This is a genomic window from Cereibacter sphaeroides 2.4.1, assembly GCF_000012905.2.
GTDB lineage: Bacteria > Pseudomonadota > Alphaproteobacteria > Rhodobacterales > Rhodobacteraceae > Cereibacter_A > Cereibacter_A sphaeroides.
Genome location: NC_007494.2, coordinates 882,440 through 936,399, shown reverse-complemented (window position 1 = coordinate 936,399; position 53,960 = coordinate 882,440). Strand labels below are relative to the sequence as shown.

Below are 53,960 nucleotides of genomic sequence, written 5' to 3'. Positions count from 1 at the left end.
AGCTGGCCAAGGACAGGGAGGCAACGGAAGGGATCCTGCGGGAGATCGGTCTCGTCAAATGAGGCACCGCTTCCCGGACAGTCCGCGCCGCCCCGACCGCGCCGCGGTGGTGATCGGTCTGCTCTTGGCGGGCCTCGGCGGGCTTCTGCTGTGGGAGGCGCATCGCCTGCCGCAGCAGGGCGGCTACGGCGGGGTGGGCCCCGCCGACGTGCCGCGGATGATCGGCTGGGGCCTGATGGCTCTGGCCGTCTGGACCGTGGTCGAGGCGCTGCGCGGGGGCTTCGAGCCCCGCCCGCGCCAGCAGGTGCCGGCCGTGCTCTGGATCGTGGGCGGGCTCGCGGCCCAGCTTCTGCTGCTGTCCGTGGCGGGCTTCTCCATCGCGAGCGGCGTGCTCTTTGCCTGCACCGCCCGCGGCTTCGGCGAGCGGAGGCTCTGGATCGCGCTGCCTGCGGGCCTCATCTTCGCGCTGCTGGTCTATGGCCTCTTCGACGGGATCCTGTCGCTGAACCTGCCCTCGGGCCCGCCCGAGCGGCTGATCTACGGAGGCTGAATGGGCACGTTCGACTTCCTCCTGCAGGGTCTCGCGGTCGCGCTCGATCCGATGATCCTGCTCTATGCGCTGGTGGGGGTCACGCTCGGCACGGCGGTGGGGGTGCTTCCGGGCATCGGCCCTGCGCTGACGGTGGCGCTCCTGCTGCCGGTCACCTACGGGCTCGATCCGGCGGGCTCGCTCATCATGTTCGCCGGGATCTATTACGGCGGCATGTATGGCGGCTCGACGACCTCGATCCTGCTCAACACGCCGGGCGAGAGCGCCTCGATCGTGACGGCGCTCGAGGGCAACAAGATGGCCCGCGCGGGCAGGGGAGGGCCTGCGCTCGCCACCGCCGCCATCGGCTCCTTCGTGGCGGGGCTTCTCGCGACCATCGCTTTGGCGCTGATCGCGCCCACGGTGGTCAAGCTCGCGCTGGTCTTCGGGCCGCGGGAATATTTCGCGCTGATGGTGCTGGCCTTCGTCACCGTCTCGGCCGCCTTCGGCGACAGCACGCTCCGGGGGCTCACCTCGCTCTTCATCGGGCTCGCGCTGGCGGTGGTGGGCATCGACCAGCTGACCGGACAGGCGCGGCTCTCCTTCGGCGTGCCGCAGCTGCTCGACGGGATCGAGGTGACGACGCTCGCGGTGGCGCTCTTCGCGGTCGGCGAGGCGCTGTTCGTGGCGGGCCGCGGGATGCATCGGGACGGCGAGGCCGTCGCGGTGAAGGGCTCGCTCTGGATGACCGCGCAGGACTGGGCCCGATCCTGGAAGAGCTGGCTCCGCGGGACGGTGATCGGCTTTCCCATCGGCGCCATGCCGGCGGGCGGGGCCGATATCGCGAGTTTCCTCTCCTACGCCACCGAGAAGCGCTTCTCGCGCCACCCCGAGGAGTTCGGCCACGGCGCCATCGAAGGCGTGGCGGGGCCCGAGGCCGCCAACAACGCTTCGGCCGCGGGCACGCTCGTGCCGCTCCTGACGCTGGGCCTGCCCACGACGGCCACGGCCGCCATCATGCTCGCGGGCTTCCAGCAGTTCGGGCTTCAGCCCGGCCCGCTGCTGTTCGCCACCAATCCCCAGCTCGTCTGGGGGCTGATCGCGAGCCTTCTCATCGCCAACGTGATGCTTCTGGTGCTGAACCTGCCGCTGATCGGGCTCTGGGTGCGGCTGCTGACCATCCCGAGGCCGTGGCTCTATGCGGGCATCCTGCTCTTCGCCACGCTCGGCACGATCGGGGTCAATCCCTCGCCGGTCGAGCTGGGGATGCTTCTGGGCTTCGGCGTGCTGGGCTATCTCATGCGGCTTTTCAGCTATCCCATCGCGCCGGTTGTGGTCGGGCTGATCCTCGGGCCCATGGCCGAGCAGCAGCTGCGCCGGGCGCTCGCCATCGCGCAGGGGGATGTCACGACGCTCATCGCCTCGCCCATCGCGGCCACTCTGTTGGTGCTCGCGGCGGCGGCGCTGATCGTGCCGATCCTCATGCGCCGCTACGGACGCGGCGACATCCTCGTGAAGATTGCGGCCGACGAGGACTGAGCGCGCCACCCTGCCGGACGGGTCGCCCCTGCCGGATCCGGCCGGGGGCGACGCCGTGGCGGTCGGCGGTGGTCGCGGGAGTTCCCTCGGCGGGAGATCCAATAACCTCATGTTCCAAAATAGGAAAAAGGCCATATCTGGGTCTCCGCTCCGGACGATGCCGGGCGTACCTGCGCACATGCCATTCGCGCTTCGTGAACGGCGGCCTCACCCGCCGTAGAGCTCCCAGGATCGGGCGAGGCGCTCCTCGTCGATGTTGCGCCCGATCAGCACGAGCGTTCCCTCCTCGGGGGCGGGGCGGGGCCGGGCAGGTCGGCCCCCTCGGGCAGGGTCTCGGGCGGCTGCACCATCCGGCGCACGGACTGGAGGAGGAGCCGCCCCGCCGGCGTGCGCACGACCCCCTTCACCCGCACCACATCCTCGCCGCGGGCCTGCAACAGCGCCGAGAGCCAGGTCGAAAGCGCGACCCAGCCTCCTTCCGCCCCGATGCGCAGCCGATGCGGCCGGATCGGAGCCGCCGCCGCAAGCGGGGGCAGAGGATAGGGCTCGGCCGCACCCGCGGGCAGCGGCACCGGCACGCCCCTCTCGGCCGCGGACAGCTCCGCCTCCGGCGCAAGGGCGCGCAACGTGGCCGCGAGCCGCGCCAGATCCGGCGCAGCGGCGGGCTTCGTCAGCACGAGCCGCCCCGCCGCCTCGATCTGCGCGCGGGCGAGCGGTTCGGCGGCAAGCTGCGCCGTCCCATGCGCCGCATCGACCAGCACCAGCGTCTCCGCCAAGGCCAGTCTGCGCACCAGCACCGGATCGGCCGCGACCATGGCCGCGATGGCGCCCGGATCGGCCAGCCCCGAGGTCTCGAGCAGAATCCCTTCGATCCCGCCCGCCTCCGGGCCGCTCTCGGTCTCGCAGATCGCGCGCAGGGCGGCGCGCAGCTGCGCCTGCCCCTCGCAGCAGGCGCAGCCCCCCGCGAGCAGCGTCAGCCGCGCGGCCCCGCCCAGCAGGAGATTGTCGACCGGCGTCTCCGCCGCCTCGTTCACGAGGAGATGATGGCGGGCGAAGCGCCCGGCATGAAGCTGATGGCGCAGCCAGGTGCTCTTGCCCGCGCCGAGAAAGCCTCCGACGAGCGTAAGCGGCAGCCGCCCGTCCCGCCGCGCCTCAGCCATCGCCGAGCGCGCGCGGCGACAGTGGGTCAATGGGCGCCCCGGCCATGCGTCCCGCCGCGGCCCAGAGCGCCTCGAGATCGGCCACCAGCTCGCGCCGGCCGTCCGGCGCGAAAAGCTGGAGGCCCGGCGTCGCCCCGTCGTCGTGGGCCTTGAGCCCGTAGGGCGCCAGCAGCCGGTTGACAGCCGCAACTCGAGTGAAGCGGAGGCGCAGCCGCTCGCCGGGGGTCGCGGCCCCGGCGTCGGTCCAGTGTCCGGGGGCCGCGGGAAAGCCGCAGGCGCTGCACATGGTCGGGCCTCCGCTCCGGTTTCAGATGACCTCGGGCCGCTCCTTGCCCTCGAACGGGTAGCGGGCGCGGAAGTCGTCGGCGATCTCCTCGAAGGTCGCCCATTCGACGCCTTCGTGGCCGTTGATATATTCGATCAGGCGCTCGAGCATCAGCAGCACCTGCGGCCGGCCCGACACGTCGGGGTGGATGGTGAAGGCGAAGACGGCATAATCCATCTCGCGATAGACCCAGTCGAACTGGTCGCGCCACATCTCCTCGATATCGCGCGGATTGACGAAGCCGTGGCTGTTCGGCGCCTTCTTCATGAACATCATCGGCGGCAGATCGTCGACATACCAGTTGGCCGCGATGTCCACGAGGTCGATCTCGTGGCCGTGCTTCAGCGGATGCATCCAGTCGCGCGCCTGCTTGGTATAGTCGATCACGTTCCATTCGTCGCCGACGCGGGCATAGAAGGGCTGGAAGTCGCGGTAGCCCTGACTGTGGTCGTAGCTGAAATCGTATTTCTTCAGCAGGCCCGCGGTCGCGGCCGACATCTCCCACCAGGGGGCGACATAGCCCCGCGGCGCGCGGCCGGAGAGCTTGTCGATCAGCTCGATCGACTTGACCAGCACATCCTCTTCCTGCTGCGCAGTCATGGCGACGGGGTTCTCGTGCAGATAGCCGTGCGCGCCGATCTCGTGGCCGTGGTCGACGATCATCTTCATCTGGTCCGGGAAGGTCTCGAGCGAATGACCGGGGATGAAGAAGCTGGTGCGCAGGTCGTATTTCCTGAACAGCCGCAGCAGGCGCGGGATGCCCACCTCGGTGGCGAAGATGCCGCGCTGGATGTCCGAAGGGCTGTCGCCGCCGCCGTAGGACCCGATCCAGCCCGCCACCGAATCGATGTCGGTGCCGAAGGCGCAGTAGATCTTCTTGGCCATGGGATCTCCTTGTCTGGGCGGCAGGGCCGCGTTGGGGGAAGGCGGCAGACCGCCCGGGGCGAGGCACCGAGCGGTGCCGCAGGGTCTGGCGCAGGCCCGCTTTCGGCCGTGTGGCCCTCTCCGATCAGGCTAGCGTAAGGTCCTTGCAAGGCAACGCACAAATTCCGGAGAGCGGCGCCGCGGAGGCATCGGTTGCACGGTGCGCCGGCCGATGGGGCAGCCTCCGAGACGGACCGTTCAGCGGATGCGCGGGACGAAGGGACAGGCAGTCTCATCGAGCGCGGTCATGCACCAGCCTCGGTCGGAGCCGCGTCACGGAGCGCTCTCAGCGGTGCCGGACATAGCCGCCGAACCGCTCCATCCGCGCCTCGAAGCCCAGAAGGCGCGCCGCGGCATCGGGCGAGCGCGCGGCCATGGCCGACAGGAGCAGCTCGAGCGCGATATAGGCCGCCGTCAGCGACGGCAGGATCTGCGGCCCGGCCATGGGCAGGCGCACCACCTTCCAGGCGCCTTCGGCCACCGGCGCGGAATGGCTGTCGGTCAGCGCGAGGATCCGCGCCCCGCAGCTGCGCGCGACATGGCAGGCGCGGACCACCTCGGCGGAATAATGCTCGTAGGTGATGGCGACCACGATATCCTCGGGCGTGGCCGAGGCGACCTGATCGAGGATGGCGCCCGGCGTCACCGGCACCTCGATGAAGTTCGCGAAGGCCCGCCCCCCGACATAGGAGAAGTAATGGGCAAGCCCGAAGCAGCTTCGGACCCCGATCGTATGGACGCGGCGCGCGGCGAGCAGCGGCTCGACGCAGCTTTCGAGCAGGTCCATGCCCTCGGCCGAGAAGAGCGTCTCGATATTGCCGAGGTTGGCGGTCAGCGCCTCGCCCCAGATGTCGGCCTCCGACCGGTGGCGCAGCGCCTCGGCCCGCTCGCCGTAGCGGATGTTGCGGCGCTGCACGACCTCCTGCACAGCCGAGCGGAAACTGTCGTAGCCGTCGAAGCCAATCTCGCGCGCGAGCCGCGTCACCGTGTTGGGGTTGGTGCCGGCGAGGGCCGCGAGGCTGCGGGTCGAGTTGAAGGCTACGGCCGAGAGATTGTCGAGCAGCCAGACCGCGAAGCCCCGGAGGATCGGCGCATCGCCCGCCGCGACACGGGCCAGCGCCTCTCGGATCTCGGTCTCCTGCTGCATGGCGGGCGGTTCGGCATTCCGTTGGATCCGGCGGACGCTACCACAGGAAGGTCCTCCGGCAAGACAATTCAATTGCATTGTCGTTGGTCGGGAAATATCACAAATGCATTACCCATCCGAGGCCAAGACCAACAGGAGGAACGAAACATGAGAACAGGGAAACCTGCTCTGGCGGGCGCGCTTGCGGGAGCGCTGGCCATACTGGCGGCGCCGGCCCTCGCTCAGGACAATTTCATTTCCATCGGCACGGGTGCCGTGACCGGCGTCTACTATCCCACGGGCGGCGCGATCTGCCGGATGATGTCGCGCAACCGCGCCGAGCACGGGATCCGCTGCGCCGTCGAAAGCACCGGGGGCTCGGTCTACAACGTCAACGCCGTGCGCTCGGGCGAGCTCGACTTCGGCGTGGCCCAGTCGGACGTGCAGTACAAGGCCTACGAGGGCGAGGGCACCTTCGCCGATCAGGGCGCCTATCCTGAGCTGCGCTCGGTCTTCTCGCTGCATCCCGAGCCCTTCACCGTGGTGGCCCGCGCCGATGCCGGGATCGCCAACTTCGAGGATCTGAAGGGCAAGCGCGTGAACGTGGGCAACCCGGGCTCGGGCCAGCGCGACACGATGGAAGTGCTGATGAAGGAACTCGGCTGGACGATGGGCGACTTCACCCTGACCTCCGAGCTGCAGGCCGGCGAACAGAGCCAGGCGCTCTGCGACAACAACATCGACGCGATGGTCTATACCGTGGGTCACCCGTCGGGCTCGATCCAGGAAGCCACCACCGCCTGCGACGCGGTGCTGGTCAATGTCGCGGGCGAGGCCGTCGACAAGCTGGTGGAGGCGAACCCCTACTACCGCAAGGCCACCATTCCGGGCGGCATGTATCGCGGCAATGCCGAACCCACCCAGACCTTCGGCGTGGGCGCGACGCTCGTGACCTCGGCCAACACGCCGGACGACGTGGTCTATGCGCTGGTCAAGGCGGTCTTCTCCGACATCGACCAGTTCCGCAGCCTGCACCCGGCCTTCGCCGAGCTCGAACCGTCGGAGATGGTGAGCGACGGCCTTTCGGCGCCTCTGCATCCGGGCGCGGAGAAGTATTTCCGCGAGGCCGGCCTCATCAAGTGATCCTGCGCCCCTGACGGGGCGGGATCTCCGGGCCGCCGTAAGCTGTCGCTGCGGCGGCCCTTCGCGCAGGAGGGACGCATGACAGACGAGACCCAGCCGAAGAGCCGCAGCTTCACCGACGAGGAGCTTCAGGATCTCGTCGCGAGCACCGACAGCGGCGGACGAAATCCCTCCAACCGCACCGTCGCGATCCTGATCGCGGCGACGGCGTTCCTGTGGTCGCTGTTCCAGCTCTGGATCGCGCAGCCGCAGCTCTGGTTCGGCCAGTATCTGCCCGTGCTGAACTCGTCGCAGACCCGGCCCATCCACCTGACCTTCGCGATCCTGCTGGCCTTCCTCGCCTATCCGGCGCTGAAGAGTTCGCCGCGCGACCGGGTGCCGATCCTCGACTGGGTGCTGGCCCTCGCGGGGGCGGGCTGCGCCTTCTATGTCTTCCTCTATTCGCGCGAGCTGGCCGCGACCGCGCGCGCAGGCCTGCCGACCCAGACCCAGATCGTGGTGGGCGCGGTGGGGATCGTGCTCCTCCTCGAGGCCTCGCGCCGCGCGCTCGGGCCCGCGCTGACCGTGGTGGGGGCGATCTTCCTGCTCTACGCCTGGGTCGGGCAGGGCTGGCTCATTCCCGACATCATCGCCCATTCGGGCCTCTCCTTCACCTCGATCGTGAATGCCCAGTGGCTCGACACCAACGGCGTGTTCGGCATTCCGCTCGGCGTCTCGACGGCCTTCGTCTTCCTCTTCGTCCTGTTCGGGGCGCTGCTCGACAAGGCGGGAGCCGGCAACTACTTCATCCAGCTGGCCTTCGCGGGTCTGGGCGCGCTGCGCGGCGGACCTGCCAAGGCCGCCGTCGTGGGCTCGGCCATGACGGGCCTCATCTCCGGCTCCTCCATCGCCAACGTGGTGACGACGGGCACCTTCACCATCCCCCTGATGAAGCGGGTGGGCTTCTCGTCGGAAAAGGCGGGCGCGGTCGAGGTGGCCTCGTCGGTCAACGGGCAGATCATGCCGCCGGTGATGGGCGCCGCCGCCTTCCTGATGGTCGAGTTCGTGGGCATCTCCTACGTCGAGGTCATCAAGCACGCCTTCATCCCGGCGGTGATCTCCTACATCGCACTGGTCTATATCGTGCATCTCGAGGCGCTGAAGCAGGACATGCCCGCGCTCGGACCGGCGGCCAACCTCGGGCGCATGTTCGCGAAGATCGCTGTGGGCTTCGTGGTGACGGGCGCAGCCTTCACCGGCCTCGTCTGGGCGATCCAGGCGCTGCGCGGGGCTGCACCCGGGATCTCGGACTGGATCGTGATGGCCGTGCTGGGCCTGGCCTATGTGCTGATGGTGCGCGTCTCGGCGCGCCGGCCCGATCTCGCGCTCGACGATCCGAACGCGCGCCAGATCCGGCTCCCCGCGGTGGCCGAGGTCTTCCCCACCGGCCTGCATTACCTGCTGCCGATCCTCGTCCTCGTCTGGTTCCTGATGATCGAGATGCAGTCGCCCGGAAAGTCGGCCTTCTATGCCGTGGCGGTGATGATCTTCATCATCGTGACTCAGCGGCCGCTGAAGGCTTTGTTCCGCGGCGAGGATGTGGGGCAGGCCTTCGGCGCGGGCTTCGGCGACCTGATCGAGGGCATGATCGCGGGCGCGCGCAACATGATCGGCATCGGCGTCGCCACGGCGGCGGCGGGCATCATCGTGGCGACCGTGACCAAGACCCCGATCGGCACCGAACTGGCCGGCCTCGTCGAGATGCTCTCGGGCGGCAACCTCTTCATCATGCTGCTGCTCGTGGGGCTCTTCTCGCTGATCCTCGGGATGGGGCTGCCCACGACGGCCAACTACATCGTGGTCTCCTCGCTGATGGCCTCGGTCGTGGTCTCGCTCGGCGCGCAGGAGGGGCTGATCGTGCCGCTGATCGCGGCGCATCTCTTCGTCTTCTACTTCGGCATCATGGCCGACGTGACCCCGCCCGTGGGCCTCGCGAGCTTCGCCGCCGCAGCCGTCTCGGGGGGGCGATCCGATCCGCACCGGGATCACCGCCTTCTTCTATTCGCTGCGGACGGCGGCGCTGCCCTTCCTCTTCATCTACAACCCGACGCTGATCCTCTATGGCGTCGATCTGGGGACATGGGCGGGCATCCTTCAGGCCGTGGGCGTCTTCGCGGTGGCGACGGTGGCGATGCTCCTCTTTGCCGCCGCGACCCAGGGCTACTTCCTCGCGCCCTCGCGGCTGTGGGAGAGCGCGGCGCTCCTTCTCGTGGCCTTCACGCTCTTCGTGCCGGGCTTCTGGCTCGACCGGATCCTGCCGCGCTTCGAGGAACGCCCGCCGACCGAGCTTGCCCAGGCCTTCGATGCGGCCGAACCCGGCGAGACGGTGCGCTTCGTGGTGCAGGGCCCGGACTTCGCCACCGGTCGGCCCACGCGGCTGACGATGGTCCACACGGTCGAAGCCGAGGCGCCGGCCACGGGACGGGCGGAGGCGGCCGGGCTTCTCCTGCTGCCCGAAGAGGGGCGGCTCTACATGGACGAGCCGATGTTCGGCACCGACTACCAGCAGAAGCTGCAGGGCTTCGACTTCTACGGCACCGAACGGGTCGAGGTCTCGTCGCTGCAAAGCCCCGCGCACCGGCCGCCGAAGCAGCTCTTCTACATTCCGGCGCTGCTGCTTCTGGGGCTCGTCATCGCGCTTCAGCGGCGACGGCAGACCAAGCCCGCCTTCTGAGCGCGCACCAAGGAGGAGACCATGGCCAGAACCATCCTGCTGCCCATCGATCTGGGCAATCCCACGGCCCCCGCCGCGGCGCTGAACGAGGCGCTGAAACTGCTCGATCCCGAAGGGACGCTGCATGTCGTGGCGGTTCTGCCGGACTATGGCTATGCACAGGTCTCGGGCTTCTTCCGGCAGGGCTACGAGCAGGAGGCGCTCAAGGCTCTGGGCAAGGCGCTGTCGGCCTGGGTGGCCGATAACGTGCCCGAGGGGGTGGCGGTCCATCCCCATGTGCTGCACGGCACGATCTATGACGAGATCCTGCGCGCGGCGGGCAAGCTCGAGGTCGATCTGATCGTGATCGGCGCGCACCGGCCCGAGTTCAGCGACTATCTCCTCGGCCCGAATGCCGCGCGCGTGGTGCGTCACGCCCGCCAATCCGTCTATGTCGTAAGGACCTGACCCGATGCCCGGACATATCTTCGGCCGCTCCACCCGGGGCAGCCTTCCCGTCGCCGCTGAGGGCGAGGGCTGCTACATCCTCGATACCGAGGGCCGGCGCTATCTCGACGGGTCGGGCGGGGCGGCGGTCTCCTGCCTCGGCCATTCCAACGCGGCGGTGCGCGCGGCGCTCCACGACCAGCTGGACCGGCTGGCCTTCGCCCATACCGGCTTCTTCACCTCCGAACCGGCCGAGCGTCTGGCCGACCGGCTGGCGGCGGCGGCGCCCGAGGGGATCGAGCGGGTCTATCTCGTCTCGGGCGGATCCGAGGCGGTCGAGGCGGCGCTGAAGCTCGCGCGGCAGTATTTCATGGAAGTGGGCCAGCCCGGCCGGCACCGGGTGATCGCCCGCCGCCAGAGCTACCACGGCAACACGCTCGGCGCGCTGGCCGCAGGCGGCAACGAATGGCGCCGGGCCCAGTTCGCGCCGCTTCTGGTCGAGACCTCCCATGTCTCGCCCTGCTACGAATATCGCGGCCGGGCCGAGGACGAGAGCCTCGAGGCCTACGGGCTGCGCGTGGCCGACGAGCTGGAGGCCGAGATCCAGCGCCTCGGTCCCGAGACGGTGATGGCCTTCGTGGCCGAGCCGGTGGTGGGGGCCACGGCGGGCGCCGTGCCGGCCGTGCCGGGCTATCTCAAGCGCGTCCGCGAGATCTGCGACCGGCACGGGGTGCTGCTCATTCTCGATGAGGTCATGTGCGGGATGGGCCGGACGGGCCATCTCTTCGCCTGCGCCGAAGATGGCGTGGCGCCCGACATGATCACCATCGCCAAGGGTCTCGGCGCGGGCTACCAGCCCATCGGCGCGCTTCTGGTTCAGGGCCGCATCTACGACGCCATCGCCGCGGGCTCGGGCTTCTTCCAGCACGGCCACACCTACATGGGCCATGCGATGGCCGCCGCCGCGGCCAATGCGGTGCTGGACGAGATCGAGGGCCGCGATCTCCTGCAGGCGGTCCGGCGGCAGGGCGCGCGGCTCGAGGCGCTCCTGCAGGAGCGGCTGGGCCAGCATCCCCATGTGGGCGACATCCGCGGCCGCGGTCTCTTCCGCGGCATCGAGCTGGTGGCCGACCGCGAGACGAAGGAGCCGTTCGATCCGGCGCGGAAGCTCCATGCCCGGATCAAGGCCGAGGCCTTCGCAGGCGGCCTCATCTGCTATCCGATGGGCGGCACCCTCGACGGGGTGCGGGGCGACCATATCCTGCTCGCGCCGCCCTTCATCATCTCGGACGCCGAACTCGACGAGCTGGTGGACAAGCTCTCGGGCGCGCTCGACCGCGCCCTCGCGGCATGAGCGGGCGCGACGGGGCGCCGGTCTCAGGGCGGCGCGGCTGATGGCGGTGCTGCCCCGGATCATGCTGGCGCCGACCGGCGCGCGGCTCACCAAGGCCGATCATCCCGCCCTGCCGGTGACGATCCCCGAGATCGTCGCGGCGGCCCGCGCCGGACGGGCGGCGGGGGCGGACGGGCTTCACGCCCATGTCCGCGATGCCGAGGGGCGGCATGTGCTCGATGCGGGCCTCTATGCCGAGCTTCTGGCAGAGCTCGACCGCGCAGCGCCGGGCTTTCCGGTTCAGGTCACGACCGAGGCGGTGGGGCGCTACACGCCGGCCGAGCAGCGGGCGCTGGTCGAGCGGCTGCGCCCGGCCTCGGTCTCGATCGCCTTCCGCGAGATCTCGGCCGAGCCCGATCCGCGCCTGACGCGCCGCTTCTTCGCCTTCTGCGCCGAGGCCGGCTGCCACGTCCAGCACATCCTCTACGACCTTACCGACGTGGCCGGCCTCGCGGCCGCCGTGGCCGATGGCACCGTGCCGGAGGCCCGTCTTGCGGTGCTGATCGTGCTCGGCCGCTACACGGCGGGCCAGCGCTCGGCTCCCGAGGATCTGGAGGCGCCGGTCCAGCGCCTGCGCGACCTGCTGCCCGAGGCGGACTGGGCCATCTGCGCCTTCGGCCCGCACGAGACGGAGTGCCTCGTGGCCGCGAGCCGGAAAGGTGGCAAGATGCGGATCGGCTTCGAGAACAACCTCCTGCAGGCCGACGGGACGCCCGCCGCCGACAATGCCGCGCGCGTGGCCGAACTCGTGGCGGCGCTCGAAGCCGCGGGGCAGGGGGCCGGCACACCGGTGTAGCGCGCAGGCTGGCCGTCGCGATGAGGGCCGGGAGCGGCTGAAGGCGCTCGAGATCTCCCCGGCCTGAGATAAGCCGGGCCTCAGGCCGACGGGCGATGGGATCGGCGGGCACTATCGCAAGCCCGGTCACGGCGTGGAGGGAGCGTTGCTCCATCGTCATGGCGCCTCGATCTGGCTTCCGCAGCGCCACCCCGCGCGGTCACCTCACCTGCGCTGCGTCGTCCGCCGCTGGATCGGGGAATGATCGTGCCACCCCCTGCTCCTCGTCGGGAGTGTCGGTGTCTGGTGCGCGTTCTCCCCACACCGCGAATCGGGACCTTCGGGCTGCGATCGGGCGTTGCCCGCTTGCAGACCGGCCTCCGGCTGGGGTAGAGGGCAGGCGATGGGTGGTTAGCTCAGTTGGTAGAGCGTCTCGTTTACACCGAGGATGTCGGGGGTTCGAGCCCCTCACCACCCACCATGAAAACACACGGTTTTTTCTGGAAGTGCGAGACGCGCTCGGGTTCATTGAACCTACGCGCGGTCATTTCACGACCCGCAGAGCCCCGAATTCCAGCGCATCCGCGGCCTTCCGTAGATGCTGCGGAGAGAATCGCGCATAGACGCTGGAGGTGATCTGCACGTTCGAGTGGCCGAGATATTGGCTGATCTCGTCCATGGGCACGCCGGCCTCGGCCATGTGGACCGCGGCCGTGTGGCGCAAGGTGTGCAGCGTCACGTCCAACAGGCCGGCATTGGAAACCGCCCGCAGGAAGCCCTTGCGGATGCACTTGACCGGCCCGCCCGCCCACTCGATCACATGATCAGACAGCGCGGCCGCGCGGGCGGATGTCAGCGCGGCGCGGAGTGTGTTGTTGATCGGCACCGTCGCCCGGCCTTTCCGCGGCCCCTCGGCTTCCACCCGCAGCCGGATCTGCCCACGCTCGAGGTCAACCCGATCCCATGTCAGCTCCAGCACCGCACCGACGCGAGCCGCCGTCGTCAGCAGGACGGTGATCGCCAGCTTGATGTGGGGCTCGCACTCGGCCTCCATCAGCCTCGAAACCTCGGCGTGCGTCAGATAGCGGTCGCGCGGCGCCGGCTTGGCTGGCCTCTCGATGTGCGGCGCCACCTGGATCAGGCCGCGCTTGGCCGCCCAGAGCAGGCATGTCCTCAGGTGGCCGAGCTCCGTCCAGACGGTGCCGACGGAGACCGTCTTGCGCCGTGCCTTGGTGTAGCTCCGGCAGGCTTCCGGCGTGATCTGATCGGGCCGCAGCGCGCCGAAATGCGGCAGGACCGCGTTGCCGCTGGACCGCATGTTGCGCTCGACCGGGCGGCCCTTGCGATCGGCAAGATAGGCCGCCCACAGGTCTCGGACGGTCGTCGCCCCGGAGGGCAGGGTCTCCCTGCGGATCCGGTCTAGCGCCTCGACCTCGGCTTCCGCTCGCGTGCGTGCGTCAAGACGATAGCGCCTTCGGGCTCCATCCTCCCACCATGAGACGACGAACCGCCCGTTGAGGCGGCCGATCCGATACTCGCGCATTCGTAGTCCTCCACTGATCGTGCTGGGATTCGGATCATGCGTCCCACCCTGAACCCGGACAAGCGGCCGGACTTGACCAGCTGGCGCACGGTCTCGGCCGAGCAGCCCCAGCGGTCCGCCAGCATGTCAGGGGTGAAAGGCCTCGTGTCGCTCATGCCTGCCTCCTTTCCCGGCGCATCCGCGCCATGTCCCTCATCGTGATCTCGACAGCTCCAGCGGCCACGGACCGATCCCACGGTAGGATCACGCCACGGCCTCCTCTGCGGCCCATCCGCTCCACTGATCGGCGCAGGCCTCGGCCACGCCCTCGAAGGTGCGGCTGCGGAATTTCCAGCGGCCGGGCCCCGGCGGCGCGCGGTGGACGGCCGACCAGCGCTTGTGCTCGGGCGTGCCGGGCCGGGGCGGCGTCAGCCGGTCGGTGGCGGCGAGCCGCGGCAGGCCGCGCAGATAAAAGCTCGTCGCCTTGAAGAAGGGCTCGCCGAACCACCAGGGCTGCACCGTCTGCGGCCGCGGCAGATCTGCCGGCAGACGAGCTCGCGCGTGCGGGTTCATTACCGGGTTTTCGACCGCCACGCGCGGCACCGGCGCCTGCCAGCAGGCCGCAAACAGCGCCGCGCCGCGGTCGAGGTCGGCCCACAGGAAGGCCAGCCGCTCCTTGCGACCCATCCGGGCGAAAGCCTCGCGCTCCGCCGCCGCATAGGTCTCGGGCAGGCGCTTCGAGGGCTCGTGCAGCCACCGGACGCCGCTGTTGCAGAGCCGCGTGCAGGGCGGGTGCGCCACGATCAGCAGGTCCCAGCCGTCTGACAGATGGTCCCGAACGTCGCCCACGATATGGCGGTTCGACCGATCCTCGGCCGGCAGGAGGTCGCAGGACCACACGTCATGCCCGCGGGCGACAAAGGCCCGGCGCATCACGCCCGAGGTCTCGCAGCCGATCAGGATGCGCAGGGGCTTAGCCATGCTGCACCTCCGGCAGGTACCGCAAGGCGGCAGGCGACACGTTGCCCGCAGATGTGGGGAGGCTGCTATGCCTGGGGGCCGGACGACCTACAGGTCTTGCATGTCCGGCGCGGATGACCCCTCGCGCCCTTGGGCGCAAGCACAGGCTAGTAGCGCAGGCGGGTGCTGCCGATCCTGCGGGGGCGAGTGGGATGTTCAGTAAGTTGATGAGTTTATTTGCTCGATAGTGCATGTATGCACCAATATTGGTTAAGTAAACGCTACCACTTTCGATTGAATCAAAAGCCGGACAAATTACCCAAGGATCAGCCATTGGCGATCTCCAGCAGCACGTCGGCATGACAGGGCGCACCGGGCTGGCACCAGCAGGCGAGGTCTTTGCCGCGCAGTTCGCGGATCACATCCTCAACGGTGGTCCATTGCGCCGGGATCTTCCCCTTCGGCCACGGCAAGGGAACTGGTGACCAGCAGCCTTCCTTCTCGAGCAGCATCCGAAACGACTGGACGGCAAGCGCCGGGTCCATCGGCTTTTCCAGCGCGCCGCCCGGGTGGTTGACCACAAACGGGTTGCCCCACTTGGTCGAGCGATCAACCTTCACGGCGCCGGGCGGCATCCGCCATCCTTTCGCGCGGGAAAGCTGGATCCGCCGTGGCTTGCCGCCTGCAACCGCGCCTGTATCCTGCGCGAACCCGGTCGCAGGGGGAGCCGTCCCTGCGCTCGCAGCGGGCACGTCCGTCCTCCGTCCCTGCCGGGTGCTGTTCTCAGCCATTGGCGTGCCCCTCGATCACTTGGGGCTCCTGCCGGCCCCGTGCCGGAGCCTCGAGCGTCTTCACCGCCGTCAGATAGAGGCGGACCCCGTTGAAGATCTGCTTCGCCACGGCGGCGCGGGCGAGCCCATCGGCCGGGCTGATCTTGCCCGCACGCATGTCGCGCAGATCCTCGGCAAGGCCGGAGATCATGCCATGCAACCCGAGGCTGTCGGCTACGGGGGTCGAGGCGTAATCACGCGGTTCCATAGTGCCTCCTGTAGTGCTGGTGGGCCGCCTCGGTGTGCAGGGCCTCCGCGAGCGCGGAGAACACAGAGAGAAGCCGCCGGTCCCGGAAAGTCCCGGGCGCGGGAACGACGGACCCGAAGGTCTGCTCGCACCAGCGGCAGACCGGTTCCACCGGCCACGTCTGCACCGGTCCCGGCCAGCGGTAGTCGCGGTGCTGTCCGCAGATCGCGCAGGTGAAGGGGCGCGGCCGGTCAGGACAGATGGGCATGCGCCAGCTCCGGCATCTCGTCCCAAGTGCGGCCGTCGAGGCGGCGGCCGGCGGCCCGCTTGCCAACACGCCGAAGCGACCAGCCCGGGCCGCCATTGTCGTTCGCGTTTCCGGCGCCGATCGAGCCGTCCGGCCAATAGGTCACGTCGCCCGGATGTCCGGGGAGCAGCTTGTCTGCCCGCGCCCACTCCCCCCACTGCTTGAACAGGAACGGCACGCCCGCGGCCTGCGCCTGATCCCGTAGGGAACGTGCCCAAGCCGGATGCATCGGCCGCGCGTGGCGCCCGCTCTCCCCCCCGACGATGATCCAGTCGAGGCCGCGCAGCTTTTCTGCGCCCGGGCTGAAATGACCGCGCTGCAAGAACCCGGCAGCGATGCCGAAGGGGTGTCCCAGCGCCCATGCCACATCCATCGGCCCGAGCAGCGGTTCGAAACTCCCGAACCGCACCGCTGCGGACGTAGCGAGCAGGTCCGGGATCCGCTCATCCGCCCGCTGCTGATCCTCGGCCGAGACGCCAAGCCAGACGTTTGGAAGGGGCTTTCCTGCCTCGAGGCAGGTGCGCGCAGCGGAAAGAGCGTCCTCGAGCGCTGCGGTCTGCGCATGCCATGCCGGGCTGCCGTTCGGATCGTCGTCACACGCCACGCGATGGTCAGCGTCCCGCCACTCGTCGGCCTCCTCCAGAGCGTAGATGTCGAGCTTCGATACATACCCCCGCATCCGCGCCGCCCGCTTGGTCAGCACCTGAAACGTGTGCTGCGGGGCCAGCGCCATGACCGCGAACACCCGGTCGATCCACTCGTCCGGCACCGCTTCGTGGAACAGGTCGGCATGGGCGCAGACGAAGATCCTGCGCGGGCGCTTCCAGCGCAGCGGCTGCTCGAGCCATTGCTCATTGAGGCGGACCTCGCCCGTCCAGGCGGCGACTCCGGCCGCGTTGCGCCGGGCCAGCCCCGCACGGCTCGGGTGCTGGGACAGGCGCGTTGCCGCGAGATCGGCCGCATAGCAGAACTGGCAGCCGGGCGAAGCGAGCGTGCAGCCCGTGATCGGGTTCCATGTCGCGTCGGTCCATTCGATGGTGCTGGTCTCAGCCATGCTCTGCCCCCACCACCTCGAACACGCGCCCGGTCGTACAGCCGAGACGCTGTGCGATCCGCCGGGCGATGCCGATCCGGTCAAGGGGCATGGGCTGGCCGCCCGGCAGATGCGGGGACACGGCGGCGATGGCGTCGGACCACGCGGAGAGGATCTCGTCGCGCGCGAAGGTGTCGATCTGGTCATGATCGAGCATGCTCAGTCCTCGCCCCAATACGACATGTCGGCGTCGGCACAGGCTTCCGGGCCATCCTCGCGCTGGTGGTCATCGGCCCAGTAGCTGGGCGCCACCTCGCGGGCGTAATCGGCGATGGATGAGCCATCGTCGAAGGTCGGGCCGGCGACCGAGACACACCGCGCCACGAAGGCCTCGACGAATTGCTCCTTCGTCATCTCACCCGCGCTCATGGCCGGCCCCCGGTCTGGCGCCATGGCAGGCGCAGTCATCGTCGGCGCCGAGGCAGCGGCAGTGCGGGCGGCGGGCTTGGCGGACGATCTCCTGGTGGAGCTGGTGCAGGAGGAGATCGGTGGCGGGGATGAGGGTCATGGGGGCTCCTGTATCCTCGGAGGAAGAGGCCCCGGCCCGCAGGCCGGGGAGTTGCAACGGGAGGGTGCGCGGATTGCCCGCCGCGCCGGGGTCGCGTCAGGCCCTCTCGGGCTCGCCGCGGAACAGCGGCAGGCCGGTGGCCTCCGTCGCCTCGTGGAGCGCCTCCTCGATGGCGTCTTCGAGGGCGATCTCCGCGTTGTGGAGCGAGAGGATGAACTTCACCTCGGACCCCGCCTTGCGGTAGCGGAAGCGGACTGGGATGCGATAGGCCGCGCCGCGGTCGAAGATCGGGATCGCGATCATGAACAGGTTCGGGATCTTCAGCGGCTGGCCGTCCGGCTCGCGATGCTCGTTGATGAACTGGATCGAGGTCTCGCCCGTGTCGCGGTTCAGGGTGGCGGTCAGGTTGCTGACCTCGTGCACCTGGAAGCTGCGCGAGAGCTGCACCAGCGTCTGATACTGGCCGAAGCGCCCGTTCAGCTGGCGTGCGACCTCGATCATGCGGACCTCCCACGGCTCGACATTTGCCGCGCCGATATGGCCGTTCAGGAGGTTCGGCGTCGGGTCGAGCAGATCCTTCGCGTTGGCCTCGATGAACTCGCCGAACTCGGCCTTGTCGAGCGCCTTGTTGTTGACGCCGGTCCAGAGCTTCCATTCCTTCGACATCGGGAAGGTATAGAGCGCCCGGTGCCGGCAATGGCTGGCCTTCGGATCGCGGGTCTCGTGATCCATGACCGGCGCGCCCGCACCCATGTAATCGGCGATGCAGGTGAGGCTCGGCGCCGCGCCGATGTCGGCGAAGAGGGCCGAGGTCTCGCCCTTGTGCCGGTTCGCCCAGGCGATGAGGCTGGCCAGATCCTGCAGCTTCGCCGTGCCCGCGCGGCGCCACGGCTGGAGCTTCGTCGCCAGCCGGTCGACCGCCTCCGTCAGATCGACGTGGCGCATGTCGTCGGGGATGGCGTAGTGCGAGGCGGCGGGCGCAGCACCCGGCAGGTGGTTCAGGATCTCGACCGGCTGCGCCATCTTCGGCAGCACCTCGTCCAGCGCCGTCTCGAGCACGTTCTTCGCGGTGTTCTCGTCCATTTTCTGTCCTTCTCGGGGTTACTCGTCCGCGCCGGGCGTGCGCAGCTGGCGCCGGCCGGCAACCTCACGGATCTCCATTCGCGACTGGTTGGGGTTCGCGATGGTCAGCCCGCCGCCGTCGGCGGTCCATGCGGTGGCTTTCGCCTTGGGCGTCCTGGGCTTCGTGACCTTGTGCTCGATCGCCAGATCGATCTGGCCGAAGCGGTCGGTCGTGTAGCTGATGGTGATCTGCAGCTTGCCGCCCGCCTTCGTGCCGTAGGCCTGGCTGAAGTTGACGATCTCGGAGATCAGGTCGTCATTCTCCTGCAGCAGCAGCGGCTGATACTGGCCGTTGTCGGCCAGCGAGATGATCTGATCGAGGGTGCGCAGTTCGCTCATGGGTTTCCTTTCGGGCGGCGGCGCGGGTTGCGGGTTCGGTAAGGCGTTCATCTGCTCCTCTCGGCTGCACATGGAGCCGCCCCGGGCGGGACGGCCGAGCTGCAGCCGCGTCATGAGGTGCGCAGGATCTCGGGAACCTCGGAGGCGAGCACGCGCCAGGCGCGGCCCGTCTTCTTCTCGTAGGCCGCCCAGCCGGTGCCGCCCTCGGTGCGGTAGAAACCGAGTTCCATGCTCACATGCCCCGCATGGCCGCGGCCTGCGCGCGCATGGTCGCGGCAACGTCGGTGGCGTGGGCCCAGAGCACGGTGGCGACGAAGAGGAAGCCCAGGAGCGCCAGCGCCCCCAAGAGCAAGCCGGTCAGGTTCGGCCCGAGCGGGCTGGGCCTGCTCGTCCGGAAGGTCGGCCGCGGCACCGCACGGTGCAGCGGGCGGCCCATGGCGATGGCCAGCTCGTGATCCGTCAGAAGGCGGCTGGCGGCCTCGCGGATCTCGGGCGTAGGCGCGTGCTCGGCGTGATGCCGAGCCATGTTGAGGGCGCGGGGCGAGAGGGGAAGATCCTGTTTCATTGTTCGAGCGCCTCCCGCGCCTGGGCGAGGATGGTGTCGACCTCGGCCCCGGGCTCCTCATCGGCAGTGTCGAGTTGCGGGAGCCCTGCCTCGGCCGCGGCGAGCAGCCGGCGCAGCTGCGGCTCGGTCAGGTCGAGGAGAGCGAAGCGGCCAACCGGCGTCGAGGCCGGGTAGCGGATGGCGGTGGCGGTCATGGCCGGCCCTCCGCAATGTGGTAGCGGTTGCCAGAGGGGCACAGGCGCGCCCTGGCGTTGGCGAGCAGGCTGGCCCAAGCCAGCGGCTGGAGGATCATGGGCAGTCTCCCGTCAAATGCACGGTCAAGGATCGGCCGTCTGACGAGAAGCTATTGGGGGAGTTTCCCCATGTCAACGCTCTAATGGGGATTTACCCCCACTTGCATGCAGAATCGTGCCGGCCTCCCCATCGGCTCCCACTGCCGGCGGGTAAAGGACGGCTCTAAAGCCGGGCACCCCGAAACCCGCGGAGGCGGGCGGAAAGTGAATTGTGCTTTATGACGGAGCGAAGCAGACGGCCTGACGACCAAGCGCCATCAGACGTAGACCCGCTCCACATAATCGGGCGAAAGCGTCAGCAGCACAGGCGCTGCCCACTTCAACCGGACGCCGTGCATGTTGTCTGCATCCGGGTTCAGCGACAGGAGGCTGAAAGTGCCCTCCTGGCTACCCACCTTGACAACCTTGAGCCATGCCCTTCCGTCAGCGTCCTCGCAGACACAAGGGGTGTTGAGCGCCTCGACCGGCACGCCCTCTGCGGCGGCGCGCGTGTAGAAGAGCACCGATCCAGGGCGATAGAGCGGCATCATGCTCTCTCCCTTGACCTCTACCGCAACTATGCCGTGTGGCTTCAGCTGCGGGGGGCGGGCGACGTGGTACATTCCATCGCCCTTCTCGTAGGCGTCTAGGAGGTCAACCCGCGCACCCGCACCCACGCAGCCCGCCACCGCAATGGGCGCGTGAGCCGGACGCGCATTCAGATCTCCCGTCATGCCGATCTGAATGATCTCATCGACCGTTCGCCCAAGCTCTCTGGCCAGGGCGTAGGCGTTGGCGACCTTAGGCGATGACTCGTTGCGGATCAGATCTCGCACGCCAGACTCGCCCATGCCTGCAGCTACCGAGAGCGGCTTCATCTTGATGCCCTCAGCCTCCATGACGATCTGCAGGCCACGCACGAAGGCGTCCAGGGTCTTTTTCTGCATGTGGGGAAAGTGCCCCATACCCCAGCTCCGTTCCATGGGGAAGTTCCCCTTGCCAATATGGGGGAGTTCCCCCATATTGCCCGCCATGGAACAGCTCATCTCAGACATCGAGGCCCATTGCGCGGCGTGCGGGATCAGTCCGCAGAAGCTGTTGCGCGAGGCCATCAACGCGAAGTGGGGACAATGGCAGGACTGGAAGGACGGCAAGTCCAGCCCGACCATGAAGGTTGTGGATCGCCTGCGCGCCCACATGGCGGGCGCCGAGATGACCGCTACCGGTCATGGGCTGGTCTCTCAGGAAGAAGCAAAGGGGGCAGCGTGATGACCTACGCCGCCCCCTTCGCCCGTCATGAAATCGCTTCGTCATCAAAGCCTCTCGCCAAGGCACAAGATGGAGCGAACATGCGGAAAAATCCTGCCAATTCGGACGAGCACGCCAGAACGAGCCGAAAATGGTTTTCGAACCTGCTGCGCCGAGCCTTTCCGGCCAACTCTGAGGCTGAACTGGCCGAGCGCGCAGCGCCCGTGCTGGGGGTGAGCACCCGGCAGGTGCGCAACTGGCTGCGCGAGGACCACGATGCGTCCCTCCGCTACGTCACCGCCGTGATGATGATCGCGGGCGCGGAGGTGGTCTTCTCCCGGATGGAAAGCCGCCAGCCATGATCCGGGTCTGCTGGCACATCACTAGGCGCTTCTACGAGGTGCGGGCCAGCCGCGCCTCATCCAAGGGCCTGACGGATAAGCATCGGCATCTGCAAGGAAAAGCCATGAAGTATTCTTCCCTGATCGAGCACTACGAGGCGCATCACAAGAGCCCAGAGCCGCAGGAGCGTCGCCTGCCGTCCGGCTGGTGGCTGATCGTGGCCGCGCTTGCCTATGCGCTCGTCTACGTCCTCGCGACATGGGCCGTCCTCGCATGATTACCGCCGCCGCGGCCGTGCCTGCCTTGGCCGCGGCCACTCAGCCGGGGGCGCTCGCTCCTTCTGCCCCCGGCCTTTTCCCTTCGGCGCGACCCTCCTCTGCGGCGGGGCAGGGACCTGCGGGAGCGGTGCGTCAATGACCGCCTCCCTGCACCTCTCTTTGCCGCCGCCCGGCAATCCAGACTGGACCGCGCTCTATGCTCATCCCGCCCGGGACGCGGGGCTCCTGCATTTCGGCGCCGGCCCGGCGCTGGTGGCGCGCCGCGCGAAGCTCGGCCGGCCGGTCTATCTCGCCACGCCCTACAGCTTGCGCGCCGTGGACCGGGAAGGCCGGTGGTCGGCAGACATGTCGGCTGCGGCCATGGGCGATGCCGGGCGCGAGATCGTGCGGCTGCAGCAGGTGGGCGTGACGGCGATTTCGCCCGTCGCCCTCTCGGGCGTGGCGGTGCATGCCACGCTTTATCCTCGGCCCATGCTCGATCCGCTCGATGCGGTGCTCTGGGCCGAATGGTGCCGCCCGATCCTCGATACATGCTCCGCCGTCGTGGTGCCCGACATCCGCGGCTGGTCGCGCTCTCTCGGGATCTGGCACGAGGTGCGGGCCGCGCTCGCGCGCCAGACCTCGGTCTTCGTCTATGCGGAGGGGCCGGAGCGATGACCCACCGCGGCAGGATCACGAGCGAGGCCGAGCTGCGCCGGTTATGGGCGGACCCGAGCCTCAGCATCTCCGAGATCGGGCGACGGCTCGGTATCAGTTATCAGGCGGTCCAGCAGCGGGCCGCGCTGCGCGGGCTCGGCCCGCGGCCGGTGGCGCCCAACGAATGGGCGCGCTGGGTGCCACCTTCGGACTTCGCCGAGATGTGGCGCGCGGGTGTGAGCCTGCGCGACATGGAGGCGGCCTTCGGCGTGGCGCACAACACCATCACGAAAGCGGCCCGGCAGATGAAGCTCGGGCGCCGACGGATCTGCCGCTGGAGCGCGCTGCCGCTGGCCGAGTTCCGCCTCCGCCAGCGCCTCGCCGCGGCCGCCGCCGAAACGCGGGCGGCGATGGATTTGCGCGAGATGGTGGACCGGCCCTATCACGGCAGGAAGCGCTGCCGCATCGAGACGAGGGCCGCATGACGCCCGAAGACGCCGCCCGCGCCGCCCTGATCCGCACCCGCTGCCATCCCGCGCGGATCACCGAAATCATCGCCGAAGTCGCAGAGGCGACGGGCTGGGAGCCGCAGGAGATCACCAGCGCGCGCGTGTTTCCGGGCCTCGTCCAGGCCCGCGACCTCGCCTGTTTCATCGCGCGTCGCGAGGGCTTCTCGCTGACCCAGATCGGCAACGTCCTGCGGCGCGACCATTCCAGCATCAGATCGGCGCTGCAGCGCGAGCAGCGGCGCCGGGGAGGGACATCATGACAGCGCACCCGCGATCCGTTCCCGCAGGATCCGCGCCCCGGCTGATCGAGGCCGGGCACCTGCCGGACTATCCGCTGGACCCGAACCAGCGCCTCACGACCCATTTCTTCATGGCCTGGCACCATGACCGGTGGCTGAACAGCCGCTTCCGGCTCTCGGCCCCGCCCGATGTGCGCGGCCTCGCCTTCGACCTCTTCTGCCTGAGCCAGAAACAGACCCCGGTCGGCACGCTGCCCGATGACGATGTGCAGCTCGCGGCGCTCCTCATGCTCGACCTGAAGGCCTGGCAGTCCTACCGCTCGCGCGACTGGTCGCCGCTCTACAAATGGGTGCCCTGCCAGTGCGACGGCGAGGTTCGCCTCATGCACAGCGTCGTGGTCGAGATCATTCTGGAAAGCCTGAGCCTGCGCGAGAAGCGGCGCGTCGAGGGCGAGACCGGGCGGCGCCGGAAGCGCCTCGCGCGGCTTCCCGACCAGATCCTCGATGCCGGCGGCACGCGGAAGATGGCGGCCGATCCGGGGCTGCTCGAGCGCATCGACAGCTGGCTCGTCCAGTTCTGTCCCGGCAACCGGACCCGCGACATGGTGCGCCGTGCGCTCGAGGCGGATGCGCTGGCGCAGGCCGACGCCGTGCAAGGCATTGGAGCGTAACGGTTAATTCTGTCCGCCGGACAGAATGGGGACAGAACGGGACAGAATGCGGACAGAACCGGACAGAACCGGACAGAACCGGACGGAAGCGGCCGCCTCGGGCCGAATTCTGTCCGGCGCATAAGACAAGACAGAGACAAGACAGAACAGAGTTCCGAAACGCCCGGAACCGGTTGGCGAAGCGGCAGGCGTGGCAGTGCTGAGAAAGGGAACGGGGCCATGAGTGGAGCGAAGGCGGAAGACCGGGCGCGGGTGAAGGCGCTGGTGGTGGATCGGCTCGAGCAGGCAGGAATGGCGCGCCGGCGCGGCGTGTCCGCGGCGGTGCATGAGGCGACGATGGGGCGGATCTGCGAGCGCCTCGCCTACATGAGCGACGACAACCTCATGACGCTGGCCGAGACCCTGCTCGACAGCGCGCCGGATGGCGTCTGGCCGTCCGAGCTGGTGATCCGGGAGTTCGCGCGGGGGCTCCAGGAGCCACCCGCGGCGGAGCGGCGGATCGTGACCAGCTGGCTCGCGTCGATCGAGGGGCCGAAGGCCGAGGCGGGCGGGCATCTGGTCGAGCTTTACCGCTGGCTCCTGAAGCATCCGCGCCCGCCCATGGCCATGGATATGCGCGGGATCCGGGAGCAGGCGGCGGAGAACGCCCGGCGCTGCGAGCTGACCCGCGACCGGATCGACCGGGAGACGGCAAGCCCGGAGGATCGGGGCTGGCTCGAGCAATATCTGCGGGATCGGGATGCGGCCCGTGCGCTGGTCGATGCCGGCCGCGGGCGGAAGGACGAGGAAGGGACGGCGGCATGAAGGCGGCGGGAATGATGAACGCAATGCAGGGTGATGGCCGATCGGATGTGCAGCGGCGGATCGAGGCCATGACGGTGGCGAGTGGCGGCGGTCGCAAGGCATCGGCTGCGGCCGTCGCGTTCTCGGCCGAGGATGAGCGGCAGCGTCTCGCGGCCATGCTCGCAGCGGCCACGCCTCCGGAGGCGATGCAGGCCGCGCCCGTGGCCCCGGCCCGCGGGGCGCAGCGTCTGGTGCCGAACGTGACCGTCCTGCCGGGCGGCCTGCGCCGGATCGAGCCGGGGCACTGGGAGGCGGCCGACGTGTTCGATGCCATGACCCGCTCGGCCTGGCTGAAGCACGAGGCAGCTGTGGAGAAGGCGCGGCTGGCCCATGAAGAGAGCAAGTCGGAAGAAAACTTCACCGCGCCCGTCTTCGAGCCTCCGTTCTCGCCGGGGCAGATCGCCATGGCGCGGCATTACCGGGGCCTCGTCGAGCGTCATTCGGCTGGCGGCGTCAGGTGCTCGTCGGCCGAGGCGCTGCTCGCCGGCGGCGTCTCGGGTGGGGGAGACCGCGACTGGATGGACGGATATCTGCGCGAGGGCGAGGAGCTAGCCCGGCTGCGCGCCCGCATCGGCACCGGCTCGGCCATGGTGGTGCGCCGCATCCGGCCAAGCGCCCGAGGCAGCAAGGCCAGCATCGCTGATCGGACGCTGGTCGATATGGTCGCGCTGTCCGGCAAGACGCTGAGCGAGGTGCTGGCGGCGCATGGCTGGGCGAAGTGCACCGAGCATCTTGGCGCGCTCCGGCTGGCCTTGGCCACCGCGCTGGACAGGATGCAAGGGTATCGGACATGACGCTGAACGAAGGGGCTTGACGCTTAACTCACTCGCGTCCATGTTCTTCGTCATCATCCACCATAGCGCCCGCCGGTCACCCGAGCGGGCGCTTTGCATTCCGGGGGCGCCGATGGACCTGTCTCTTCGAATGGAGGATGGCGGGATCGGCCGGGCGCTGGCGCAGCTCGGCGGCCCGGATCTGCGTCGGGCGGTGAGCTGGGCGCTGAACGACACGGCGCAGGATGTGCTCGGCCATGTGCAGGAGCGGATGGGGCAGGTCTTCGACCGGCCGACGCCGTTCACGAAGAACGCCTTCATGGTCTGGCGGTCGACGCCGCACACGCTCGAGGCGGCGGTGCAGGAGCGCCCGAGCGTCGGTGCCCGGCATTACCTGAAGGTGCAGGAGCGGGGTGGCCCGCGCGGCCGCACCGGGTTCGAGACACTCCTCGACCGCAGGCTCTCGTTCGCGGGCGACCTCCGCTCGGTGATCCCGGCCGACAATGCCCGGCTCGATGCCTACGGCAACTGGTCGCGCGGCGAACGCAATCAGGTGCTCTCGGCGCTGCAGGCGCAGGGCGATGCGCGGGCCAACACGACGGCAGGGTCGAAGAAGCGCAACCGGCGCCGGGCCAGCTACTTCGTGCCGAAGGCGGGCCTCACGCCGGGGGTCTACAAGCGCACGGCCGGCGGGCAGCTGGGGATCGTGGCCGTGCTCTCGCCGAAGGTGCCGGTCTATCAGCAGCGCCTTGGCTTCTACGAGGGCGCCGAGGATGTGGCGCGGGTGAAGCTGCCCCAGCACCTCGGCCGGACCCTCGGTCGGGCCTTCGGCAAGCGGTTCGGGGGCTGATCCCCCTTCGGGTCCTCCCCCCGAGGGGTCCGCACGCGGGTAATTCGCACCCCGTCACAGATCGAACCGCCCGATCCCGCCGGGGTGCAGGTTGCGGTTCTTGTTGTTGTTTCTACAGGAGAAAGCCCGTGCTGACCACCGTCACCCTCGTCGACGGGAGCGTGCTCGACCTCGCGGCCTGGCCGCTCCCCGAGGGGATGGAGGACGGCACGCTCAACCGCGCGCAGCTCGCCCGCGCCTTCTCGGTCTCCGAGAACACGATCACGAAGTGGATCTCGCAAGGCATGCCGGTCATGTCCGACGGGCAGAACGGCGTGGCCTACGAGTTCCGCCTCCGGCACTGCTACGCCTGGCGCATGGAGCGCGACGCGCGTGCCCGCGCGGCCAAGGCCCAGGGCGACAGGCTTGCCGCTCAGGCCGCACTCGCCTTCCGCAACCTCGACGAGGATCAGGCCGAGGAGGAGGCGGAGCTCACCGCGGACGATCTGAAGAAATGGTCCGAGGCCGAGTATCACCGCAACCGGGTGGCCGAGCAGCGGGGCGATCTGGTGCGGGCAGGCCGGATGCGCGAGCTCCTCGAGGAGCTGATGGTCTCCTTCGGCAATGCGCTCGATACGCTGCCGGACTTCTGCGAGCTGAACTTCAGCCTCTCGGCCGAGCAGGTGGCGAAGCTGCAGGAGCGCTGCGATGCGGCCCGGATCGACGCGCGGGCGCGGATCGAGGCCGCGCTCCTGCGGCCCGGCGAGGTCGTGGCCATGGGCGCGCAGAAGGCGCTCGATCTCTGATGGTCGAGATGCTCGACCGCGGCATCGGGCGGCTCACCCGCATTCCGCCCCTGCCGCCCTTCACCGCCCCCGAGGAGATCCTGGCAGACGCGCTGCCGCTCCTCGATCCGCCGAGCCGGGTCACGGTGACCGAGGCGGCCGAGCGGCACATGCGCGTGCCGGTGCAGGGCAACTGGGTGCCGTTCGACCGGGCGGTGACGCCCTATACCGTCGAGCCCGCCGACATGACCCAGTCGCGCCGCTTCAAGGCCGTGGTCTTCCTCGGGCCGTCGCAGAGCGGCAAGAGCCAGATGATGCAGTCGGTCTCGGCCCATGCCGTCACCTGCGCGCCGGGCCCGGTGCAGGTCATCCACATGACCAAGACCGATGCCGACGCCTGGGTCGAGGAGAAGCTCGACCCCACGATCCTGAACAGCCCGGCGCTGCGCGAGCGCCTGGGCACCGGGCGCGACGACAGCACCTTCAGCCGCAAGCGCTTCAAGGGCATGCGGCTCACCATCGGCTATCCGGTGCCGAACCAGCTCTCGAGCCGGTCTCAGCGCCTCGTGATGCTCACCGATTACGATCACATGCCCCAGAAGCTCGGGCCGAAGGACAGCCCGGAGGGCTCGCCCTTCGGCATGGCGCTGCAGCGGATCCGCACCTTCATGAGCCGGGGCTGCGTCCTGGCCGAGACCTCGCCCGCCTTCCCGGTGGACCCGAATGCGGACTGGGCGCCGCATGCCGGCCATCCGCACATGCTGCCGCCGGCCACGGCCGGGCTCGTGCCGATCTACAACGAGGGCACGCGCGGGCGCTGGTACTGGGAATGCCCGGACTGCGGCGATCTCTTCGAGCCGCGCTTCGACCGGCTGCATTACGATGCGGATCTCGATCCGGGCGCGGCGGGCGAGCAGGCGATGATGGAATGCCCGCACTGCGGAACGCTCATCGCCCACCGTCACAAGGTCGGCCTCAACCGCGCCGCGCTCGAGGGTCGCGGTGGCTGGCTGCACGAGGGCCGCCACATCGAGGCGAACGGGCGCCGGGCGCTGGTCCGGATCGACGATCCCGACATCCGACGCACGCCCATCGCGAGCTACAGTCTGAACGGGGCCGCCGCGGCCTTCGCCTCGTGGGAGGAGCTGGTCCAGCGCTACGAGACCGAGCGGCGGCGGTTCGAAGCCTTGGGCGACGACACCGACTTCGCCCGGGTGCATTACACCGACATCGGCGTGCCTTACCGGCGCCCCGAGGCCGAAGAGGAGGGCGCCCTCACGGCGGCGCAGATCCGCGAGCACATGCGCAGTCAGGAACGGCGCGTGGCCCCGGCCTGGACGCGCTTCGTCACGGTCTCGATCGACGTGCAGGGCAACCGCTTCGAGGTGCTGGTCATGGCCTGGGGCGCGCAGGGCGAGCGGATGCCGATCGACCGGTTCGCGGTGGCGCAGCCTCCCGACCATGCCCCGCGCGCGAAGGGTGACGACGAGCGATACCGGGCGCTCGACCCCGGCCGCTATGTCGAGGATGCCGATGCGCTCCTCGATCTGCCCGAGCGTCTCTATCCGGTGGAGGGGGCGAGCTGGAGCCTGAAGCCCTGCGCGCTGGTGATCGACTTCAACGGCCCGGCCGGCTGGTCGGACAATGCCGAGAAGTTCTGGCGCGCGCGCCGGCGCAACGGTCAGGGCGGGCTCTGGTGGCTCTCGATCGGCCGCGGGGGCTTTCAGCAGCGCGACCGGGTCTGGCACGAGGCGCCCGAGCGGGGCTCGAAGGGCAGGCGCGCGCGCGGCATCAAGCTGCTGAACATGGCGACCGACCGGATGAAGGAGAGCGTCCTCGCGGCCGTCGGCCGGTTCGAGGGCGGTCAGGGCGCCCAGCATGTGCCCTCCTGGCTCGAGGCGGAGCATCTCGACGAGCTCCTCGCCGAGCGCCGGGGCGCCAAGGGCTACGAGAAGCGCCAGGGCGCTGTCCGCAACGAGACGCTCGATCTCTCGGTGCAGGCGCTGGCCGTAGCGGAGTTCAAGGGGCTGAACCGGATCGACTGGCAGGCGCCGCCCGCCTGGGCCGAGGCGGGGCCCGCCAACCCGTTCGCCGTGGCCGTGTCCGCAGCTGCGGCAGAGGCCGCACCGGCCCCGCGCCGGCGCGCGCGGACCTCGCGCTCGCGATACATGGAGGGATCATGACGCTCGACGATATGGAGCGGCGGCTCACGGGGCTGCTCGACATCCGCCACCGGGGCGTGCGGTCGGGCTCGGTCGGGTCCGAACGGGTGGAGTATCAGAGCGATGCCGATCTCGCGCGGGCCATCGCCGATCTCGAACGGCGCATCGCGAAGGCGCGGAAGACGGCGCGCCGGGTGATCCGGCCCTATGCGGTGAAGGACCTGTGATGGCGGGCCCCTTCCTGCGCCGGCTCGGCGCCTGGGTCGGCGGGTTCGACGCGGGTCTCGCCAACCGGCGCCTGCGCGGCTTCCGTCCCGCGCGGGCGCATGTGAACGCGCTTCTCGCCGCGGCCGGGCCCGACATGAACGCCCGCGCGCGCTACCTCGTGCGCAACAACGGCTATGCCCAGGGCGCGCTCGACAGCTGGGCCGCGAACACGGTCGGCACCGGGGTGAAACCCTCCTCGCTCATCGCGGCGCCGGCGCGGAAGGCCGCCCTCCAGCGGCTCTGGCAGGACTGGACCGACGAGGCCGACGCCGAGGGCGTGACCGATTTCTACGGCCTGCAGCGCCGCATCGCGCGCGAGTTCTTCCTCACCGGCGAATGCTTCGTGCGCCTGCGCGCGCGGCGGCCCGGCGACGGGCTCACGGTGCCGCTCCAGCTTCAGTGCCTGCCCTCCGAGATGCTGCCGATCGGCAGGACCGAGGTGCTGGGCGGCGGGCGCGCGATCCGGCAGGGGATCGAGTTCGATGCGGTGGGCCGGCGGGTGGCCTATCACTTCCATCGCCGCCATCCGGGCGATCCGACCGAGCCGGGGCTTGCGGGCGAGACGGTGCGCGTGCCGGCCGAGGATGTGCTCCACATCGTCGATCCGGTCGAGAGCGGGCAGCTCCGCGGCGTCTCGCGCTTCGCACCCGCCATCGTGAAGCTCTTCCTGCTCGATCAGTACGACGATGCCGAACTCGACCGGAAGAAGGTCGCGGCCATGTATGCGATGTTCATCACCTCGAACGATCCGGATGCGGCGCCGCTCGAGGGCGAGCTGGGCGATCAGGTGGCGCCGGGGCAGATCGTGCGTCTCGACCCGGGCGAGGACATGAAGGTGGCCGATCCCGCGGATTCGGGCGCGACCTACGAGCCCTTCCAGTACCGCACGCTCCTGCAGGTCTCGGCCGCCCTCGGCATCCCCTATGCTCACCTGTCGCAGGACATGGTGAAGGCGAACTACTCGAATGCCCGCACCGCGCTCATGGAGTTCCGCCGCCGGGTGGAGGCCTTCCAGCATTCGGTCCTCGTCTATCAGCTCTGCCGCCCGGTCTGGGCGCGCTTCACCGATCTCGCGGTGCTGACCGGAGCGGTGGGGCTGCCGGGCTATGAGCGGCGGCGGCGGGACTATCTCGCCTGCGAGTGGCTGCCGCCGAAGTGGCAATGGGTCGATCCGCTGAAGGACATCCGCGCCGAGATCGAGGAGATCGGCGCGGGCCTCAAGAGCCGGTCGCAGGCGATCGGGGAGCGCGGCTACGACGCCGAGGAGGTCGATCGCCAGATCGCCGCCGACCGGAAGCGCGAGGGGCGGCTCGGGCTCGACTTCCGCCGCAGCGCGCAGGGGCCTTCCGCGCCTGCGACGCAAGACGGGGCGCGCGCCGACGAGGAGGACGATGAGGACGACGACGGACGCGCGGCGGACCGCGACGCCGGCAGGAGGGCAGAGCCATGAACTATCCGATGATCGCGGGCCGGGTGTTCGGCACGCCGCTGCTGGTCGATCCCGTGAAAGGCGCGGCCTTCCTCGCGGGCCTCGGCCCCCGGCTCGTGAACGGGGCGCTCGAGCTGCGCGGGCTCGAGGAGCTCGCGCCCGACCGCGTGGCCGAGGCCGGGCGGATCGCGCCGCGCGCCTCGGTGCTCCTCGACGATGCGGGCGACGCCCGGCGGGAGGCGGGCCGGCCGCTCTACCTTGTGGAGGGCGGCGTCGCGGTGATCGAAGTCACCGGCACGCTCGTTCACCGTGGCGGCTGGATCGGCCAGTCCTCGGGGACGACCTCCTACGAGGGGCTGATGGCGCAGATCTCCGCGGCCGTGGCCGATCCGTCCGTGCGCGGCATCGCGCTCGAGATCGACAGTTATGGCGGCGAGGTGGCGGGGCTCTTCGATCTGGCCGACGCGATCCGGGCCGCGCGGGCGGTGAAGCCGGTGCGCGCCTTCGTGGCCGAGGCGGCCCTGTCGGCGGCCTATGCGATTGCAAGCCAGGCCGAGCGGATCGTGCTGCCGCGCACCGGCGCCGTGGGCAGCATTGGCGTGCTCCTCGTGCATGCCGACTTCTCGCAGGCCATGGCCGACCGCGGTGTCGCGGTCACGCTGATCCATGCCGGGCGGCACAAGGTCGACGGCAATCCCTACGAGGCCCTGCCCGAGGGGGTGCGCGCCGACCTGCAGGCCCGCGTCGAAGCCTCCCGCGCGCTCTTCGCCGAGACGGTCGCGGCGGGCCGCGGCGCGCGGCTCAGCCGACAGCAGGCGCTCGCCACCGAGGCGCAGGTCCTCGACGGTGCCGCCGCGGTGGCCGCGGGTCTCGCCGACGAGGTCTCCGATCTCCGGAGGGCCTTCGCCGCCTTCCGCGCCGAACTGTTCGATCCGCACCTTACATCCCCCCGGGCCGGCACGCCGGCCGCAGCCAAGGAGACCCCGACCATGACCGATGAGACCACGACCGGCGCCGCGCGAGGTACGGCCGCAGAGGGCAGCGCGCCCCCAATGGAGACCGCGGAAGGATCCGGCGGCGGCGCGCCGGCCGCGAATGTCGCCGTGGCCGAGGCCGCCGAACTGATCGAGATCGGCCAGCAGGCGGCCCGGCTCGGCCTGGCCGTCGATGTGGCCGACGCGATGCGCCGCGGCCTCTCGGCCGCTGCCCTCCGCCGCACCGTGCTCGACGGGCTGGCAGCCCGGGGCGACGGGGCCGACCTCGTGGCCCACGCCCCGACTGCTGCCGCCGGGCCGAAGGAAAGCCCGCTCCTCGCCGCCGCGCGCCGCACCGCCGAAGCGCAGGCCGCCAGCCGCCGGGCCTGACCCGGCGGCTGTGAGACGGGGGGCTAGACCGCTCCCCGCACGCACGCTCATCCGCCCGCATCGTTCCGAAGCCCCCGCCTCCCCATGGACCGCGGGCGCTTCCGCACGCCCTCACCCCCGAAAGGACCCCCGACCATGGCACCCCTGATCAAGCCGCCGAGCCTCGGCGATCTCGTGAAGTACGAGCTCGAGCCGAACTTCACCCGCGAGACGGTCACGCTGCGGGCCGGCACCGCCTATCCGCTGGGCGCCGTCCTGGGCCTCGTCGCCACCGGCCCCGACGCCGGCCGGTTCGCCTTCGCCGCGGACGAGGCGGAGACCGGCGAGACCGCGGCCGCGGCCGTCCTCCTTGAGCCGGTCGATGCGACGGAGGGAGAACGCCGCGGCACCGTCCTCCGCCGTGGCCCCGCGATCCTCTCCCGCGCGGAGCTGGTCTTCGACCCGAGCCTCGGGGACGAGAGCCAGCGGGCCGGCCGGATCGCCGAGCTCACCGATCTCGGCCTCGTCGTGCGCGAAACGGCCTGAGCCCCCGCCATCCGTCCCGTCCCATCCATTCTCCCCGGCGACCCGCCCGGCGCCGATCCCCGTTCCTGAAGGAGCCCGATCATGACGATCACCCGCAATCCGTTCGACGCCGGCGGCTATTCGCTGGCCGAGATGACCCAGGCCATCAACATCCTGCCGAACCTCTACACCCGCCTCGGCCAGATGGGCCTCTTCCAGTTCGAGGGGGTGACCCAGCGCAGCGTGATCATCGAGCAGGCCGAGGGCGTGCTCTCGCTGCTGCCGTCCCAGCCCTGGGGCGGGCCCGCGACGGTGGGCGGCCGCGAGCGCCGCTCGATGCGCTCCTTCGCGCTGCCCCACATTCCGCATGACGACGTGATCACCGCGGCCGATGTGCAGGGCCAGCCCGCGCTGGGGTCGACCGGGCAGGCCGATCCTCTGGCCGAGGTCATGACGCGCAAGCTCGCGCTCATGCGCCGCAAGCACGCGGCGACCCGGGAATATATGGAGATGAACGCGCTCCGCGGGGTGGTGAAGGACGGGGCCGGTCTCACGCTCTACGACTACTTCGCCGAGTTCGGGCTGGCGCGGATCTCGGTGGACTTCCTCCTCGGCACCGCGGGGACGAACGTCCAGGCCAAGTGCCGCGAGGTGCTGCGGGCGGTCGAGGAGGAGCTCAAGGGCGAGTCCATGACCGGCGTCACCGCCCTCGTGAGCCCCGAGTTCTTCGACAAGCTGATCGGCCATCCGAAGGTCGAGGAGGCCTACAAATACTACGCCTCGAGCGGGGCGCAGCCGCTGCGGCAGGACGTGCGGCGGAGCTTTCCCTTCGCGGGCCTCCTCTTCGAGGAATATGTGGGCTCGGTCACCCTCGCAGGCGGGGCCTCCGAGCGGCTGGTGCCGGCACAGGAGGGCACGGCCTTCCCGCTCGGCACGATGGACACGTTCCGCACCTACGGCGCCCCGGCCGATCTTCTGGAAGCCGTCAACACGATCGGCCAGCCGATCTATGCCCGCCAGCTCCTCGATCCGAAGGGCCGCTGGATCGATCTCATGACCGAGGCCAACATCCTGCCGGTCAACAAGCGCCCGCGTCTCGCGGTGCGGATCCTGACCTCGAACTGAGGCGGCCGCCATGTCCGTCCCCCTCGAGGGCATGGGCGCGACCCTGACCGCCCTCTTCGGCGCGCCCGTGAGCTACCTGCCGCAGGGCGGGCCCGCGCGCGACGTGCCCTCGATCTTCCGCGAGGAGCAGGTCGAGGCCGAGGATCCCGAGGGCCGGATCGTGCTCGTCATGGCGCCCACCTGGCGGGTGCGCCGCGATCTGGTCCCCGAGCTCGCGCGGCGGGACCGGATCCGGCTGGCCGACGGCCGGGTCTATGAGGTGGACGAGATCTGGCCGCCCGCGACCCCGGCGGCGGACGCGCTCACGCGCTGCACCCTGCGGAAGGCCGCGCCATGACCGGGCGCATCCGCTTCCGTCAGATCGCCCGCGCGGCGCTCGCCGCCGATCCGCGCATGGGCAGCTTCTCGCAGATCTCCGCCTGGGAAGCCCGGCCGAATGCCGACCGCCTGCCGCTCCTGATGGTGGTGACGCCGGTCGAGCGGGCGACCCAGGCCACGCTCTCCGCCTTCGAGCGCGCGACCGTCCTGCAGGTGGGCGTGAAGCGGCTCGGCCGAGACGATCTCGAGGATCTCCTCGACGCGGATGCCGATGCCGTCGAGGGCGCCATCTGCCGGGCGTTCCAGCAGGCGGCCATCGTCTGCCTGCCCGAGGAGGTGACGGTCACGCTCAACACGGAAGGCGAGCAGGCCGTAGGCACGCTGATCTCGAGCTTCCGCATCGTCTGGCGCAGGCCGATCCCTCGGCCCGCGCCCTGACCTTGCCCCGGTCCGCGGGCTGGCCTCGGCCGAAGAGCGGGCGATCCATTGCAACCGGGCCTCAGGCACCCCGCACCGCGGGCCGCGGCCCCCTGCCGAAAGGGCAACACCATGAACGATACCGTCACGCCGGGCATCGGCACGCTGATCTATGCCTCGACCGCGCTGCCCGCCGCCGCCACCGAAACGGCCTACGGGGGCCTCACCTGGACCGCGGTGGGCGAGGTCACCGAAGTGCCCGAATACGGCGGCTCCGCCGAGGTGGTGAACCACACGCCGCTCGCGACCGGCATCACGCAGAAATACCACGGCGCGGTGAACTACGGCTCGATGCAGATCCCGCTCGCCTTCAACAGCACCGACGCGGGCCAGGCCATCCTCGAGGCCGCGCGGAAGAACCGCAACCGCATCGCCTTCAAGATCGCCTTCCCGAAGATCGACCCGCTCTCGACCGAGGGGGCGGCCGATTACTTCCAGGGCAAGGTCTTCGGCTTCACCAAGAGCGCGCCCGCCAACGGCGTCGTCTCGGGATCGGTGACCGTCGAGATCGAGACCGAGCTTACCTCGGTCGAGGAGGCCTGAGCCTCCCCCCGGATCCCGCCCGGCGACGGGCGGGACCGGCCGCGGCCGGCGTGGGTCATCGGCGGCGGCCACCCCCTGAACCCGAACCCCAAGGATCATGGACATGGACTTCACCCAGTTCGACAGCCGCACCGCGGCCGAAACCGCCCGCCCGCTGCATCTCCGCCACCCGGCCACGGGCCGGCTCCTCTTCGCCGACGAGGCCGAAGCGAAGCCCTGCGAGGTGCTGGTGCTCGGCTCCGAGAGCCGCGCCGCCCAAGCCGCGATCCGCGCCGCGCAGAAGGCACGGCTGAAGACCGACCGCGACGACGAGCGCCAGACCATGGAGGAGGTCCATGCGAACCTCGTCGCCGCCGCAAAGCCGCTGGTTGCGGGCTTCCGGAACGTGAACCGCGGCGAGGCGCCCGCCGGCCCGGCCGATGCCGAGTGGTTCCTGAACCTCAACCTGATCACCGGCCGCGAGGGCGAGAAGAGCTTCGTCGAGCAGGTCATGGGCTTTGCCACCAGCCGCGCGAACTATCTGGGAAACGGCTCGCCCGACTGACGCTCTATGCGCGTCAGACGGGCTTCCTGCAGGCCACGCCGGAGACGGCGAAGCGGACCCGGATGGAAGATCTGCGGGCGGCCCGGCGGCCGCTCGGCCTGCCCGAGATCGAGGCCGGCAAATATCTGATCGCCTGCCTCACCGCCGAGGACGGTCTCGGCTGGTGCGCGACCGACCCGATGGGCGGGCTCGCCCCGCATTCCTGGGCCGAGATCGAGGCCTACAGCCGCGGGGCAGGCCTCGACCTCGAGCCCTGGGAGGCGCGCCAGCTCCGCGCCATGTCGGCCGCCTACGTCGAAGGCCGGATCGAGGGTCGGAAGAAGAACGGCGTGGCGCCGACCTTCTCCGGCGGAGAGGCCGCCCGGAAGCGCGAGCTGGCTCAGGCCATCAGGGCGCAGATGCGGCTGGCGCAGGCGCCAGCGTGACCGCGGTTCCGGTCGCGACGACCATCACCATCGAACTGTGAATTGCGCCAGCCGCGATTTGAGAATGCGTGAATGAGATCGCTATAACCGCGTCCGCCCCAAGCTCTGAGGCTCTGGTTTTGATATCTTCGAGTGCATCTCTGCGGGCGTCTTGAAAGGCCTTCTCCAAGGTGACGCTCTTTCCGCCGGCGAGGTCGCGGACAGCGACAAACATGTCCTTGAAGGCGTTGAGCCCGAATACCCGTTCTGACGAGACGATACCGAGCCTCTGGATTACCGGCAAATTTGGCGCCGTCTCGGTCGTCAAGATAATCGCATCCCTTTGCTTTTTGCGGGTCGCGGCTTCCTGGGCCGAGGCCCTCTGATCGTCCTCAAGGGATTCCTGTCGGCACCTCCGACATTGGCCGTCAATGACGTCAAGAAATCCGGTCTTGTGGCCGCATGTTTTGCAGACGGGCATTCAGGCTCCTCCGGGCAGATCGACGTTCGCACCCTCCGCGGGGGGTGCTCCAAACGCAAGCTCCTCAAAATTCTGCAATGCAGGAAAGAAACGGCTTTCCCAATGTCAGCATCGAACATGGGCGCCATGCGCGCCACCCTCGGCCTCGACGTCTCGCAGTTCGAGAACCGGGCTCAGTCCGCCGGCCGGACGGCAAAGCAGATGTCCGACGCCATGGCGCGGGCGTTCGAGGTTGCGAAGGCCTCCGCCATGGGCGGCGCCCGGAGCTTCGAGGAGCTGCGGGCCTCGATCGATCCGACCTTCGCCGCGACGCAACGCTATGCCGCCATCCAGCGCGAGCTTGCGGGGATGGTGGAGAGCGGTGCCGCCAGCCAGCGGGCGGCGAACCTCGTCCTCGAGCAGGCCGCCGCGAAGTACATGGGGGTGGAGACGGCGGCCGAACGGACGGCACGGGCGCAGCGGGAGACCTCTGCCGCGGCGGATGCGGCCGCCCGCGGATATACCTCGCTCCGGGCGCAGGTCGATCCGCTCTATGCGGCCTCGAAGCGGTACGAGCAGGCGCTCGAGACGCTGAATGCGGCGCAGGCGGCGGGGGTCATCGGCGATCAGGAACGCGCGCGGACGCTCAAGCTGCTCGACGCCCAGATGATCTCGGCGGATCGCGCGACGACGGCGGCCACTCTAGGCATCGGTCGGTTCACGCCCGCGATCACCAATGCCTCGTTCCAGGTGCAGGACTTCGCGGTGCAGGTCGCCTCGGGTCAGTCGGCGATGATCGCCTTCACCCAGCAGGCGCCCCAGCTTCTCGGCGCCTTCGGCTTCTCCGGGAAGCTGGCCCTGATCGGGGCGGGCCTCGGGACGATCCTCGCCATCGGCGCAGCACTCGTTCCCGTGTTCCAGCGCATGGCCGCCGGGACTGCTGGGCTGAAGGAGAAGATCGACGATCTGACGAAGTCGGTGGACGGCTACAAGAGCGCCTCGGAACGCGCCCACAAGTCGGCCATGGAACTCACCGCCGAGTTCGGCGCCAACGCCGCGAGCGCGCGGGAGGCCTATGCCGCCCTGCAGAGCCTCGCGCAACTCACCGCTGTTCAGGATCTTCGCAAGGCCATGGAGGGCATCGGGGATGCCATTCCTTCGTCCTTCGGTCGCCTCATATCGCAGCTGGATGCCACGGGCCGCGTCGGGGCGCAGGCTGCCGCCAACCTCCGCACTCAGTTCGGGCTGACCGCGGAGGAAGGGAAGCGCCTCGCGGAAGCCATCCACGCCGTGGGAGCGTCCTCCGGCCCCGAGGAGGCGGCAAAGCGCGCGGCCGACCTTCATCGGACGATGGTCGACGTGTTCGGAGCGGTCGAGGCCATTCCGCCCGAGTTCCAGACCCTCGCGCGCCTCGCGGCCGAGGGCAATGTCGCGGCCCTGCAGTTGCTCGGGACCATGAACGGTCTCACCGGCAGCATTTCCTCTGCGGCATCGGAAGCGGCGCGGCTGGCGGCAAACCTCGGCTCCGCGGCCAACAGCGCCGCGGCGGAGGCCTCGCGCCAGATCTCGATCGTCGACGCGCAGATGGCCGCGATCCGCGCCGGCCAGGACGAGGTGATCGCGGGCAAGCGCGCAGCCATCGAACTTGATAGGCAGGCCTATGTGGCGGCGAAGATGGCGGCGGGCATGGATGCGGACCGCGCGGAGTCTCTCGCGTCGCAGGTCTTCGCCTCGCAGGAGATCCTCGCCGTCCGGGAAGAGGAGCTGCGGGCGATGCAGAAGGCCCGCTCGGAGGCCGAGAAGGCCGCCAACGGAGGCGCGAAGGCGGCTGCGGCCGAGGCGAAGGCTCTCGACAAGAGCGCCCGGAAATATCTCGAGATGATCGACCCGATGGAGAAGTATCGCCGGAAGCAGGCCGAGCTGAAGAAGCTCCTCGATGCCGGCAGGATCTCGGCGGACCAGTATCGGCGGGCCCTGGCGGAGATCGCGGCCGAGATGGGCGAGAACAACCCCGTGTTCGAGGAGTTCCGCAGCGCCGTGGGCTCTGCCGTCGACTGGATGCTCGACGGCTTCCGCGGCGGCTTCAAGGGCCTCCTCGACATCGCGAAGAACACGCTGCGACAGATCATCGGCATGTTCATGACGAACCGGATCACGCTCTCGCTCGGCCTGGGGGTCTCTGGCGCGGCCGCAGGTGCGGCCGGGGCTGCCGTCGCGGGCGCCGGCGGCATGGGCACGCTCAGTGCGCTCGGCGGCATCGCGAGCGGGATCAATGCGGTGCTTGGCGGCATCGGCGGCGCGCTTTCCGCCTTCGGCACCGGCGCCTGGGGCGCGCTCTCGAACTTTGCAACGGGCGGCCTGTCCGGCGGCCTGGCCTATATCGGCAGCTCCCTGAACTTCGCCACCAGCGGTCTCGCGGGCTTCGCGCAGGCGGCGGGCGCCATCCTCGGCCCCATTGCCGCGGTGGCGGCGGCTTTCTCCTTCTTCGGCTCGAAGACGAAGCTCCTCGACGCAGGCCTGCGCGTCACCGTGCGCGAGCTGAACGCGATGGTGGAGAGCTACAGGAAGGTCGAGAAGTCCCGGTTCGGCGGGCTGTCGAAGTCGCGGCGCACGAGCTATGGCCTCGCCGACGGCGCGGTGGCGGGCCCCATCGTCAAGGCCGTGGGTCAGATGCAGGCCTCGGTCATGGATGTGGCGGACACGCTCGGCATCGGGGCCGAGGCCTTCAAGGGCTTCGCGGCCTCGGTGAAGTTCTCGACCAAGGGGCTCTCCGACGAGGAGATCGGGGCGAAGCTGCAGGAGAAGCTGACCGAGCTCGGCGACAACTTCGCCGCCCGCGCCTTCGGCTATGTCGGGAAGAACGACCAGGCGATCCGGGACCTCGAGAAGCGGATCGCCGAGGGGACGTCCGATGCGGTGGTGACCGGGCTCAAGGGATCCATCGGCGACCGGCTTCTCTCCGCCTTCTTCGGCCGGAAGCAGCAGGGCGATCTGGCCGAGCTGATCGCGGGCAACACGCTCGTCTCGACCCGTCCCGAGCTCGCCGCTCTGGTCAAGGAGGGCGAAAGCTTCGTCGAGGCCCTGCAGCGGCTGAGCGCGGCCATGTCCGGGGTCAACGGCGTCATGGACACGCTGGGGCACAGCTTCCGCGCCGTGGATATGGTGACCGCCGGCATGGCCTCGGATCTGGCCGCGCTCTTCGGCGGGCTCGACGGGCTCGTCTCCGCCACCTCCTCCTATTACCAGGCCTTCTATAGCGAGGCCGAGCGGATGGAGACCGCGACCCGGCAGGCGACCGAGGCGCTGGCCGAGATGGGCGTGGCCCTTCCGCAGACCCGCGCCGAATATCGCCGGCTGGTCGAGGCGCAGGATCTGACCACCGAGCGCGGTCGGGAGCTTTATGCGGCCCTCGTCGGCATGGCCGGCGTCATGGATCAGATCCTCCCGAGCGTCGCCGGCCTCTCGGCCGGGCTGGCGGGGCTCGTGGGCACCATCTCCACGGATCTCGACGGCATGATCTCCGGCGCGGCCGAGGCGCAGCGGGCGGCGGCCGCGGCGGCGAAGGGCTGGTATCAGGTCACGGTGGCGCTGCGCGATTACATCGGCGACCTGCGCTCGGCCGCGTCCGAGCTGATCTCGCCCGCGGTCGCGGCGGCGCAGTCGCAGGCGCGCTACCAGACCATGCTGGCGAGCGCGATGGCGGGGGATCAGGAGGCGGCCAAGGCCGTCTCCGGCGCGGCCTCGGCCTATATCGACGCCGTGCGCGGGCAGGCCCGGTCGGCGGTGGATGTGGCGCGCGCGCAGGCGCAGGTGCTCTCCGACCTGCAGCTCCTGCAGGGCGTGACCGGCCTCGAGGGGGCGAAGGAGGATGTGCTGGCCAGCCTCTATCGGGAGCAGGTCGATCTCCTGACCGAGGTGCGGGACTATCTGACCGGTGGCGAGGCGCTGAAGCCCGAGCAGATTGCGGCGTTGAATGCTCAGCTGGGCTCCCTCGAAGGCGCCATCGCCGCGGCGAAGGAGATCTCCTACGCCGCGCTCCGCGAGCGGATCGATGTGACCGTGGGGCTGACGGCGACGGCCGCGATCCCGGCCGACCTGCGCCGCATCCTGAAGAATGCCACGAGCGGCGTCGAGGTCTCGCTCGACATGGTGCTGCGGCGGATGGATCTCTCGCTCGATCTGGTCTGGATCGCGGCGAAGGCCTCGTCCGACCACCTCGCGCGCATCGACTTTCTGGCGAAGACCGACGCGCTGCCCGACGATCTGCGCGCGCTCGCCGCCGTCCGCGTGGCGCAGTCGGTGCGCAGGCTCGCGCTGGTGATGGACAGGCCCGCCTCCGATCTCGGCATGGCGGAACTCCTGAAGGCCCTCGGCGCCCAGGGCGGCCGGATCACGCTCGGAGGCTCCTTCGCCTTCGACCCCTCGACCGGCTTCTCGACCTGGTTCGAGAGCACCACCCGAACCACGCTCACCGCCCCCATGGGCGCTCTGCGCACCGCGCTCGACGATCTGAGGGCCGCGATCCTCGCCCAAGAGCGCGCGGCCGGGCAGCGCGAGCGCGGAGCGGCTCTCTCGGCCTTCGCCGGAGGCCTCGCCACCAATGCCGCCGGCGACATCCTCGCCACCGACAAGCAGATCATGGCGATGGCGGCCAAGGCCGGGATCTCGACCGATGGCAAGACCATCGGGCAGGTGATGCGGGCCGTCGAGGGCTTCTCGCCGCTCGACGGGATCGAGACGATCCGCCGGCTGCCGGGGAGCCTGAAGGACTATCTCTGGGGCCTCTTCCAGCAGCGGCAGGGCCGGATCCCGCTCGATACCGCCGATTACCTGCGGCTCTACCCGGACGTGGCCGCGGATGAGTACGGCTACGACCCGACCATCCACTACCGCAACCACGGCCGCGAGGCGATCCTCGCTGGCCTGCGGCCGTTCCGGCCGGAGGTGTTCGACTGGTCGGCCATCGGCCTCGACGTCCCGGGCTTCGCCGCGGGCGGGCTCCATGCGGGCGGCCTGCGCCTCGTGGGCGAGCTCGGGCCCGAGCTCGAGGCCACCGGCCCGAGCCGCATCCACAGTGCGGGGCGGACCGCCGACATCCTCGGCGGCGCCGCCATGGGCGCCTCCGAGGTGGCCGGGGCCGTGCGCGACCTGCAGGCCGAGCTCGTGGCTCTGCGGGCCGAGCTCGCAGAGATGAAGGTCTGGGCTCGCAAGGGGGCCGAGGCCTCCACCGCCACCGCGAAGGACCTGCGCCGGATCGGAACGGTGGGGGTGCGGATCGACCCGACGGAGGCCGTCTGATGCGGATCATCCTGCCGACCCCGGTCACGCCGGCGGCGCTCCTCGCGAGCAATATCCCCGAGGACGATCATCCCGCCTGGGGCGCAGGCGTAACCTATGCCCGCGGCGCCCGCGTCGTGGCCCATCACGGCGTCTGGGAGAGCGTGGCCGACGGCAACACGGGTCACGATCCGGCGGCGGATGCGCTCGGCAGCTGGTGGCTCCGGATCGGGGCCACCAACCGCTGGCGCGCCTTCGACGAGCGGATCGGCGGCCAGACGGTCGGCGGCCCCACCATCACCTATTCGATCCGGCTGCCGCGCACGCTGAACCGCCTCGCCTTCTTCAACCTCGATGCGGCGTCCCTCCGGGTGAAGGTCACCACGCCCGCGGGCGCCACGATCCACGACCGGACGGAGGATCTCGTGGCCCGCGATCCGGTCGGCACCTTCTGGGAATATGTCTTCACGGAGTTCGCCTTCACCCCGAATGTGATCGTGGCCGCGCCGCTGCCGGCAGGGGCCACGCTCGACATCACGGTCACGGGGGGCGCCGTCACCCGCGTGGGCGAGATCGTGATGGGCCGCGACACGCCGGTCGGCACCACGGTGGCCGGCACCGGCCTCGGCCTCGTCGATTATTCCGTGAAGCAGCGCGACGAATGGGGCGGGCTCTATATCGTGCCGCGCCCCGTCACCCGCACGGTCTCGCTGGCCTTCCAGGTCCCGCTCGAGGGCGCGGCGCGCGTCCAGTCGATCATGGAGCGGGTCTCGAGCCGGCTCGCCGTCTTCTACGCGGGCGAAGGGGTCGACCTCTGGGGCACCACCGTCGCCGGCATCCTCCGCGATTACGACCTGACCCTCGGCCATGCCATCTGCGACGGCCGCGCCGAGGTCGAGAGCCTCGCCTGACGCAAGGAACCTGCCATGGACTTCTTCTCTCCCCCGCCGACGCCGCCGAACAGCGGCAACCCCGGCACCTTCAACGACGATGCCGACGCCTTCCTCGGCTGGTTCCCGGCCTTCGTGGCCGAGCTGAACGCGCTGCTGCCCTATCTGACCGGCGCGGGCTTCGGGGACGGCACCGCCGCCGCGCCGGGCCTCGTCTGGAAGGGCGATCCCGACACCGGGCTCTTCCGCCCGGGGAGCAACGCGCTGGGGATCGCGGCCGGAGGCATCCTCCGGCTCACGGTCTCGGCCCTCGCGCTCACCTCGACCGTGCCGCTCCGGGCGCCGCTCGGGACGGCGGCCGCGCCGGGGATCTCGTTCGAGACCGATCCGAACACCGGGATCCGGAGCGACGGGGCGGACGTCCTGCACTTCATCACCGGCGGCGCCACCCGCGGCTTCTTCTCCACCACCCACTTCCAGTCCACCCTGCCGGCCGTGGTGCCCGTCGGGGCGGCTGCAACCCCCGCTCTCACCTTCGCGGGCGATCTCGACACCGGCATCTTCCGGGCCGCGGCGGACCTGCTCGGGATCGCGACCGGGGGCGAGGAGCGGTTCCGCATCGGCTCCGGCCGCGCGGCCTCGCTCGTGCCGTTCAGCGTTCCGGACGGGACGCCGACCTTCCCCGGTCTCACCTTCAACGGAGAGGTGGGTTCGAACACCGGCTTCTTCCTCGCGGCCGAGAACGAGCTCGGCGTCTCCTGCCAGGGGACGGAACGGGCGCGGTTCACGCCCTCCGGCATGCAGCTGCAGGGGCTCATGACCGGCACGGCCGTGACCCAGAGCGATCTCGACACCACGCCCGGGCGCCTCCTGAAGGTCGGGGATTACGGCCTCGGCGGCACGGCGCGCCCGATCCCGGGCAACGATGCGGACCAGATCGGGGCGACGGGCTTCTATCAGGTCACAAGCGCCACGCTGAACCGTCCGGCCGGCATGAGCGTCGGCACCCTGCAGCATATCCAGCACGGAGCGAACCGGGCGGTTCAGATCGCCTATCCGCAGACCGCCAGCGACACCGGGCGCTGGTGCCGGTCCAAGGATACCACCTGGGGCGACTGGTTCCTCACCTACGATCAGCGCAATATCGTGGGCGCCGTCAGCTGGGCCTCCGGCTTTCCGCGCGGAGGCATCATCGAGAAGGGCGAGACGGCTGGCGCCGAATATGTCCGCTTTGCGGATGGGACGCAGCTTTGCCGCCTGGTCCAGACCGGCGTTCCGGGTCCGGCCACGCCGCATGGGCCGCTCTATCGCACCGAATGGCAGACGGTGACGCTGCCCGTCGAGTTCGCGAGCGGGGCCCTGAACGGCCATTGCGTGACCGGCGGCTGCCGGGGCGGCTCGGTGATCTCGCTCCTCGGCCGGCCGGGGGCCTCGAACGTCGCCGCCTACATGCTGCTGGCGCCGACGTCCTACGCGTCGACCCAGGTCGTCGATCTTCTCGTCACCGGTCGCTGGAGGTAACCCGCCATGATGCGCATTCGCATGGTCCCGCTTCGGCGGATGTATGAGCTGACCCTGTTCCGCGTGCAGGGGGACACCCTGATCTGCAACGACATGGTCTACGACTTCAGCGGCGTCGAGGAGGGCGACGTGCTGCCCTGGGACGCCATGGACAACACCTGGGTCACGAGCAACGTCACCCGGGTCGACGGTGTCCTCGAGTTCGAGGTGGTCTTCCCCCACGGCTATTACGGGGACCTGCCCTTGCCGAACCCCGGCACCATCGAGGTCGAGGATCAGGATATCGAGATCCCGCCCTACCTCCCGCCGTCCGGGGAGGGCTGACCCATGACCGGAAAGAGAGCAGTGATGACAACCGCGACCATCGACTACAGCAGGCTCATCAAGGCCCGGGACATCAAGGCTCAGCGCGACCTGATCCCGGCCGAGATCAGCCTGCTGCAGGCCATGATCGTGATCGGCGAGGAGAAGTGGGCCGAGGCCATGGCCATCGCGGAGGATGCCGCCTACCCCTGGGCGATGCGGGCGGCGCTCCGCGGCGCGCCGGTGCTCGTCCGCGGCTCGGAGACGACGGACACGCTGGCCTTCCTCCTCGGCCTCTCGCCGGAGGAGACCGACCGGCTGTTCGTTGAGGCCGCAGAGGTGAGGCTGTGAGCCCGGTCCGGTTCAACGCGGGTCGCTGACGCGCCGGCCGACCGCGCCGCCTGTCGCCAGCCGTTGCGCGAAGTGCCGAGGCGGCTGGGCCCCGGCTGGGATCGCCGGGTCCGACCCGCCGGCCGACCGGGGCACCCTCCCGATCATCATGACGGGACCCGGCCGCCTCCGGCCGGGCCGAGACCCGCGCGACGAGCGCGCACAACAGGAGCGGCGCGATGCCGGAAAAGGGACTGATCGACACCATCACGGCGCTCTGGGGCGGGGCCATCGCCACGCTGATCGCGGCCGCCATGGGGCGCCTGATGTATCACACCGGCGAGGTCCGCGCCCGCCGCCGCGCCTTCTTCGGCCGCGAGCTCCTCTGGGAGATCCCCGCCCTCGTCGCCATGGCCTTCGTGGGCGAGGCGCTCAGTTCGTATCTCAGCCTCGATGGTCGGGCGGCGATGGGCCTCGTCGCGATGCTGGCCTATCTCGGGCCGAGGGGCACCACGGCGATGCTGGAGCGGCTCTGGCGGGGACGGAGTGCGGGGTGAAGCGCCAGCGACAAACCGGCACATCTGCCTCCGCGACTGCGGCCCTGCCGCGCCGAAGCGTTCGCCGGATACTGTCAGCACAGGCTGAATTCCTTCGACCGAGCGGGACGTTAGCGCCAGCGCTCGCCGGGCCGCCGCAAACTCCGCCCGTCCATACCGGAACGAGAGAAAAGGCCGGCCACGGTTTCGCCACGGAGGTAACGAACTTTTGACCCGCGGATGAGAAAAGCCAATCTCTCGAAGTGGAGAACATGATGAAAAGCAAATACGTGGCTGCCGTCAGCCTGATGATCCTGCTTGCGGCATGCGCGAAGCAACCTGACCGCATCGCTGCCGTGGAAGTCGGAGGCGACAACTACTCTCGGCATAACTGCCGCCAATTGGCGAGCGAGCGGATGGCGATCTCTCAGGATCTTGCCAATCTGAGCGCAAAGCAGAAGTCCGCGGCCAATGGGGATGCCTGGGGGGTCTTTCTGCTCGGGCTTCCGCTCTCCAGCATGTCCGGAGGCGATCAGGAGGCCATGATTGCCATCGCGAAAGGCAAGATTCAGGCAATCGACCGGCAAGTGGTGGCAAAGGGCTGCCCCGTGAGCCGCCCGTTGACCCAGGACTGATCTCTCGGCTTTCGTGCCACCGCTGGCACCAGCAGCGAAGGTGCGGGAACCTCACGCCTGAGGCTCCCGCACAGAACCTCCATCAGCGTCGCCGCCTGCGATCACGATGTGGCCGCCGTCTCAGGTGGCTCGAGCGCTTGCGGGGTTTGATCCCCGCTATTCCCCAACGCCCCAAACTTCGACAATCCGAGCTCGGCGCGCCCTTTCTCAGGGCGCCCGCAGCGCCCCTCAGGCAGGGGCCGGGCTGCGTCAACAGCCCGAACCACGCGGCCAATGTGCAACCAGCGACCGCGCCAGCCTGTCCGAAGCCTTTCAGACTGCCTGCCACCCCTCGCGAGGGCAGGCGCCTTGTGAGGCAGAATCACCTTATGAAACAAGTACCTCCCGCCGCCCCGGTTGCCCCCTGGCTCGGCGGCAAGAAACGTCTCCACCCGCTCATCCTCGAGCGGATCGAGGCCATCCCGCACCGCGCCTATGTCGAGCCCTTCGTCGGCATGGGCGGGATCTTCCTCCGCCGCCGCTTCCGGCCCCGCCTCGAGGTGATGAACGACCGCAACGGCGAGATCATCAATCTCTTCCGGATCCTGCAGCGGCATTACCCCCAACTCCTCGAGATCATGCGGTTCCAGATCTGCAGCCGGCGCGAGTTCGATCGGCTGCGGCTCACCGATCCCGCCACGCTCACCGACCTCGAGCGGGCGGCGCGGTTCCTCTACCTCCAGCGCCTCAGCTTCGGCGGCAAGCCGAACGGCAGCTTCGGCATATCGCCCGGCAATGGGCCGCTCTTCTCGCTGGCGCGCCTCGAGCCGCTCCTCGACGCCGCCCGCACGCGGCTCGATGGCGTGGTCTTCGAGTGCCTCGACTGGGCCGACCTCATCCCGCGCTACGACACAGCCGAGACGCTTTTCTATCTCGATCCGCCCTACTTCGGCGGCGAGAACGACTATGGGAAAGGTCTCTTCGACCGGGCGCAGTTCGCGCGGATCGCCGAGATCCTCGGCAGCCTCAAGGGCGCCTTCCTCCTGTCGATCAATGACACGCCCGAGATCCGGGCGCTCTTCGGCCGGTTCCATCTCGAGCCGGTGCGGCTGAATTACTCGGTCTCCGCTGCAGGCAGCACCGAGGCGCAGGAGCTCCTCGTCTCGAACCGCGAGCGGATCGCGACCCTCCTCTGAAAAACCCCACCAGTCCGACCACCCACGCCCCGCCCTCGCGCGGGGCTTTTGCATATGGAGAAAGACGTGACGACATCCGACATCCAGCGGCTGCTCGCGGCCGCGGGGCTCTACCGAGGCGCCATCGACGGCGATGCGGGGCCGCTGACCCAGGCGGCCGCAAGGGCGGCGCTCGAGGGAGAGCCGGTACCTTGGCGCGCCTGGCCCTCCCGCCGGCAGCGGATCGCGGCCGGCCAAGCGGTGCTGGCGCGGCTCGGCCATGCGCCGGGAAGGATCGACGGGCTCCTCGGGCCGAACACCCGCGAGGCGCTGACCGCATGGGCCTCCGGGCCGGTGCGCGCCGCCGTCGACCGGGTGCCGCTGCCGGGCCATGCCGTGGCCGATGCCCAGGGCGCCTATCCCCGGCAGGAGTCGGTCGCGACCTTCTACGGCGTGGCGGGCGGCCCCGACTGCACGGCCGGGATCGTCGAGCTGCCGATGCCGTTCCGCCTGGCTTGGGATCTCAATACGAGCATCACGAGCTTCCGCTGCCACAGGCTGGTGGCGGCGCCCATGGCGCGGATCTTCAGCGAGGCCGTGGCCCACTACGGCGCGGCCGAGTTCGAGCGGCTGCGGCTGAACCTCTTCGGCGGCTGCTTCAACCACCGGCCCATGCGCGGCGGCTCGGCCCTCTCGATGCATGCCTGGGGCATCGCCGTCGACCTCGACCCGGAGCGCAATCCGCTCCGCTGGGGCCGCGACCGGGCGAGCTTCGCCGCGCCCGCCTACGAGCCCTTCTGGACCATCGTCGAAGCCGCCGGCGCCACAGGCCTCGGCCGCGCCTGCAACCGCGACTGGATGCACTTCCAGTTCGCCCGCCTCTGAAGGAGAGAACCCATGTCCCTGATCTTCATCCTTGCCCTCGCCCTCTGCGCGCTCGCCTTCATATTGCTCATCGGCTGGCCGCTGGTCGCTGCTCTGGCGCGGTTGGCCGCTTCGACGATCTCGGCCTCGATCCTCGCCACGCTCGCCGGGCCCGCCGCCGCCTCGACCGGTAGCGACCTGCTGACCGCGCTGACGCCGAGCCTCCTCGATCTCGCTGGCGTAGCGCTGACCGCGCTGATCGGGCTCGCGACCGTCCGCTTCCAGCGCTGGACCGGGATCCAGATCGAGGTCCGACATCGCGAGGCGCTGCACTCGGCGATCATGACCGCTGCACGGGTGGCGGTAGCGCAGGGGTTGACGCGGGAGGTCGCGACAGAGTTTGTCGCTGCCTATGCCCGCTCCTCGGTGCCCGACGCGCTGAAGCGCCTGTCGCCCTCGTCCGAGACGATGGATGCGCTTGTCCGCTCGAAGCTGCTCGAGGTCCGCGGACGCTGATGGCCACGCTGGCAGGCGACCTGATGCGCGCGCCAGCCGTGCCCCTTCCACGGCCGCACCGCTGCGACCGGTCATTGCGTCGCGAAATATGTACAGAGATTTCGGCGGGCCTCGGACGGATAACGCACCAGGGTCGTGGCTTGAAGCACAGGTTGCAGGCCGGTAGCAACCGTCACCTTCACCCGCTCATCGTTGAGCAGATCTTCCGCCGGGCGTACATAGCGCTCAACACAGCGAGCAATGGTGAGCCGAATGGCAGACACGAGATCTCCGGAGCAACGCCGGCAGATCATGCGGGCGGTGGGGACCAAGAACACGGGCCCCGAGCTCATCGTGCGCTCGTTGCTGCACGCAAAAGGCTATCGCTATCGACTCCACGCGAGGTCTCTGCCCGGACAACCGGACATAGTCTTCCCAGCCCGGCACAAGGCCATCTTCGTGAACGGGTGCTTCTGGCACGGACACGACTGCGCAAAGGGGCGGTTGCCGACCTCTCGACTGGACTACTGGGGCCCGAAAATCGAGGCGAACGTCGCACGGGATCGCAGGAAGCTCTCCGAGCTCGAGGCGCTCGGCTGGCAGACGCTGGTCGTCTGGCAGTGCGAACTGAAAGACATCGAGCGCGTGGGATCGCGGTTGTGCGCATTCCTCGGGCCGACGAAAACCGATCGACAAGCATGATGCGGTAGGCTAATCTGCAGTCCGATCCGCGCCAGCCGAGGAAGCAAACCTTTGAGACCTATTGGAATCGACCTGTTCGCCGGCGCAGGAGGCCTGTCGCTCGGCTTCGAGCAGGCGGGCTTCGACGTTGCCGCTGCCGTCGAGATCGATCCCGTGCACTGCGCCGTGCACAAGTTCAACTTCCCCGACACCGCCGTAATCCCGCGGTCGGTCGTGGGGCTCACGGCCGAGGAGATCCGCGAATCCGCCGGCATCGGGAACCGCCCCATCGACTGTGTCTTCGGTGGGCCGCCCTGCCAAGGCTTCTCCTTGATCGGGCACCGCGCCCTGGAGGATCCACGCAACAGCCTGGTGCTCGAGTTCGTACGCCTGGTGCGGGAGCTCGATGCACGGACCTTCGTCTTCGAGAACGTCAAGGGGCTGACGGTTGGCTCCCATCGGACCTTCCTCAGCGAGCTCGTCGCCGCATTCGGCATGGCGGGCTACGATGTTCGCTTGCCTTGGAAGGTTCTCGATGCGGCGGACTACGGAACGCCGCAGCATCGGCAACGCCTTTTCCTCATCGGAGCGAAGCGAGGCGAGACGCTTCCCGAGATCCCCCCGCCCCAGACGAATGCAGCCGACGCGCGAAAACCGCTCGCTCACCTTCCTGGCGGCCCGACCGTTCGGGACGCGATCGAGGACCTTCCCGATGCAGATCGGTTCGCCTCGCTCGTGGAGAGCGACGCTGTTCGGACCTCTGCCATGGGCGAGCCGTCTACCTACGCGGCCGAATTGCGCTGCCTGAACAACGATGCCTGGCATTACGGCTATCCCCGGAACTGGACGCCGACATGGATGACATCCAGCGCGCGCACGGCCCATTCGGAAATTTCTCGCCGGCGCTTCCAAGAGACCCCGCAAGGGGCGGTTGAGCCGATCAGCCGCTTCTACAAGCTGGCACCGGGCGGCCTTTGCAACACTCTGAGGGCAGGCACTGACGGTGCCCGGGGGGCCTTCACCAGTCCTCGGCCGATCCACTACGAGTACAACCGCTGCATCACCGTGCGCGAGATGGCGCGGCTTCACGGGTTCCCCGATTGGTTCAGGCTCCACGCCACTAAGTGGCATGGCGGAAGGCAAGTCGGCAACTCCGTGCCGCCGCCCCTCGCCCGCGCGGTCGCCTCCGAGATAGTCCGAGCACTGGGCGTCGCCCCGGAGCGGCCTGCGCGTGCAATCGATTTGGGAGAGCCCTCGTTGCTCTACATGGAGATGTCGGAAGCGGCGGAGCACTTCGGAGTGGCAGCGCCGTCCTCGCGGCGCGACCGAAAGAGCGGCGCAAAGAAGCGCAAGCAGCACGAGATCGAAGCGGCGCGTGTCCAATTACGTGTGGTAAATGGCTGATCCTGAACCCGAGAACGTTTCGGCAGAAGCCCAGGCGGCCGTCACTTCCGCCGAGCCGAAGACATTGAACGCCTATCAGGCGATCATCGTCGACATCTTCCAACGGTTCTATCGGCCGGGCATGGAGGAGTTCGAGTTCGGCCGCGAGGAAATCTACGAGGCCGCCGTCAGGACGGGCGTCAAGGCCCCCAAGAATCTCGGCGACGTGATCTACACGTTCCGCTACAGGCGCAGCCTGCCAAAGGCGATCCTGGATTGTCAGCCTACGGGCCGCTTTTGGCTTATCCTCGGCGCCGGCGACGCCCGCTATCGTTTCCGCCTCAGCAAGCTCTGCTACATCGAGCCGACACCCGGACTGCTCGTCAGGAAAATCCCCGACGCGACCCCCGAGATCATCGCTCAGTATGCGCTCGGCGACGAGCAAGCGTTGCTCGCGAAGGTGCGCTACAACCGGCTCATCGACATATTCCTGGGTATCACGGCCTACAGTCTGCAAAACCATCTTCGGACGAAGATCCCGAACTACGGGCAGATCGAAATCGACGAGCTCTACGTCGGCCTGGATTCCAAGGGCGCTCAGTTCATCGTCCCCGTCCAGGCCAAGGGTGGCAGCGACCGGCTCGGCGTGATTCAGACAATTCAGGACACGATCTTCTGCCGAACTGCCGAACGATACCGGCATTGCGTGGCCCGGACTGTATCTGCTCAATTCATGGGCGACGACGTCATCGCCATGTTCGAGCTCTACTTCGACGAACATGACGTCTCGATCGTGCAGGAGAAACACTATCGACTCGTTCCGGCACGCGAGATCACCGGCTCGGACTTGGGCATCTATCGTTTGTCCTGACAAGATTGTCGTCGCCCCAAGCGCAACAAATAGACAACGAGGCTGGCTGCCTTGTGCCACAAACGCACGTCCCGCCTGCGGCTGCGATGCCGCAACCTCTTATACCGCTTTCCGCACTCTGCGAAGGCGCCTAGCGTCTTGACGCGTCCCGTACGACCGGCAGCTAGGGGCTGTCTGCGGTCTTTCGCCGCCCTGCGCTCGGAGGGCGGCGATGCGCAGGAACCGGACTTCCGCTGCTAGGTGGCCGAGCGCGGCAAGATAGCGCACCCGGCCCATAGCCGCCGGTCGGGGTCGTTTCATGCTGCGTGGCAGCACTTTCCGAAGCCGCCGTTCAGGCGGTGCCGCAGCAAAGCACCTGAACACGATCGCAGATGCTGTCAGGCTTACTGCTCTTCGCCTCCGTCAAGCTACCTGCGATTTGAAACACGGCATTGAGTCTGGCCGCTTCAGCCACGGATGGACCCGGTCGAAGGTCGACCGACCCAAGAATTCACTATCCAGCTTCTTCTGGTCGGCTAGACTTGATTGAGCCGCACCCGCCCTTGTAGACTTTGCTTAAGCTGTGCCTCATAGCAGTGTACACGGCGAAGGGAGTCACGAGTTTGTTCATCCAACGCGCGGTTATCAGAAACTACCGCTGCCTTAAGCAGGCAAACGTCACCTTCAATGACAAACTGAACGTCATTGTCGGAAACAACGAGTGTGGAAAATCCACCCTCCTCGAAGCGATCCACCTAGCGCTCACCGGTCAACTCAATGGCCGGCCTCTCCAGATTGAACTCCATCCTCATCTGTTCAATCTCGATCTCGTTCTTGAGTACATCGAAGCACTAAAGGCGGGTCGTGCGCCGGCACCGCCATCAATCCTAATCGAGGTGTACCTAGCCGACGATCCCGCTCTAACGAAGCTCAAAGGCAACAACAACACCCTTGGCCTTGACCTTCCCGGCGTGGCGCTCCTAATTGATCTCAACCCTGCGTACGCAGAAGACTTTGCTCAATACGTCTCCGACCCGTCCGAAATTCGTACGATCCCAATGGAGTACTACTGGATCAAGTGGAGGGATTTCGCCGAGAACGACATTCTAAACTCGCGCGTCATTCCACTTCACGCGAGCCTGATCGATGCCAGTACGATCAAGAACAACGCGGCAGCCAGCCGCTACGTAATCGACATCGTGAAGGAGAGCCTCACCTCGAAAGAGAAGGTTGACCTCGCTCTGACCTATCGGCTCATGAAGGACCGCTTTCTTGAAGAGCCGAAGGTCAAGGCGATCAACGACGCGCTCGCGGCAAAAAAGGGGAAGATCAGCGACAAGGTTATCTCGGTTTCACTCGACACCTCCGCTCGGGCGAACTGGGAGGCAGGAATCATGCCTCACCTGGACGACATCCCTTTGCCACTCGTCGGGAAAGGCGAGCAGAATTCGGTCAAGATCAAGCTCGCGATGGAGACATCGGCAAAATCCCACATCATCCTGATTGAAGAAGCTGAAAACCACCTCTCCTACGCCAGCCTCAACGAGCTGATAGGCCACATTGCGGCAAACGCCGGCTCGCGGCAAATATTTATCACGACGCACAGCAGCTTCGTTCTCAACAAGCTTGGCGTGGAGTCGGTCCTTCTGTTCCTGCGCGGCGAGGGTGTGCGCCTGACCGACCTGAAGGATAGGACTACACAGAACTATTTTATGAAGCTGCCGGGGCACGACACGCTGCGGCTCATCCTCGCGAAGCGTTCGATCCTCGTGGAGGGGCCGTCAGACGAGTTGATCGTCCAACGCGCCTACCATATGAAGCACGGCAAGATGCCGCTGGAGGATGGGGTTGATGTTATTTCCGTGAATTCGCTCGCATTCAAGCGCTTCCTCGAAATCGCAGTTCTCCTAAAAAAGACAGCCGATATCGTGACCGACAACGATGCTGATGTTGCCGCGTTGGAGAAAAAATACGCCGAGTACCTGAACTCCGACATCGTTAAAATCCAATACGATAAAGACGAAACGGCCCACACGCTCGAGCCCCAGCTCGTGAAGAAGAACGGCCTGGCGACGATCAACGCTGTACTCGGCAAGGCCTTCGCGGATGAAGCTTCCGCTATCGAGCACATGATCAAATACAAGGCTGAGACCGGCCTTAAATTCTTCGAAACAAATGTGGAGTGGTCGCCTCCGGACTATATCGCCCGTGCTGTCCGTTAATCGCATCGTGATATCCGCCGCCGGGGGCGGAAAGACCACGCGCGTCGTCGACCAGGCGCTGGCGTGCGAGCAAGGGCAGGGAGCAACGGCACTAATCACCTATACTCGCAACAATGTCCGCGAAATTCAGCTTAAGGCATACGAACGCACACGCACCATTCCCTCCCATGTGGAGGTCATCTCTTGGTACTCGTTTCTGCTGCGGGAGCTTGCCCGTCCCTATCGTTCAGCCATGCATGCGAGTCGGGTTGATGGCATCCACTGGGTTGAAGGGAAGTCGGTCCCCTACATTCCCGAAGCGCGGACCAGCG

At 68.8% G+C, this 53,960-nt stretch carries 63 protein-coding genes, 1 tRNA gene and 1 pseudogene (2 of these 65 running past the window's edge); 46 read left to right on the top strand and 19 right to left on the bottom strand.

Annotated elements, in window-relative coordinates; genetic code table 11:
* The 3 genes in view from RSP_RS19790 to RSP_RS19780 are tightly spaced (each overlapping or abutting the next) and all read left to right on the top strand, a layout consistent with a single transcriptional unit that may run on beyond the window.
* On the top strand, nt 1–62 hold the end of the coding sequence (locus RSP_RS19790; protein ID WP_011339643.1) for a Bug family tripartite tricarboxylate transporter substrate binding protein. It extends 883 nt beyond the left edge of the window; only the last 62 of its 945 coding nucleotides appear in the window; its start codon lies beyond the left edge, outside the window; its stop codon occupies nt 60–62.
* Nucleotides 59–550: a tripartite tricarboxylate transporter TctB family protein gene (locus tag RSP_RS19785; RefSeq protein ID WP_011339642.1), complete on the top strand. Its 492-nt coding sequence runs from the start codon at nt 59–61 to the stop codon at nt 548–550. The genes RSP_RS19790 and RSP_RS19785 overlap by 4 nt, the downstream gene beginning before the upstream one ends.
* Entirely contained in the window at nt 551–2,068 is a 1,518-nt protein-coding gene (locus RSP_RS19780; RefSeq protein ID WP_011339641.1) for a tripartite tricarboxylate transporter permease, read from the top strand.
* Nucleotides 2,069–2,334: 266 nt separating this feature from the next.
* Here the strand turns inward: RSP_RS19780 and RSP_RS19775 are convergent, their stop codons facing one another.
* The 4 genes from RSP_RS19775 to RSP_RS19760 all read right to left on the bottom strand — a co-directional run bounded on the left by RSP_RS19775 (nt 2,335) and on the right by RSP_RS19760 (nt 5,624).
* Complete coding sequence (locus RSP_RS19775) at nt 2,335–3,228, bottom strand: CobW family GTP-binding protein (protein ID WP_011339640.1); 894 nt, start codon at nt 3,226–3,228, stop codon at nt 2,335–2,337.
* Complete coding sequence (locus tag RSP_RS19770; RefSeq protein ID WP_011339639.1) at nt 3,221–3,514, bottom strand: hypothetical protein; 294 nt, start codon at nt 3,512–3,514, stop codon at nt 3,221–3,223. The genes RSP_RS19775 and RSP_RS19770 overlap by 8 nt, the downstream gene beginning before the upstream one ends.
* Nucleotides 3,515–3,535: 21 nt before the next feature.
* Nucleotides 3,536–4,438, bottom strand: coding sequence for a polysaccharide deacetylase family protein (locus RSP_RS19765; protein WP_011339638.1), 903 nt, complete (start codon nt 4,436–4,438; stop codon nt 3,536–3,538).
* A 325-nt stretch (nt 4,439–4,763) separates the two neighbouring features.
* The gene (locus tag RSP_RS19760; protein ID WP_002723319.1) at nt 4,764–5,624 is read right to left on the bottom strand and encodes a MurR/RpiR family transcriptional regulator; all 861 of its coding nucleotides are present in this window, start codon (nt 5,622–5,624) and stop codon (nt 4,764–4,766) included.
* 147 nt (nt 5,625–5,771) lie between these two features.
* On the opposite strand from RSP_RS19760, the gene RSP_RS19755 reads away from it, so the two are divergent.
* From RSP_RS19755 to RSP_RS19730, 6 genes and pseudogenes are all read left to right on the top strand, one after another.
* On the top strand, nt 5,772–6,746 hold the full coding sequence (locus RSP_RS19755; RefSeq protein ID WP_002723317.1) for a TAXI family TRAP transporter solute-binding subunit: 975 nt from the start codon (nt 5,772–5,774) through the stop codon (nt 6,744–6,746).
* A 78-nt stretch (nt 6,747–6,824) separates the two neighbouring features.
* Nucleotides 6,825–9,459: pseudogene (locus tag RSP_RS19750) on the top strand (TRAP transporter permease).
* 21 nt (nt 9,460–9,480) lie between these two features.
* Entirely contained in the window at nt 9,481–9,906 is a 426-nt protein-coding gene (locus tag RSP_RS19745) for a universal stress protein (RefSeq protein WP_011339636.1), read from the top strand.
* Between the two features lie 4 nt (nt 9,907–9,910).
* A complete protein-coding gene (locus tag RSP_RS19740; protein WP_011339635.1) occupies nt 9,911–11,239 on the top strand; it encodes an aspartate aminotransferase family protein in 1,329 nt (442 codons plus the stop codon).
* A 40-nt stretch (nt 11,240–11,279) separates the two neighbouring features.
* A complete protein-coding gene (locus RSP_RS19735; protein WP_011339634.1) occupies nt 11,280–12,074 on the top strand; it encodes a BKACE family enzyme in 795 nt (264 codons plus the stop codon).
* Nucleotides 12,075–12,458: 384 nt separating this feature from the next.
* A tRNA-Val gene (locus RSP_RS19730) sits at nt 12,459–12,534 on the top strand.
* 63 nt (nt 12,535–12,597) lie between these two features.
* Here the strand turns inward: RSP_RS19730 and RSP_RS19725 are convergent.
* From RSP_RS19725 to RSP_RS19665, 14 genes are all read right to left on the bottom strand, one after another.
* A complete protein-coding gene (locus tag RSP_RS19725; RefSeq protein ID WP_227590673.1) occupies nt 12,598–13,581 on the bottom strand; it encodes a tyrosine-type recombinase/integrase in 984 nt (327 codons plus the stop codon).
* On the bottom strand, nt 13,473–13,721 hold the full coding sequence (locus RSP_RS22780; RefSeq protein ID WP_227590672.1) for a helix-turn-helix domain-containing protein: 249 nt from the start codon (nt 13,719–13,721) through the stop codon (nt 13,473–13,475). Before RSP_RS22780 ends, RSP_RS19725 begins: the two co-directional genes overlap by 109 nt.
* A gap of 118 nt (nt 13,722–13,839) precedes the next feature.
* Nucleotides 13,840–14,556: a hypothetical protein gene (locus RSP_RS19715; protein ID WP_011339632.1), complete on the bottom strand. Its 717-nt coding sequence runs from the start codon at nt 14,554–14,556 to the stop codon at nt 13,840–13,842.
* 305 nt (nt 14,557–14,861) lie between these two features.
* The gene (locus RSP_RS19710; RefSeq protein WP_227590657.1) at nt 14,862–15,326 is read right to left on the bottom strand and encodes a DUF4326 domain-containing protein; all 465 of its coding nucleotides are present in this window, start codon (nt 15,324–15,326) and stop codon (nt 14,862–14,864) included.
* Nucleotides 15,319–15,573: a hypothetical protein gene (locus RSP_RS19705; protein ID WP_011339630.1), complete on the bottom strand. Its 255-nt coding sequence runs from the start codon at nt 15,571–15,573 to the stop codon at nt 15,319–15,321. Before RSP_RS19705 ends, RSP_RS19710 begins: the two co-directional genes overlap by 8 nt.
* A 230-nt stretch (nt 15,574–15,803) precedes the next feature.
* The gene (locus tag RSP_RS19700; RefSeq protein WP_011339629.1) at nt 15,804–16,913 is read right to left on the bottom strand and encodes a phage Gp37/Gp68 family protein; all 1,110 of its coding nucleotides are present in this window, start codon (nt 16,911–16,913) and stop codon (nt 15,804–15,806) included.
* Nucleotides 16,906–17,109: a hypothetical protein gene (locus tag RSP_RS19695; protein WP_023004254.1), complete on the bottom strand. Its 204-nt coding sequence runs from the start codon at nt 17,107–17,109 to the stop codon at nt 16,906–16,908. Before RSP_RS19695 ends, RSP_RS19700 begins: the two co-directional genes overlap by 8 nt.
* A gap of 2 nt (nt 17,110–17,111) precedes the next feature.
* Nucleotides 17,112–17,306: a hypothetical protein gene (locus tag RSP_RS19690; RefSeq protein ID WP_023004252.1), complete on the bottom strand. Its 195-nt coding sequence runs from the start codon at nt 17,304–17,306 to the stop codon at nt 17,112–17,114.
* 1 nt (nt 17,307) lies between these two features.
* On the bottom strand, nt 17,308–17,460 hold the full coding sequence (locus tag RSP_RS22295; RefSeq protein ID WP_017140296.1) for a hypothetical protein: 153 nt from the start codon (nt 17,458–17,460) through the stop codon (nt 17,308–17,310).
* 96 nt (nt 17,461–17,556) lie between these two features.
* Entirely contained in the window at nt 17,557–18,543 is a 987-nt protein-coding gene (locus RSP_RS19685) for a DUF2303 family protein (protein WP_011339628.1), read from the bottom strand.
* An 18-nt stretch (nt 18,544–18,561) separates the two neighbouring features.
* The gene (locus RSP_RS19680) at nt 18,562–18,921 is read right to left on the bottom strand and encodes a hypothetical protein (RefSeq protein ID WP_017140295.1); all 360 of its coding nucleotides are present in this window, start codon (nt 18,919–18,921) and stop codon (nt 18,562–18,564) included.
* 232 nt (nt 18,922–19,153) lie between these two features.
* Nucleotides 19,154–19,486: a hypothetical protein gene (locus tag RSP_RS19675; protein WP_011339625.1), complete on the bottom strand. Its 333-nt coding sequence runs from the start codon at nt 19,484–19,486 to the stop codon at nt 19,154–19,156.
* Nucleotides 19,483–19,680 (bottom strand): hypothetical protein, encoded by a 198-nt coding sequence (locus RSP_RS19670; protein WP_011339624.1) that lies wholly within the window; start codon nt 19,678–19,680, stop codon nt 19,483–19,485. The genes RSP_RS19675 and RSP_RS19670 overlap by 4 nt, the downstream gene beginning before the upstream one ends.
* A gap of 356 nt (nt 19,681–20,036) precedes the next feature.
* Nucleotides 20,037–20,792: a S24 family peptidase gene (locus RSP_RS19665; protein ID WP_017140294.1), complete on the bottom strand. Its 756-nt coding sequence runs from the start codon at nt 20,790–20,792 to the stop codon at nt 20,037–20,039.
* Between RSP_RS19665 and RSP_RS19660 the strand changes: the two genes are divergently transcribed.
* The 22 genes from RSP_RS19660 (at nt 20,791) to RSP_RS19555 (ending at nt 36,069) form a co-directional block, all read left to right on the top strand.
* Complete coding sequence (locus RSP_RS19660) at nt 20,791–21,027, top strand: hypothetical protein (RefSeq protein ID WP_017140293.1); 237 nt, start codon at nt 20,791–20,793, stop codon at nt 21,025–21,027. The two genes, RSP_RS19665 and RSP_RS19660, sit on opposite strands and share 2 nt — an antisense overlap.
* Nucleotides 21,027–21,368: a hypothetical protein gene (locus RSP_RS19655; RefSeq protein WP_011339622.1), complete on the top strand. Its 342-nt coding sequence runs from the start codon at nt 21,027–21,029 to the stop codon at nt 21,366–21,368. The genes RSP_RS19660 and RSP_RS19655 overlap by 1 nt, the downstream gene beginning before the upstream one ends.
* Before the next feature lie 104 nt (nt 21,369–21,472).
* Nucleotides 21,473–21,625 (top strand): hypothetical protein, encoded by a 153-nt coding sequence (locus RSP_RS22490; RefSeq protein WP_227590656.1) that lies wholly within the window; start codon nt 21,473–21,475, stop codon nt 21,623–21,625.
* A gap of 136 nt (nt 21,626–21,761) precedes the next feature.
* A complete protein-coding gene (locus RSP_RS19645; protein WP_011339620.1) occupies nt 21,762–22,283 on the top strand; it encodes a DUF1937 family protein in 522 nt (173 codons plus the stop codon).
* Nucleotides 22,280–22,747 carry an AsnC family protein gene (locus tag RSP_RS19640; protein WP_011339619.1) on the top strand — a complete coding sequence of 156 codons (468 nt, stop codon included), beginning with the start codon at nt 22,280–22,282 and terminating at the stop codon, nt 22,745–22,747. Before RSP_RS19645 ends, RSP_RS19640 begins: the two co-directional genes overlap by 4 nt.
* Nucleotides 22,744–23,031, top strand: coding sequence for a helix-turn-helix domain-containing protein (locus tag RSP_RS19635; protein WP_011339618.1), 288 nt, complete (start codon nt 22,744–22,746; stop codon nt 23,029–23,031). Before RSP_RS19640 ends, RSP_RS19635 begins: the two co-directional genes overlap by 4 nt.
* Nucleotides 23,028–23,681, top strand: a complete 654-nt coding sequence (locus RSP_RS19630; protein WP_002723274.1) for a hypothetical protein — start codon at nt 23,028–23,030, stop codon at nt 23,679–23,681. Before RSP_RS19635 ends, RSP_RS19630 begins: the two co-directional genes overlap by 4 nt.
* A gap of 219 nt (nt 23,682–23,900) precedes the next feature.
* The gene (locus tag RSP_RS19625; protein WP_011339617.1) at nt 23,901–24,485 is read left to right on the top strand and encodes a hypothetical protein; all 585 of its coding nucleotides are present in this window, start codon (nt 23,901–23,903) and stop codon (nt 24,483–24,485) included.
* 11 nt (nt 24,486–24,496) lie between these two features.
* On the top strand, nt 24,497–25,318 hold the full coding sequence (locus RSP_RS19620; RefSeq protein WP_023004245.1) for a hypothetical protein: 822 nt from the start codon (nt 24,497–24,499) through the stop codon (nt 25,316–25,318).
* 112 nt (nt 25,319–25,430) lie between these two features.
* Nucleotides 25,431–26,147: a hypothetical protein gene (locus RSP_RS19615; protein WP_011339615.1), complete on the top strand. Its 717-nt coding sequence runs from the start codon at nt 25,431–25,433 to the stop codon at nt 26,145–26,147.
* 128 nt (nt 26,148–26,275) lie between these two features.
* Nucleotides 26,276–26,932 carry a terminase small subunit gene (locus tag RSP_RS19610; RefSeq protein ID WP_017140290.1) on the top strand — a complete coding sequence of 219 codons (657 nt, stop codon included), beginning with the start codon at nt 26,276–26,278 and terminating at the stop codon, nt 26,930–26,932.
* Entirely contained in the window at nt 26,932–29,094 is a 2,163-nt protein-coding gene (locus RSP_RS19605) for a phage terminase large subunit family protein (RefSeq protein ID WP_011339613.1), read from the top strand. Before RSP_RS19610 ends, RSP_RS19605 begins: the two co-directional genes overlap by 1 nt.
* Entirely contained in the window at nt 29,091–29,300 is a 210-nt protein-coding gene (locus RSP_RS19600) for a phage head-tail joining protein (RefSeq protein WP_002723266.1), read from the top strand. Before RSP_RS19605 ends, RSP_RS19600 begins: the two co-directional genes overlap by 4 nt.
* The gene (locus tag RSP_RS19595) at nt 29,300–30,790 is read left to right on the top strand and encodes a phage portal protein (RefSeq protein WP_011339612.1); all 1,491 of its coding nucleotides are present in this window, start codon (nt 29,300–29,302) and stop codon (nt 30,788–30,790) included. The genes RSP_RS19600 and RSP_RS19595 overlap by 1 nt, the downstream gene beginning before the upstream one ends.
* Nucleotides 30,787–32,133, top strand: a complete 1,347-nt coding sequence (locus tag RSP_RS19590) for a S49 family peptidase (protein WP_011339611.1) — start codon at nt 30,787–30,789, stop codon at nt 32,131–32,133. Before RSP_RS19595 ends, RSP_RS19590 begins: the two co-directional genes overlap by 4 nt.
* Before the next feature lie 135 nt (nt 32,134–32,268).
* Nucleotides 32,269–32,658, top strand: coding sequence for a head decoration protein (locus RSP_RS19585; protein WP_011339610.1), 390 nt, complete (start codon nt 32,269–32,271; stop codon nt 32,656–32,658).
* Between the two features lie 81 nt (nt 32,659–32,739).
* Nucleotides 32,740–33,762, top strand: coding sequence for a major capsid protein (locus RSP_RS19580; protein WP_011339609.1), 1,023 nt, complete (start codon nt 32,740–32,742; stop codon nt 33,760–33,762).
* Nucleotides 33,763–33,772: 10 nt separating this feature from the next.
* Nucleotides 33,773–34,099 carry a head-tail joining protein gene (locus RSP_RS19575; RefSeq protein ID WP_011339608.1) on the top strand — a complete coding sequence of 109 codons (327 nt, stop codon included), beginning with the start codon at nt 33,773–33,775 and terminating at the stop codon, nt 34,097–34,099.
* A complete protein-coding gene (locus RSP_RS19570; RefSeq protein ID WP_011339607.1) occupies nt 34,096–34,518 on the top strand; it encodes a hypothetical protein in 423 nt (140 codons plus the stop codon). The genes RSP_RS19575 and RSP_RS19570 overlap by 4 nt, the downstream gene beginning before the upstream one ends.
* 111 nt (nt 34,519–34,629) lie before the next feature.
* On the top strand, nt 34,630–35,100 hold the full coding sequence (locus RSP_RS19565; RefSeq protein WP_011339606.1) for a phage tail tube protein: 471 nt from the start codon (nt 34,630–34,632) through the stop codon (nt 35,098–35,100).
* Between the two features lie 103 nt (nt 35,101–35,203).
* The gene (locus RSP_RS19560) at nt 35,204–35,644 is read left to right on the top strand and encodes a hypothetical protein (protein WP_017140289.1); all 441 of its coding nucleotides are present in this window, start codon (nt 35,204–35,206) and stop codon (nt 35,642–35,644) included.
* 62 nt (nt 35,645–35,706) lie between these two features.
* On the top strand, nt 35,707–36,069 hold the full coding sequence (locus tag RSP_RS19555; RefSeq protein WP_017140288.1) for a hypothetical protein: 363 nt from the start codon (nt 35,707–35,709) through the stop codon (nt 36,067–36,069).
* Here RSP_RS19555 and RSP_RS19550 read toward each other — a convergent pair.
* The gene (locus RSP_RS19550; RefSeq protein WP_017140287.1) at nt 36,032–36,529 is read right to left on the bottom strand and encodes a YbjQ family protein; all 498 of its coding nucleotides are present in this window, start codon (nt 36,527–36,529) and stop codon (nt 36,032–36,034) included. The genes RSP_RS19555 and RSP_RS19550 overlap by 38 nt on opposite strands.
* 102 nt (nt 36,530–36,631) lie before the next feature.
* Here RSP_RS19550 and RSP_RS19545 point away from each other — a divergent pair, with 102 nt between their 5' ends.
* From RSP_RS19545 to RSP_RS19475, 15 genes are all read left to right on the top strand, one after another.
* On the top strand, nt 36,632–41,806 hold the full coding sequence (locus tag RSP_RS19545; RefSeq protein ID WP_011339602.1) for a hypothetical protein: 5,175 nt from the start codon (nt 36,632–36,634) through the stop codon (nt 41,804–41,806).
* The gene (locus RSP_RS19540) at nt 41,806–42,696 is read left to right on the top strand and encodes a hypothetical protein (RefSeq protein WP_011339601.1); all 891 of its coding nucleotides are present in this window, start codon (nt 41,806–41,808) and stop codon (nt 42,694–42,696) included. Before RSP_RS19545 ends, RSP_RS19540 begins: the two co-directional genes overlap by 1 nt.
* A 15-nt stretch (nt 42,697–42,711) precedes the next feature.
* The gene (locus tag RSP_RS19535) at nt 42,712–44,196 is read left to right on the top strand and encodes a pyocin knob domain-containing protein (protein WP_011339600.1); all 1,485 of its coding nucleotides are present in this window, start codon (nt 42,712–42,714) and stop codon (nt 44,194–44,196) included.
* A 6-nt stretch (nt 44,197–44,202) separates the two neighbouring features.
* Nucleotides 44,203–44,520 (top strand): hypothetical protein, encoded by a 318-nt coding sequence (locus RSP_RS19530; RefSeq protein ID WP_011339599.1) that lies wholly within the window; start codon nt 44,203–44,205, stop codon nt 44,518–44,520.
* A 3-nt stretch (nt 44,521–44,523) separates the two neighbouring features.
* Entirely contained in the window at nt 44,524–44,850 is a 327-nt protein-coding gene (locus RSP_RS19525; RefSeq protein ID WP_011339598.1) for a hypothetical protein, read from the top strand.
* Between the two features lie 218 nt (nt 44,851–45,068).
* Nucleotides 45,069–45,386 carry a phage holin family protein gene (locus RSP_RS19520; protein ID WP_011339597.1) on the top strand — a complete coding sequence of 106 codons (318 nt, stop codon included), beginning with the start codon at nt 45,069–45,071 and terminating at the stop codon, nt 45,384–45,386.
* Between the two features lie 254 nt (nt 45,387–45,640).
* Nucleotides 45,641–46,000, top strand: coding sequence for a hypothetical protein (locus RSP_RS19515; protein WP_023004243.1), 360 nt, complete (start codon nt 45,641–45,643; stop codon nt 45,998–46,000).
* 368 nt (nt 46,001–46,368) lie between these two features.
* A complete protein-coding gene (locus RSP_RS19510) occupies nt 46,369–47,175 on the top strand; it encodes a DNA adenine methylase (protein ID WP_011339595.1) in 807 nt (268 codons plus the stop codon).
* Between the two features lie 54 nt (nt 47,176–47,229).
* Nucleotides 47,230–48,039 (top strand): M15 family metallopeptidase, encoded by an 810-nt coding sequence (locus RSP_RS19505; protein ID WP_011339594.1) that lies wholly within the window; start codon nt 47,230–47,232, stop codon nt 48,037–48,039.
* A gap of 12 nt (nt 48,040–48,051) precedes the next feature.
* Nucleotides 48,052–48,534: a hypothetical protein gene (locus tag RSP_RS19500; RefSeq protein ID WP_011339593.1), complete on the top strand. Its 483-nt coding sequence runs from the start codon at nt 48,052–48,054 to the stop codon at nt 48,532–48,534.
* Nucleotides 48,535–48,786: 252 nt separating this feature from the next.
* Nucleotides 48,787–49,215: a very short patch repair endonuclease gene (locus RSP_RS19495; protein ID WP_011339592.1), complete on the top strand. Its 429-nt coding sequence runs from the start codon at nt 48,787–48,789 to the stop codon at nt 49,213–49,215.
* Between the two features lie 51 nt (nt 49,216–49,266).
* Nucleotides 49,267–50,598 (top strand): DNA cytosine methyltransferase, encoded by a 1,332-nt coding sequence (locus RSP_RS19490; RefSeq protein WP_011339591.1) that lies wholly within the window; start codon nt 49,267–49,269, stop codon nt 50,596–50,598.
* Nucleotides 50,591–51,448: a hypothetical protein gene (locus RSP_RS19485; RefSeq protein WP_011339590.1), complete on the top strand. Its 858-nt coding sequence runs from the start codon at nt 50,591–50,593 to the stop codon at nt 51,446–51,448. The genes RSP_RS19490 and RSP_RS19485 overlap by 8 nt, the downstream gene beginning before the upstream one ends.
* Nucleotides 51,449–52,050: 602 nt before the next feature.
* Nucleotides 52,051–53,649, top strand: coding sequence for an ATP-dependent nuclease (locus RSP_RS19480; RefSeq protein WP_011339589.1), 1,599 nt, complete (start codon nt 52,051–52,053; stop codon nt 53,647–53,649).
* Nucleotides 53,636–53,960 carry the 5' portion of a UvrD-helicase domain-containing protein gene (locus RSP_RS19475; RefSeq protein WP_011339588.1) on the top strand. Its footprint extends 761 nt past the window's final position, so the window shows 325 of its 1,086 coding nt (coding positions 1–325); it begins with the start codon at nt 53,636–53,638; the stop codon falls past the right edge of the window. The genes RSP_RS19480 and RSP_RS19475 overlap by 14 nt, the downstream gene beginning before the upstream one ends.

Excerpts from the sequence above, each read along its gene's own strand:
- RSP_RS19785 (WP_011339642.1), top strand. The coding sequence starts at position 59 with ATGAGGCACCGCTTCCCGGACAGTCCGCGCCGCCCCGACCGCGCCGCG.
- RSP_RS19780 (WP_011339641.1), top strand. The coding sequence starts at position 551 with ATGGGCACGTTCGACTTCCTCCTGCAGGGTCTCGCGGTCGCGCTCGAT.
- RSP_RS19775 (WP_011339640.1), bottom strand. The coding sequence starts at position 3,228 with ATGGCTGAGGCGCGGCGGGACGGGCGGCTGCCGCTTACGCTCGTCGGA.
- RSP_RS19770 (WP_011339639.1), bottom strand. The coding sequence starts at position 3,514 with ATGTGCAGCGCCTGCGGCTTTCCCGCGGCCCCCGGACACTGGACCGAC.
- RSP_RS19765 (WP_011339638.1), bottom strand. The coding sequence starts at position 4,438 with ATGGCCAAGAAGATCTACTGCGCCTTCGGCACCGACATCGATTCGGTG.
- RSP_RS19760 (WP_002723319.1), bottom strand. The coding sequence starts at position 5,624 with ATGCAGCAGGAGACCGAGATCCGAGAGGCGCTGGCCCGTGTCGCGGCG.
- RSP_RS19755 (WP_002723317.1), top strand. The coding sequence starts at position 5,772 with ATGAGAACAGGGAAACCTGCTCTGGCGGGCGCGCTTGCGGGAGCGCTG.
- RSP_RS19745 (WP_011339636.1), top strand. The coding sequence starts at position 9,481 with ATGGCCAGAACCATCCTGCTGCCCATCGATCTGGGCAATCCCACGGCC.
- RSP_RS19740 (WP_011339635.1), top strand. The coding sequence starts at position 9,911 with ATGCCCGGACATATCTTCGGCCGCTCCACCCGGGGCAGCCTTCCCGTC.
- RSP_RS19735 (WP_011339634.1), top strand. The coding sequence starts at position 11,280 with ATGGCGGTGCTGCCCCGGATCATGCTGGCGCCGACCGGCGCGCGGCTC.
- RSP_RS22780 (WP_227590672.1), bottom strand. The coding sequence starts at position 13,721 with ATGCTGGCGGACCGCTGGGGCTGCTCGGCCGAGACCGTGCGCCAGCTG.
- RSP_RS19715 (WP_011339632.1), bottom strand. The coding sequence starts at position 14,556 with ATGGCTAAGCCCCTGCGCATCCTGATCGGCTGCGAGACCTCGGGCGTG.
- RSP_RS19710 (WP_227590657.1), bottom strand. The coding sequence starts at position 15,326 with ATGGCTGAGAACAGCACCCGGCAGGGACGGAGGACGGACGTGCCCGCT.
- RSP_RS19705 (WP_011339630.1), bottom strand. The coding sequence starts at position 15,573 with ATGGAACCGCGTGATTACGCCTCGACCCCCGTAGCCGACAGCCTCGGG.
- RSP_RS19700 (WP_011339629.1), bottom strand. The coding sequence starts at position 16,913 with ATGGCTGAGACCAGCACCATCGAATGGACCGACGCGACATGGAACCCG.
- RSP_RS19695 (WP_023004254.1), bottom strand. The coding sequence starts at position 17,109 with ATGCTCGATCATGACCAGATCGACACCTTCGCGCGCGACGAGATCCTC.
- RSP_RS19690 (WP_023004252.1), bottom strand. The coding sequence starts at position 17,306 with ATGACGAAGGAGCAATTCGTCGAGGCCTTCGTGGCGCGGTGTGTCTCG.
- RSP_RS22295 (WP_017140296.1), bottom strand. The coding sequence starts at position 17,460 with ATGACCCTCATCCCCGCCACCGATCTCCTCCTGCACCAGCTCCACCAG.
- RSP_RS19685 (WP_011339628.1), bottom strand. The coding sequence starts at position 18,543 with ATGGACGAGAACACCGCGAAGAACGTGCTCGAGACGGCGCTGGACGAG.
- RSP_RS19680 (WP_017140295.1), bottom strand. The coding sequence starts at position 18,921 with ATGAGCGAACTGCGCACCCTCGATCAGATCATCTCGCTGGCCGACAAC.
- RSP_RS19675 (WP_011339625.1), bottom strand. The coding sequence starts at position 19,486 with ATGAAACAGGATCTTCCCCTCTCGCCCCGCGCCCTCAACATGGCTCGG.
- RSP_RS19670 (WP_011339624.1), bottom strand. The coding sequence starts at position 19,680 with ATGACCGCCACCGCCATCCGCTACCCGGCCTCGACGCCGGTTGGCCGC.
- RSP_RS19660 (WP_017140293.1), top strand. The coding sequence starts at position 20,791 with ATGGAACAGCTCATCTCAGACATCGAGGCCCATTGCGCGGCGTGCGGG.
- RSP_RS19665 (WP_017140294.1), bottom strand. The coding sequence starts at position 20,792 with ATGGCGGGCAATATGGGGGAACTCCCCCATATTGGCAAGGGGAACTTC.
- RSP_RS19655 (WP_011339622.1), top strand. The coding sequence starts at position 21,027 with ATGACCTACGCCGCCCCCTTCGCCCGTCATGAAATCGCTTCGTCATCA.
- RSP_RS22490 (WP_227590656.1), top strand. The coding sequence starts at position 21,473 with ATGAAGTATTCTTCCCTGATCGAGCACTACGAGGCGCATCACAAGAGC.
- RSP_RS19645 (WP_011339620.1), top strand. The coding sequence starts at position 21,762 with ATGACCGCCTCCCTGCACCTCTCTTTGCCGCCGCCCGGCAATCCAGAC.
- RSP_RS19640 (WP_011339619.1), top strand. The coding sequence starts at position 22,280 with ATGACCCACCGCGGCAGGATCACGAGCGAGGCCGAGCTGCGCCGGTTA.
- RSP_RS19635 (WP_011339618.1), top strand. The coding sequence starts at position 22,744 with ATGACGCCCGAAGACGCCGCCCGCGCCGCCCTGATCCGCACCCGCTGC.
- RSP_RS19630 (WP_002723274.1), top strand. The coding sequence starts at position 23,028 with ATGACAGCGCACCCGCGATCCGTTCCCGCAGGATCCGCGCCCCGGCTG.
- RSP_RS19625 (WP_011339617.1), top strand. The coding sequence starts at position 23,901 with ATGAGTGGAGCGAAGGCGGAAGACCGGGCGCGGGTGAAGGCGCTGGTG.
- RSP_RS19620 (WP_023004245.1), top strand. The coding sequence starts at position 24,497 with ATGATGAACGCAATGCAGGGTGATGGCCGATCGGATGTGCAGCGGCGG.
- RSP_RS19615 (WP_011339615.1), top strand. The coding sequence starts at position 25,431 with ATGGACCTGTCTCTTCGAATGGAGGATGGCGGGATCGGCCGGGCGCTG.
- RSP_RS19605 (WP_011339613.1), top strand. The coding sequence starts at position 26,932 with ATGGTCGAGATGCTCGACCGCGGCATCGGGCGGCTCACCCGCATTCCG.
- RSP_RS19600 (WP_002723266.1), top strand. The coding sequence starts at position 29,091 with ATGACGCTCGACGATATGGAGCGGCGGCTCACGGGGCTGCTCGACATC.
- RSP_RS19595 (WP_011339612.1), top strand. The coding sequence starts at position 29,300 with ATGGCGGGCCCCTTCCTGCGCCGGCTCGGCGCCTGGGTCGGCGGGTTC.
- RSP_RS19590 (WP_011339611.1), top strand. The coding sequence starts at position 30,787 with ATGAACTATCCGATGATCGCGGGCCGGGTGTTCGGCACGCCGCTGCTG.
- RSP_RS19585 (WP_011339610.1), top strand. The coding sequence starts at position 32,269 with ATGGCACCCCTGATCAAGCCGCCGAGCCTCGGCGATCTCGTGAAGTAC.
- RSP_RS19580 (WP_011339609.1), top strand. The coding sequence starts at position 32,740 with ATGACGATCACCCGCAATCCGTTCGACGCCGGCGGCTATTCGCTGGCC.
- RSP_RS19575 (WP_011339608.1), top strand. The coding sequence starts at position 33,773 with ATGTCCGTCCCCCTCGAGGGCATGGGCGCGACCCTGACCGCCCTCTTC.
- RSP_RS19570 (WP_011339607.1), top strand. The coding sequence starts at position 34,096 with ATGACCGGGCGCATCCGCTTCCGTCAGATCGCCCGCGCGGCGCTCGCC.
- RSP_RS19565 (WP_011339606.1), top strand. The coding sequence starts at position 34,630 with ATGAACGATACCGTCACGCCGGGCATCGGCACGCTGATCTATGCCTCG.
- RSP_RS19560 (WP_017140289.1), top strand. The coding sequence starts at position 35,204 with ATGGACTTCACCCAGTTCGACAGCCGCACCGCGGCCGAAACCGCCCGC.
- RSP_RS19555 (WP_017140288.1), top strand. The coding sequence starts at position 35,707 with ATGGAAGATCTGCGGGCGGCCCGGCGGCCGCTCGGCCTGCCCGAGATC.
- RSP_RS19550 (WP_017140287.1), bottom strand. The coding sequence starts at position 36,529 with ATGCCCGTCTGCAAAACATGCGGCCACAAGACCGGATTTCTTGACGTC.
- RSP_RS19545 (WP_011339602.1), top strand. The coding sequence starts at position 36,632 with ATGTCAGCATCGAACATGGGCGCCATGCGCGCCACCCTCGGCCTCGAC.
- RSP_RS19540 (WP_011339601.1), top strand. The coding sequence starts at position 41,806 with ATGCGGATCATCCTGCCGACCCCGGTCACGCCGGCGGCGCTCCTCGCG.
- RSP_RS19535 (WP_011339600.1), top strand. The coding sequence starts at position 42,712 with ATGGACTTCTTCTCTCCCCCGCCGACGCCGCCGAACAGCGGCAACCCC.
- RSP_RS19530 (WP_011339599.1), top strand. The coding sequence starts at position 44,203 with ATGATGCGCATTCGCATGGTCCCGCTTCGGCGGATGTATGAGCTGACC.
- RSP_RS19525 (WP_011339598.1), top strand. The coding sequence starts at position 44,524 with ATGACCGGAAAGAGAGCAGTGATGACAACCGCGACCATCGACTACAGC.
- RSP_RS19520 (WP_011339597.1), top strand. The coding sequence starts at position 45,069 with ATGCCGGAAAAGGGACTGATCGACACCATCACGGCGCTCTGGGGCGGG.
- RSP_RS19515 (WP_023004243.1), top strand. The coding sequence starts at position 45,641 with ATGAAAAGCAAATACGTGGCTGCCGTCAGCCTGATGATCCTGCTTGCG.
- RSP_RS19510 (WP_011339595.1), top strand. The coding sequence starts at position 46,369 with ATGAAACAAGTACCTCCCGCCGCCCCGGTTGCCCCCTGGCTCGGCGGC.
- RSP_RS19505 (WP_011339594.1), top strand. The coding sequence starts at position 47,230 with ATGGAGAAAGACGTGACGACATCCGACATCCAGCGGCTGCTCGCGGCC.
- RSP_RS19500 (WP_011339593.1), top strand. The coding sequence starts at position 48,052 with ATGTCCCTGATCTTCATCCTTGCCCTCGCCCTCTGCGCGCTCGCCTTC.
- RSP_RS19495 (WP_011339592.1), top strand. The coding sequence starts at position 48,787 with ATGGCAGACACGAGATCTCCGGAGCAACGCCGGCAGATCATGCGGGCG.
- RSP_RS19485 (WP_011339590.1), top strand. The coding sequence starts at position 50,591 with ATGGCTGATCCTGAACCCGAGAACGTTTCGGCAGAAGCCCAGGCGGCC.